The organism is Shimazuella sp. NTD248 (assembly GCF_059510395.1).
The window spans coordinates 1-57,671 of sequence record NZ_JCAJZT010000012.1; the positions used below are offsets into that span (position 1 = coordinate 1).

The 57,671-nt window shown below is 38.3% G+C and carries 59 protein-coding genes, 3 tRNA genes and 1 other annotated feature (1 of these 63 running past the window's edge); of the genes, 30 read left to right on the plus strand and 32 right to left on the minus strand.

Going from position 1 to position 57,671, the window contains the following annotated elements:
• Nucleotides 1-494: 494 nt before the first annotated feature.
• The 6 genes from AC5WOE_RS18705 (at nucleotide 495) to AC5WOE_RS18730 (ending at nucleotide 3,498) form a co-directional block, all read left to right on the plus strand.
• Entirely contained in the window at nucleotides 495-1,214 is a 720-nt protein-coding gene (locus AC5WOE_RS18705; RefSeq protein WP_496051407.1) for an asparagine synthase-related protein, read from the plus strand.
• Complete coding sequence (locus AC5WOE_RS18710; protein ID WP_496051406.1) at nucleotides 1,195-1,440, plus strand: PqqD family protein; 246 nt, start codon at nucleotides 1,195-1,197, stop codon at nucleotides 1,438-1,440. The genes AC5WOE_RS18705 and AC5WOE_RS18710 overlap by 20 nt, the downstream gene beginning before the upstream one ends.
• A complete protein-coding gene (locus tag AC5WOE_RS18715; RefSeq protein WP_496051413.1) occupies nucleotides 1,428-1,697 on the plus strand; it encodes a hypothetical protein in 270 nt (89 codons plus the stop codon). The genes AC5WOE_RS18710 and AC5WOE_RS18715 overlap by 13 nt, the downstream gene beginning before the upstream one ends.
• Entirely contained in the window at nucleotides 1,615-1,797 is a 183-nt protein-coding gene (locus AC5WOE_RS18720) for a lasso peptide biosynthesis B2 protein (protein ID WP_496053253.1), read from the plus strand. The genes AC5WOE_RS18715 and AC5WOE_RS18720 overlap by 83 nt, the downstream gene beginning before the upstream one ends.
• A 122-nt stretch (nucleotides 1,798-1,919) precedes the next feature.
• Nucleotides 1,920-2,423, plus strand: a complete 504-nt coding sequence (locus AC5WOE_RS18725) for a GNAT family N-acetyltransferase (RefSeq protein ID WP_496051405.1) — start codon at nucleotides 1,920-1,922, stop codon at nucleotides 2,421-2,423.
• A gap of 361 nt (nucleotides 2,424-2,784) precedes the next feature.
• Complete coding sequence (locus tag AC5WOE_RS18730) at nucleotides 2,785-3,498, plus strand: alpha/beta fold hydrolase (protein ID WP_496051404.1); 714 nt, start codon at nucleotides 2,785-2,787, stop codon at nucleotides 3,496-3,498.
• 108 nt (nucleotides 3,499-3,606) lie between these two features.
• Here AC5WOE_RS18730 and AC5WOE_RS18735 read toward each other — a convergent pair whose 3' ends face one another.
• Nucleotides 3,607-4,083 (minus strand): GNAT family N-acetyltransferase, encoded by a 477-nt coding sequence (locus AC5WOE_RS18735; RefSeq protein WP_496051403.1) that lies wholly within the window; start codon nucleotides 4,081-4,083, stop codon nucleotides 3,607-3,609.
• 244 nt (nucleotides 4,084-4,327) lie between these two features.
• Here AC5WOE_RS18735 and AC5WOE_RS18740 point away from each other — a divergent pair, with 244 nt between their 5' ends.
• Both AC5WOE_RS18740 and AC5WOE_RS18745 read left to right on the plus strand, forming a co-directional pair.
• Nucleotides 4,328-4,918 carry a TetR/AcrR family transcriptional regulator gene (locus AC5WOE_RS18740; RefSeq protein ID WP_496051402.1) on the plus strand — a complete coding sequence of 197 codons (591 nt, stop codon included), beginning with the start codon at nucleotides 4,328-4,330 and terminating at the stop codon, nucleotides 4,916-4,918.
• Between the two features lie 78 nt (nucleotides 4,919-4,996).
• Nucleotides 4,997-5,710, plus strand: coding sequence for an MBL fold metallo-hydrolase (locus AC5WOE_RS18745; protein WP_496051401.1), 714 nt, complete (start codon nucleotides 4,997-4,999; stop codon nucleotides 5,708-5,710).
• Between the two features lie 117 nt (nucleotides 5,711-5,827).
• Here AC5WOE_RS18745 and AC5WOE_RS18750 read toward each other — a convergent pair whose 3' ends face one another.
• Together AC5WOE_RS18750 and AC5WOE_RS18755 are read right to left on the minus strand one after the other, a co-directional pair.
• Nucleotides 5,828-6,283 carry an SRPBCC family protein gene (locus AC5WOE_RS18750; protein ID WP_496051400.1) on the minus strand — a complete coding sequence of 152 codons (456 nt, stop codon included), beginning with the start codon at nucleotides 6,281-6,283 and terminating at the stop codon, nucleotides 5,828-5,830.
• Between the two features lie 256 nt (nucleotides 6,284-6,539).
• A complete protein-coding gene (locus AC5WOE_RS18755; protein ID WP_496051411.1) occupies nucleotides 6,540-7,001 on the minus strand; it encodes a DinB family protein in 462 nt (153 codons plus the stop codon).
• Nucleotides 7,002-7,186: 185 nt separating this feature from the next.
• On the opposite strand from AC5WOE_RS18755, the gene AC5WOE_RS18760 reads away from it, so the two are divergent.
• Both AC5WOE_RS18760 and AC5WOE_RS18765 read left to right on the plus strand, forming a co-directional pair.
• A complete protein-coding gene (locus tag AC5WOE_RS18760) occupies nucleotides 7,187-8,098 on the plus strand; it encodes a LysR family transcriptional regulator (RefSeq protein WP_496051399.1) in 912 nt (303 codons plus the stop codon).
• 203 nt (nucleotides 8,099-8,301) lie between these two features.
• Complete coding sequence (locus tag AC5WOE_RS18765; protein ID WP_496051398.1) at nucleotides 8,302-9,027, plus strand: hypothetical protein; 726 nt, start codon at nucleotides 8,302-8,304, stop codon at nucleotides 9,025-9,027.
• A gap of 239 nt (nucleotides 9,028-9,266) precedes the next feature.
• On the opposite strand, the gene thrS is transcribed toward AC5WOE_RS18765, so the two are convergent.
• The 4 genes from thrS to mqnC form a co-directional block, all read right to left on the minus strand.
• A complete protein-coding gene (gene thrS / locus AC5WOE_RS18770) occupies nucleotides 9,267-11,195 on the minus strand; it encodes a threonine--tRNA ligase (protein ID WP_496053226.1) in 1,929 nt (642 codons plus the stop codon).
• A 36-nt stretch (nucleotides 11,196-11,231) separates the two neighbouring features.
• Nucleotides 11,232-11,458: a binding site (T-box leader), on the minus strand.
• Between the two features lie 33 nt (nucleotides 11,459-11,491).
• Entirely contained in the window at nucleotides 11,492-12,376 is an 885-nt protein-coding gene (ytxC, locus tag AC5WOE_RS18775; RefSeq protein ID WP_496051396.1) for a sporulation protein YtxC, read from the minus strand.
• Between the two features lie 236 nt (nucleotides 12,377-12,612).
• The gene (locus tag AC5WOE_RS18780) at nucleotides 12,613-13,218 is read right to left on the minus strand and encodes a metal-dependent hydrolase (protein WP_496051395.1); all 606 of its coding nucleotides are present in this window, start codon (nucleotides 13,216-13,218) and stop codon (nucleotides 12,613-12,615) included.
• Between the two features lie 444 nt (nucleotides 13,219-13,662).
• Nucleotides 13,663-14,775, minus strand: a complete 1,113-nt coding sequence (mqnC, locus tag AC5WOE_RS18785) for a cyclic dehypoxanthinyl futalosine synthase (protein WP_496051394.1) — start codon at nucleotides 14,773-14,775, stop codon at nucleotides 13,663-13,665.
• A 128-nt stretch (nucleotides 14,776-14,903) separates the two neighbouring features.
• Here mqnC and AC5WOE_RS18790 point away from each other — a divergent pair, with 128 nt between their 5' ends.
• The 4 genes from AC5WOE_RS18790 (at nucleotide 14,904) to AC5WOE_RS18805 (ending at nucleotide 18,139) form a co-directional block, all read left to right on the plus strand.
• Nucleotides 14,904-15,683, plus strand: coding sequence for an ABC transporter ATP-binding protein (locus tag AC5WOE_RS18790; RefSeq protein WP_496053254.1), 780 nt, complete (start codon nucleotides 14,904-14,906; stop codon nucleotides 15,681-15,683).
• Nucleotides 15,684-15,751: 68 nt separating this feature from the next.
• Nucleotides 15,752-16,465 (plus strand): response regulator transcription factor, encoded by a 714-nt coding sequence (locus tag AC5WOE_RS18795; protein ID WP_496051393.1) that lies wholly within the window; start codon nucleotides 15,752-15,754, stop codon nucleotides 16,463-16,465.
• Nucleotides 16,462-17,538 carry a sensor histidine kinase gene (locus AC5WOE_RS18800; protein ID WP_496053227.1) on the plus strand — a complete coding sequence of 359 codons (1,077 nt, stop codon included), beginning with the start codon at nucleotides 16,462-16,464 and terminating at the stop codon, nucleotides 17,536-17,538. Before AC5WOE_RS18795 ends, AC5WOE_RS18800 begins: the two co-directional genes overlap by 4 nt.
• A gap of 70 nt (nucleotides 17,539-17,608) precedes the next feature.
• Nucleotides 17,609-18,139, plus strand: coding sequence for a DM13 domain-containing protein (locus tag AC5WOE_RS18805; RefSeq protein WP_496053228.1), 531 nt, complete (start codon nucleotides 17,609-17,611; stop codon nucleotides 18,137-18,139).
• Nucleotides 18,140-18,261: 122 nt separating this feature from the next.
• On the opposite strand, the gene AC5WOE_RS18810 is transcribed toward AC5WOE_RS18805, so the two are convergent.
• From AC5WOE_RS18810 to AC5WOE_RS18825, 4 genes are all read right to left on the minus strand, one after another.
• Entirely contained in the window at nucleotides 18,262-19,800 is a 1,539-nt protein-coding gene (locus tag AC5WOE_RS18810; RefSeq protein ID WP_496053229.1) for a DHA2 family efflux MFS transporter permease subunit, read from the minus strand.
• A gap of 32 nt (nucleotides 19,801-19,832) precedes the next feature.
• Nucleotides 19,833-20,468, minus strand: coding sequence for an HlyD family secretion protein (locus AC5WOE_RS18815; protein ID WP_496051389.1), 636 nt, complete (start codon nucleotides 20,466-20,468; stop codon nucleotides 19,833-19,835).
• A complete protein-coding gene (locus tag AC5WOE_RS18820) occupies nucleotides 20,465-20,914 on the minus strand; it encodes a MarR family winged helix-turn-helix transcriptional regulator (RefSeq protein ID WP_496053230.1) in 450 nt (149 codons plus the stop codon). Before AC5WOE_RS18820 ends, AC5WOE_RS18815 begins: the two co-directional genes overlap by 4 nt.
• A gap of 346 nt (nucleotides 20,915-21,260) precedes the next feature.
• Nucleotides 21,261-21,881: an NUDIX domain-containing protein gene (locus AC5WOE_RS18825; RefSeq protein ID WP_496053231.1), complete on the minus strand. Its 621-nt coding sequence runs from the start codon at nucleotides 21,879-21,881 to the stop codon at nucleotides 21,261-21,263.
• 345 nt (nucleotides 21,882-22,226) lie between these two features.
• On the opposite strand from AC5WOE_RS18825, the gene AC5WOE_RS18830 reads away from it, so the two are divergent.
• Nucleotides 22,227-23,363: a conserved virulence factor C family protein gene (locus tag AC5WOE_RS18830; RefSeq protein ID WP_496053232.1), complete on the plus strand. Its 1,137-nt coding sequence runs from the start codon at nucleotides 22,227-22,229 to the stop codon at nucleotides 23,361-23,363.
• 37 nt (nucleotides 23,364-23,400) lie between these two features.
• Here the strand turns inward: AC5WOE_RS18830 and AC5WOE_RS18835 are convergent, their stop codons facing one another.
• On the minus strand, nucleotides 23,401-24,231 hold the full coding sequence (locus tag AC5WOE_RS18835) for an undecaprenyl-diphosphate phosphatase (RefSeq protein WP_496051385.1): 831 nt from the start codon (nucleotides 24,229-24,231) through the stop codon (nucleotides 23,401-23,403).
• 444 nt (nucleotides 24,232-24,675) lie between these two features.
• Between AC5WOE_RS18835 and AC5WOE_RS18840 the strand changes: the two genes are divergently transcribed.
• From AC5WOE_RS18840 to AC5WOE_RS18870, 7 genes are all read left to right on the plus strand, one after another.
• Nucleotides 24,676-25,338 (plus strand): potassium channel family protein, encoded by a 663-nt coding sequence (locus AC5WOE_RS18840; RefSeq protein ID WP_496051384.1) that lies wholly within the window; start codon nucleotides 24,676-24,678, stop codon nucleotides 25,336-25,338.
• Between the two features lies 1 nt (nucleotide 25,339).
• Nucleotides 25,340-26,653 (plus strand): TrkH family potassium uptake protein, encoded by a 1,314-nt coding sequence (locus AC5WOE_RS18845; RefSeq protein WP_496051383.1) that lies wholly within the window; start codon nucleotides 25,340-25,342, stop codon nucleotides 26,651-26,653.
• Nucleotides 26,654-26,897: 244 nt separating this feature from the next.
• Nucleotides 26,898-28,196, plus strand: a complete 1,299-nt coding sequence (gene murA / locus AC5WOE_RS18850; protein WP_496051382.1) for a UDP-N-acetylglucosamine 1-carboxyvinyltransferase — start codon at nucleotides 26,898-26,900, stop codon at nucleotides 28,194-28,196.
• Between the two features lie 147 nt (nucleotides 28,197-28,343).
• Nucleotides 28,344-28,718 (plus strand): ArsR/SmtB family transcription factor, encoded by a 375-nt coding sequence (locus tag AC5WOE_RS18855; protein ID WP_496051381.1) that lies wholly within the window; start codon nucleotides 28,344-28,346, stop codon nucleotides 28,716-28,718.
• 19 nt (nucleotides 28,719-28,737) lie between these two features.
• Nucleotides 28,738-29,709, plus strand: coding sequence for a cation diffusion facilitator family transporter (locus AC5WOE_RS18860; protein ID WP_496051380.1), 972 nt, complete (start codon nucleotides 28,738-28,740; stop codon nucleotides 29,707-29,709).
• 454 nt (nucleotides 29,710-30,163) lie between these two features.
• Nucleotides 30,164-30,970, plus strand: a complete 807-nt coding sequence (locus tag AC5WOE_RS18865; protein ID WP_496053233.1) for an HAD family hydrolase — start codon at nucleotides 30,164-30,166, stop codon at nucleotides 30,968-30,970.
• Between the two features lie 228 nt (nucleotides 30,971-31,198).
• Nucleotides 31,199-31,537: a YmaF family protein gene (locus AC5WOE_RS18870; protein ID WP_496051378.1), complete on the plus strand. Its 339-nt coding sequence runs from the start codon at nucleotides 31,199-31,201 to the stop codon at nucleotides 31,535-31,537.
• Between the two features lie 131 nt (nucleotides 31,538-31,668).
• On the opposite strand, the gene AC5WOE_RS18875 is transcribed toward AC5WOE_RS18870, so the two are convergent.
• Nucleotides 31,669-32,025, minus strand: a complete 357-nt coding sequence (locus AC5WOE_RS18875) for a glycine zipper domain-containing protein (RefSeq protein ID WP_496051377.1) — start codon at nucleotides 32,023-32,025, stop codon at nucleotides 31,669-31,671.
• A complete protein-coding gene (locus tag AC5WOE_RS18880) occupies nucleotides 32,022-32,429 on the minus strand; it encodes a hypothetical protein (protein ID WP_496051376.1) in 408 nt (135 codons plus the stop codon). Before AC5WOE_RS18880 ends, AC5WOE_RS18875 begins: the two co-directional genes overlap by 4 nt.
• Nucleotides 32,430-32,558: 129 nt before the next feature.
• Between AC5WOE_RS18880 and AC5WOE_RS18885 the strand changes: the two genes are divergently transcribed.
• Nucleotides 32,559-37,196, plus strand: coding sequence for a cation-translocating P-type ATPase (locus AC5WOE_RS18885; protein WP_496053234.1), 4,638 nt, complete (start codon nucleotides 32,559-32,561; stop codon nucleotides 37,194-37,196).
• A gap of 15 nt (nucleotides 37,197-37,211) precedes the next feature.
• Nucleotides 37,212-37,445, plus strand: a complete 234-nt coding sequence (locus AC5WOE_RS18890; protein ID WP_496051374.1) for a hypothetical protein — start codon at nucleotides 37,212-37,214, stop codon at nucleotides 37,443-37,445.
• 185 nt (nucleotides 37,446-37,630) lie between these two features.
• Here AC5WOE_RS18890 and AC5WOE_RS18895 read toward each other — a convergent pair whose 3' ends face one another.
• The 12 genes from AC5WOE_RS18895 to nrdR all read right to left on the minus strand — a co-directional run bounded on the left by AC5WOE_RS18895 (nucleotide 37,631) and on the right by nrdR (nucleotide 46,129).
• Nucleotides 37,631-38,185 carry a YdhK family protein gene (locus AC5WOE_RS18895; RefSeq protein WP_496053235.1) on the minus strand — a complete coding sequence of 185 codons (555 nt, stop codon included), beginning with the start codon at nucleotides 38,183-38,185 and terminating at the stop codon, nucleotides 37,631-37,633.
• Between the two features lie 81 nt (nucleotides 38,186-38,266).
• On the minus strand, nucleotides 38,267-39,328 hold the full coding sequence (locus AC5WOE_RS18900) for a sensor histidine kinase (RefSeq protein ID WP_496053236.1): 1,062 nt from the start codon (nucleotides 39,326-39,328) through the stop codon (nucleotides 38,267-38,269).
• Entirely contained in the window at nucleotides 39,325-40,026 is a 702-nt protein-coding gene (locus tag AC5WOE_RS18905) for a response regulator (protein WP_496053237.1), read from the minus strand. The genes AC5WOE_RS18900 and AC5WOE_RS18905 overlap by 4 nt, the downstream gene beginning before the upstream one ends.
• A 75-nt stretch (nucleotides 40,027-40,101) precedes the next feature.
• Nucleotides 40,102-40,278 carry a hypothetical protein gene (locus AC5WOE_RS18910; RefSeq protein ID WP_496051370.1) on the minus strand — a complete coding sequence of 59 codons (177 nt, stop codon included), beginning with the start codon at nucleotides 40,276-40,278 and terminating at the stop codon, nucleotides 40,102-40,104.
• A 370-nt stretch (nucleotides 40,279-40,648) separates the two neighbouring features.
• Complete coding sequence (locus AC5WOE_RS18915; protein ID WP_496053238.1) at nucleotides 40,649-40,852, minus strand: copper ion binding protein; 204 nt, start codon at nucleotides 40,850-40,852, stop codon at nucleotides 40,649-40,651.
• A gap of 105 nt (nucleotides 40,853-40,957) precedes the next feature.
• The gene (locus tag AC5WOE_RS18920; RefSeq protein ID WP_496053239.1) at nucleotides 40,958-43,366 is read right to left on the minus strand and encodes a heavy metal translocating P-type ATPase; all 2,409 of its coding nucleotides are present in this window, start codon (nucleotides 43,364-43,366) and stop codon (nucleotides 40,958-40,960) included.
• An 81-nt stretch (nucleotides 43,367-43,447) separates the two neighbouring features.
• Nucleotides 43,448-43,624 (minus strand): cation transporter, encoded by a 177-nt coding sequence (locus AC5WOE_RS18925; protein ID WP_496053240.1) that lies wholly within the window; start codon nucleotides 43,622-43,624, stop codon nucleotides 43,448-43,450.
• A gap of 296 nt (nucleotides 43,625-43,920) precedes the next feature.
• A tRNA-Leu gene (locus tag AC5WOE_RS18930) sits at nucleotides 43,921-44,009 on the minus strand.
• Between the two features lie 12 nt (nucleotides 44,010-44,021).
• A tRNA-Gly gene (locus AC5WOE_RS18935) sits at nucleotides 44,022-44,096 on the minus strand.
• Nucleotides 44,097-44,099: 3 nt separating this feature from the next.
• Nucleotides 44,100-44,175, minus strand: a tRNA-Phe gene (locus AC5WOE_RS18940).
• A gap of 60 nt (nucleotides 44,176-44,235) precedes the next feature.
• Nucleotides 44,236-45,534, minus strand: a complete 1,299-nt coding sequence (locus tag AC5WOE_RS18945; protein WP_496053241.1) for a DnaD domain protein — start codon at nucleotides 45,532-45,534, stop codon at nucleotides 44,236-44,238.
• Between the two features lie 88 nt (nucleotides 45,535-45,622).
• Nucleotides 45,623-46,129, minus strand: a complete 507-nt coding sequence (gene nrdR / locus AC5WOE_RS18950) for a transcriptional regulator NrdR (RefSeq protein WP_496053242.1) — start codon at nucleotides 46,127-46,129, stop codon at nucleotides 45,623-45,625.
• A gap of 239 nt (nucleotides 46,130-46,368) precedes the next feature.
• Between nrdR and AC5WOE_RS18955 the strand changes: the two genes are divergently transcribed.
• Nucleotides 46,369-47,145 carry an SDR family NAD(P)-dependent oxidoreductase gene (locus AC5WOE_RS18955; RefSeq protein WP_496051364.1) on the plus strand — a complete coding sequence of 259 codons (777 nt, stop codon included), beginning with the start codon at nucleotides 46,369-46,371 and terminating at the stop codon, nucleotides 47,143-47,145.
• Between the two features lie 76 nt (nucleotides 47,146-47,221).
• Here the strand turns inward: AC5WOE_RS18955 and AC5WOE_RS18960 are convergent, their stop codons facing one another.
• The 5 genes from AC5WOE_RS18960 to polA form a co-directional block, all read right to left on the minus strand.
• Nucleotides 47,222-48,256: a glyceraldehyde-3-phosphate dehydrogenase gene (locus tag AC5WOE_RS18960; RefSeq protein WP_496053243.1), complete on the minus strand. Its 1,035-nt coding sequence runs from the start codon at nucleotides 48,254-48,256 to the stop codon at nucleotides 47,222-47,224.
• 170 nt (nucleotides 48,257-48,426) lie between these two features.
• Nucleotides 48,427-49,038, minus strand: a complete 612-nt coding sequence (locus AC5WOE_RS18965) for a lytic transglycosylase domain-containing protein (protein ID WP_496051362.1) — start codon at nucleotides 49,036-49,038, stop codon at nucleotides 48,427-48,429.
• Complete coding sequence (coaE, locus tag AC5WOE_RS18970; protein WP_496051361.1) at nucleotides 49,020-49,634, minus strand: dephospho-CoA kinase; 615 nt, start codon at nucleotides 49,632-49,634, stop codon at nucleotides 49,020-49,022. Before coaE ends, AC5WOE_RS18965 begins: the two co-directional genes overlap by 19 nt.
• Before the next feature lie 15 nt (nucleotides 49,635-49,649).
• Nucleotides 49,650-50,474, minus strand: a complete 825-nt coding sequence (mutM, locus tag AC5WOE_RS18975; RefSeq protein WP_496051360.1) for a DNA-formamidopyrimidine glycosylase — start codon at nucleotides 50,472-50,474, stop codon at nucleotides 49,650-49,652.
• A gap of 33 nt (nucleotides 50,475-50,507) precedes the next feature.
• On the minus strand, nucleotides 50,508-53,168 hold the full coding sequence (polA, locus tag AC5WOE_RS18980; protein ID WP_496053244.1) for a DNA polymerase I: 2,661 nt from the start codon (nucleotides 53,166-53,168) through the stop codon (nucleotides 50,508-50,510).
• Nucleotides 53,169-53,344: 176 nt separating this feature from the next.
• Here polA and AC5WOE_RS18985 point away from each other — a divergent pair, with 176 nt between their 5' ends.
• From AC5WOE_RS18985 to AC5WOE_RS18995, 3 genes are all read left to right on the plus strand, one after another.
• Nucleotides 53,345-55,021, plus strand: a complete 1,677-nt coding sequence (locus AC5WOE_RS18985) for a YndJ family protein (protein ID WP_496053245.1) — start codon at nucleotides 53,345-53,347, stop codon at nucleotides 55,019-55,021.
• A 118-nt stretch (nucleotides 55,022-55,139) separates the two neighbouring features.
• Nucleotides 55,140-55,370 carry a hypothetical protein gene (locus tag AC5WOE_RS18990; RefSeq protein WP_496051357.1) on the plus strand — a complete coding sequence of 77 codons (231 nt, stop codon included), beginning with the start codon at nucleotides 55,140-55,142 and terminating at the stop codon, nucleotides 55,368-55,370.
• 150 nt (nucleotides 55,371-55,520) lie between these two features.
• Nucleotides 55,521-55,925, plus strand: coding sequence for a hypothetical protein (locus tag AC5WOE_RS18995; RefSeq protein ID WP_496051356.1), 405 nt, complete (start codon nucleotides 55,521-55,523; stop codon nucleotides 55,923-55,925).
• Nucleotides 55,926-56,028: 103 nt separating this feature from the next.
• On the opposite strand, the gene AC5WOE_RS19000 is transcribed toward AC5WOE_RS18995, so the two are convergent.
• Nucleotides 56,029-56,385: a hypothetical protein gene (locus AC5WOE_RS19000; RefSeq protein WP_496051355.1), complete on the minus strand. Its 357-nt coding sequence runs from the start codon at nucleotides 56,383-56,385 to the stop codon at nucleotides 56,029-56,031.
• 261 nt (nucleotides 56,386-56,646) lie between these two features.
• Here AC5WOE_RS19000 and AC5WOE_RS19005 point away from each other — a divergent pair, with 261 nt between their 5' ends.
• The gene (locus AC5WOE_RS19005) at nucleotides 56,647-57,543 is read left to right on the plus strand and encodes a phosphate ABC transporter substrate-binding protein (protein WP_496053246.1); all 897 of its coding nucleotides are present in this window, start codon (nucleotides 56,647-56,649) and stop codon (nucleotides 57,541-57,543) included.
• Between the two features lie 86 nt (nucleotides 57,544-57,629).
• Nucleotides 57,630-57,671, plus strand: the 5' portion of a protein-coding gene (pstC, locus tag AC5WOE_RS19010; RefSeq protein WP_496051353.1) for a phosphate ABC transporter permease subunit PstC. The gene runs 876 nt beyond the window's last position; the window shows 42 of its 918 coding nt (coding positions 1-42); it begins with the start codon at nucleotides 57,630-57,632; its stop codon lies beyond the right edge, outside the window.

Consider the following 57,671-nt stretch of genomic DNA (forward strand, 5'->3'; position numbering starts at 1 on the left):
CTACTCATTACGAATTTAGAGATGAATTATTAGCAATAATCGCAGATTTAAGCACTTGTTTTTCTAAAACGGGAAGTCATGAGATATATCACCAATATACAAAAAAACTACATCAATTATTTATACAAAGGGGGGATAAAGATGTTGTCTGGTGATCCAGCAGATTGAAAAGGTAATGATTATATCTCGTACTCCCAAGCCCTTCAACACAAAATCGCTTTCTACCTTAATTAAATCGTAGGAAGCGTTTATTTTTTAATTTAGGAGTTACTTATACCTGAAAATATCTCTTATGAAAATAATAAAATATCATTTTCATAATTTACCACAAAATTGGATTCTCCTCATCAAAATCACTATATTTTATGAAAATAAAATAAATAAATATAATTTTTATAACTTACTGAATATTTATTGTTTCCATCTTATAAATAAGCTAAAATACTTGAAAGAAATGAAGTTTCTGGAAATCCATTTTTCGATAGGAGAATGAAATGAGAAGTGTAGACGAAGCTTTTCAAATGGTAGATCGTGACTCATTTGTACGAAGAGCAGATGGGAGTATCGTTATTCAAAGTACAGCAAATATAGCCATTAAAAGAGGTTTAGAATTGCTAGATATTCAAGAAGGACACCTTGTACTAGAAGTCGGAACAGGTTCAGGATTTAGTACAGCACTTCTCTTGTATTTGGTAGGATCAAATGGTTCCGTTGTATCACTTGATATTGAATCGGAACTAACCAATCTAGGAAGTTGGTTTGACCTATGGGATACAGCTAAAACTTGCCGAATTACCTATCAAATAGGAAAATCCCTAGGAAAAACAATACATTTTCCTTTTCTTCATGATCCAGTAATTCAGTCATGTTTTTCCATTTTTGAATATGAGCGTATGAATCCTAATTGTTTAAAACCTCTAATAAAACAAGCTTTTCCTAATCTACCTACTATCCTTATTAATAGAAATACAAAAGGAGACTACACGACTGATGTATACCAAGGGTTCAAGAAAAACTATATCCAATTAAGAGAACGATTTCATCGGATGAACCTCGCTGATCTTGGAATTATTCATTTGGAACGATTTCACATAGCAATGGAAAAAATGAAAATGGGTCTTTATGTTCCACTTTGGGAATTTGATTTCACTATTGCCGTGGAAATGTGGTTACAACGATTAGAGGAGGAAGATGATGTTTCACTCACACATTAAAGTGAACGAAGTTGAGGGTACAACCATTTTACTAGACACAAAGGAAAATCAGTTCTTTGCACTAAATGAGACTGCAAAAGAAATAGTAGATTTACTTGAAAATAAGAAAACATGGGATGAAACGTGTAACCTCTTAGCAGAGAAATATGAAATAGATCAAGATCAATTAATACAAGATACGTCCATTTGGTTGCAAGAAATGAGGGAAATGGGATGGATAAAATAAAGGCATGGATGTATATTCTTATTGCTTGGATATTGACTCGCTTAAGGAATTTAGAATTTATTCAAGAAAAAATCTCCCAAATTAAAGAAAAAGGATATCCTGAAATGACAAAGGATGAAGCTGAGCAAATTTGGCAACTTATTCCAAAGAACAAAACGATTTTTCTTAATTCGAATCGCTTGTTTAGAAGAGTCATTAGCTTTTGTCCTTCTTGCTTCAAGTCAAAAGAAAAGAGTAGGTTGGTGTATAGGCGTTAAACTGTCACCGTTTCGTTCTCATGCATGGGTAGAAGTGAATGGAACACCTGTTAAAGAATCAAATGAAATTGAATCATATAAAAAGATATTAGTAATTTGATTACGGGGATCAAACGAATACTCTCTGACCTTAATATTTATTTTTTTCACCACATGACCTAACTAATTGTACAGTTTGTACTTGGAATCTTAATCTCTCTTTTAAAAGATTGGAGAGTAGCAATGAAAAAACTAACCCTAGACCTAGACAATTATAGTAGTTCAATCAACTACAAATCTAATTGCAAAGCTGTTGCTTTTTTTCTATTATCGGATGTACCTAACACCCCAGAAAACCAATTTAAGCTCTACGAATTAGTTAAGGAAGGCGTTGTAGGAGACCCAGGGCAAAATGAGGAATTTGAGTCATTTGATCAATTCATAAACAAAATCTATTACCGTTGTTACTGGGATCAAAGAGAAAGTCAATTCATCGCAGCAATAGACAATAATTGGATCCGTCTTAGCAGTATTACTTTAGACAGAGATAAAAAACTCGCAGACTGCGGGCTCACTGTTGTAAAGGAAGCATTCAGAGGAAACGGAATTGCTTCTATGTTAAAGAAAAAAACAATAGACTATGCAAAAAAACAGGGAATCCAAAAAATGATTACTTGTGTTCATGAGGAAAATTATCCAATGTTAACGGTTAATCAAAGGTTTGGATTTCATGAAATAATAAAGTAGATTTTGTTGTTATCCTCTTTATTATCTATGATTGTTTATATAGAGCCTGTTGCATTATCAACGTAAAATCGCAGATGTGGGTGAGTGGAGCGTCCTTTGTGTTTTTCAACAACAACAGACGCGGAAAACACACACATCAAGCTACTTTATCCAGCGTTCAATTTTATTTATGCAACAACCTCTATATACTCATTTTCTACTACTCTTTTATTACATAAATTGAACTCGGAAAATAAATACATAACTCATCTACATTATTATAAAATATATTCGATAAGAACTATATGTCGGCATTTTTATTATGTTAATATTAAGATAATACTAGATATTATTTTTTTAATATAAGGAGATGCTGTCACCTATGAGTACCTATGTATTGGTTCATGGCACTAGTCACACAGGAGAATGTTGGAATCAAGTCATTCATCATCTTGAACAGCAGGGACATGATGCTTACGCACCAACGGTTGGAGGCAATGAACCTCATGGAAATAAGTATATTACGTATGATGAAGCAATAGAGTATGTTGTTTCTTATATTAAAAAACGAAATTTACATAATATCATTTTATTGGGACACAGTTTGGGCGGAACACATATTCAACAAATAGCACAAAAAATTCCTGATCGAATAAAACGTCTGATCTTTTTAGGGGGAGTAGTATCCCTTCATGAAAAATCTGTTGCGGAAAGTCTTGATGGTGTAGTCGATCTTGGAGCATTACTCCCTGATGCCGTGCTTGGAGAACCGGTTGAAATACAATTTCCAATTTGGCGAGATGTTTTTATCAATGATGGAGATTTAGACACTGCAAAAAAAGCATATGAAACATTAACATCCAACCCGACCACTCTTTTCATCGAAGAACTAGATCTTTCAAAATTTTATTCATTAGATATACCCAAAACTTACTTACATGGTTCTATAGATACCGTAGTTAATTTTCGTGCATATGAAAAAATGGCTGGAAGACTTGGTCTTCATCGTTTTATTCAATATGACGGCAGTCATGAAGCTATGTTCACCATACCAAAAGAACTAGCAGAAAAAATTATTTTAGCTGGGCAAGACTAAAAGTACAAGCAGCTATGCAACAAGAGAACCATACCCTTGTCGCATTTTATGATGTAAATAAGAAAAGTCAAGGGGAGAATCAGCAATGGTTACTGGTTTTACGTTTGATTAAAAATAAGAAGGAGGATTTATGATATCTAGATTTAAGTTGTCTGATAAATAAACCATACACACGCTATCTTTATACCTTTGTTTCGACTCTGGTAACTCTACAAAACCTAATCTCTTGTAAAAGAGTGTATCAATATCACTGTAAAGAATAATAGGCTTATTCTCCTGTTTCTGTAATTCATTCACTGCTTTTTTAACTAATAACGAAGCATACCCCTTTCTTCTATCACTCATGGGTGTTGCTATTGATCCGATCCCAAAAACATTTCTATCAACCACATTGTATATAATTAAAGAACTTATCAGCTTATTTTCTTTATTCTCAAGTACATACCATATGCCTTTTTTATATTTTTTGGAGTGGAAACAGTTATATAAATACTGATCTTCAGACAAGTTATCTCCCCACACATCATAACCCATTTGAAATATTTCTTTCATTTCTACCTTTTTAGCTTTTCTCCATATGCACAAGGTAATATCTCCTTATTATTCTTAAATAAAATCATTTGCTTATTATCATGATTATATCTATCCCTCTAGCAAAATACACTTCTTCGTTCGGTTGCGGTTCTAGGCAATGTAGATATATTTTCTCCTAAAATACTTGCAGTAGGTACATTCTATACAGAAAAAAGATTGTATTTCCTTATAAGTTAATGAAACGTCCCCTTGTCGCAGATTGACAATTATTTTTTAGTACTGTATAGTTCTAATCATGAATAAACTAACTAATCATGATCATGTGATTCAAGTGGCGGCTGAATTGTTTCGTAACCATGGTCTCTCATCTACATCGATGGATGACGTGGTCAAACAAAGCGGTGTATCAAAATCCAATATTTATTATCATTTTAAGAGCAAAGATGAGCTGACACTTTCTGTTTTAGAAGCATACATCTCCAACTTGGAAGCATCTTTCCAAAAACAATTCGTCGAAAGCAGCAGATCGTTGATCGAAAAAATAAAGCATTACACAGATGTGCTGATAGAAGAACTAGCGGATCGGAGCTGTATTGGAGGATGTCCGCTCATTTCGCTCATGGTGGAAGCTGGCAGAACGAATAATCAAGTTCAGGTACGACTTGAGATGTTTTTTGAACAGCAAGTTGATCATTTTTCTCAACTCATTCAACAAGGAGTGGAACAAGGAGAAATACGCAGCGACCTTCCAGCAAATATGCTCGCTTCCATCTTTAGTTCATGGCTGGAAGGAATGTTAATGCTTATCAGCATCAAAAGAAATACCTATTCATTTCAAAAAGAGCGCGATACATTATTGAAAATGTTGCAGCCAACTGCATCTTAATTGTTATGATCTTTTTTTTGACTTCGACTAGTACTGTTCAGTACTAAAAATTTTTGTTAACTATTTGGAGGGCTCTGCATGGAAAAAATTCAAAATCATATTTATCGCATCACAGGATTAGTTATGGGAAATGTTTATGTCATTGAGGCTTCTGATGGTCTCACGCTTGTTGATACAAGCAAACCCAATTCGGTAGCTCAAATCAAAAAGAGTCTTCAACGCAGCGGCTATCAATTAAGTGACATTAAACGGATTCTTATTACACATGCTCATTGGGATCATATTGGCAGTCTCGCAGAATTACAAACAATTACAAATGCGAAAGTGTATGCTCATCATCGCTATGAGAGCGAGGTGATTCGGGGAGAGAAAATGCCTCTCTACCCCTCTTATTCTCAACTGAGAGGATTTGATCGATTCGTATATAAGTATTGGCTTAAACCTATGCTTTTCGATCCTGTACCCGTACATGTTGAACTTACAGAAGGGGATCGTTTAGATGAAGTACTTCCTGGTTTAGAAGTGATTGATTTACCTGGGCACAGTCCAGGACAATGCGGTTTTTGGTTAGAGGAGCAGCGAATATTGTTCGGCGGAGATATTCTTATGAACTTACCCTCCAATCGTCTAACATTACCCTTAATCGCAGCTACTCCAGATGTAGCAGCAGCTAAACAATCCGTTCGCAAAATAGATAATATGAATGTAGAAACACTTTGTCTGGGGCATGGTAAACCAATTATTAGAAATGCTGCTGCAAAGATCCGTAAGTTTGTTAACCATCTTAACTAGTACACCTAGTGACGTAGAATTAGTCTTCTGCGTTACTTTTTGGTTAAATTTTAAAATAAAATCCCAAATGAAAAAAGACATAAAACTCGATGGTTTAAGCGTTCCCTTATCAACAATCTACGTGGAAATCAGGGGCAATGTTTTTCCTGTTTCCAGCAGGCTTTTCAAATTGCTAAGAATAGCAGGCCATCCATTGTTAAATCCCTCAAAAGTATCTTCTTCCTCAACGAAATCAGTCGGTAATAGATTCTCATGGTTGAGTGTCAATTTTACAATGGAATCCATTAGCTGCAATTTAAATGTAACTTGAGATGGCTTTTCACGGTTCGTTTTGTCACTAGTATTAATCCATGTATAGGACAGGATGTGATGCGGTTCATATTTTCGTATTATGCCATGATCGGTAACTTGTCCATTTCTCAAATAATGAATAACAGAACCTTCTTGCCAATTTGATTCAACTTTCGTGCCGAAAAAGTATTTTTCAGTAATATCACTGCTTGTCAATGATTCCCACAGTTTTTCTTCTGTAGTTGCAATATAAGTCACATAAACGAATTTAAGTTCCGACATATATTATTTTTCTCCCTCAGGACACTTTTTTAGAGCAATTTAACATTCCCAATCTACAATTTTTATACTCTTAGGCTATTCCCATCATTCACCTCATGCTTGACTGTTATACTTTATTAGAAACTGTCCAACACTTGTATCTTATTATTTTCTTCTCTATAAGTGGTTGAATTAAAAAGCAAGATAGATCATTGAACCATAACAAAAGCGACAAGGAACCCATACCCTTGTCGTTTTTGAGATAGCAGACATATTATTAAATCAATTTCATCTGGCTTGAAATGGTTCCAAGGTGAATGGATTCGTGCATCAGAGCGAAGTTGAACAGCTCACCTGAGGTATTAAATTGGAATGGTCCCATTTCAAACGGCGATTGCAGATTTTTATCTAGCAATTCGGGTGTCAGCTCTGAGAGACGGGAAAGCTGATCCACCAATAACTGGGTCAGTTCTTCTTTCGACGGTGCATCTATCACCCAATCTGCTGGCTTCGTCCCAGAGTTAAATAGTGTCTCATATTTATCTGGAATAACAGAAGATGATCCGAAGGATAGAGTGGAGTATTTATCCATCCAAAAAATAATGTGACCTACATTCCAGCGGATAGTATTATTGAAACCTTCTGGTTGAATATCTAACTGAGTTTCTGAAATACCCTGTAGTTGTCCTATAAGAATCTGACGCAAAACTTTTCCTGTATTTATGATTGATTGTGCCATCATGAAACGCCTCCTGATAAGTTGTTTTTGTGTTTCGTTTACCTATCTAAAGTGTACATTGCTCGCCACAAAGCAACCATCACGAGATTCCGATGCAATTGATCAGTTTTAGTAATGATAAAAAAATTGTTTCATTTCAGGTTATAATGAAAAGAATGATTGCTAATAAGAAGGGACATTGAAGGATGGAACTTAGACAACTAGAATATTTCGCTGCAGTATGTAAGGAGATGCATTTCTCAAGAGCAGCCGAGAACCTCTGCACGACACAATCGAATCTGAGTCAACAGATCAAGTTTTTGGAGAACGAACTGGGTCTTCCTCTATTTGATCGTATTGGCAGGCGAATCGCGCTAACAGATGCGGGTAAGATTGTGTTAGAGCAGTGTCAAATCATCTTTGAACGCGTTGACTATATGAAAAGGGCAGTAACAGATCTTAAACAAATGGAAGGCGGCAAATTGGACATTGGAATTCTTCCTGGTGATGGAGACTTACTATTTGATGCACTATTGGTCGACTTCCACCATGCATATCCCAAGCTCTCCATAAGTGTTACAGAAACGATGGATGTTTATGAACAAGTTGTCGACGGGACAAGAGATCTTGGAGTTACTACTGCACCTATAAACCCGGATGACCGAATCGCTGTCATCCCTTTGTTCCATGAGGAGTTTGCGTTGGCCATTCAATCGGATCACCCCATCGCGAAATCAAAGGCTCTCCCTTTCGAACAATTACAGCAACTTAAGATGGTGATGTTTGGTTCTGAACACCAGATTACAAAAGTCATTCATTCTTGCTGCCAAGAAAAAGGCATTACGATAGACAACCCAATCGTAACCTCTACGTTATCAACACTTCTGACCTTAATCGAACAAGGGGTAGGCGCCTCCATTCTTCCACGGATGCTGCTTGATTATCTGGACCGAGATAGTATCTCAGCGATAACGTTGATCCATCCTACACCTAGTCAAGATATCTGCATCATCTATCGGAAAGATAAGTTTATGGGACAAGCAGCAAAATTGTTTATTGAGGAATTAAAGTCTTTTGTTCAAAGCGTGATGGAGCAAACTACTCGAAAGTTGGGGTAACAAAGGAGATGAATGCTCCATCAGGAATAACACCCATAATTTAAATTTATATAAAGCAGACCGTCTTCGCGGCCTGTTCTATCTTTGAATACAACAAACCTCCTACATCTGCTCAAATATTAAATAATTACTATTTTAATCAGTAAGAAAAGATAATATTTGATATCATGAATGTTGGAATTTTTATTAGGAGGGTTGTTTTTATGGTACAAACATTTTTAAATTGGATACAAACAATTTTAGATAAGATATATCCAATTGTAGATAAAGCACATCCAATGTTAAATTGGTTAACAAAAAGAGATTGGACAGACTGGAACATGTGGATGGCTGTCGGTCAAATGATTGGTGCGCTCGCAACCTTTTTGACTGCTCGAATAGCTTTGAAGCTGGTACGTGAAGCAAAACAACAAGAAAAAGACATAAGACGAAGAGAAAGAGAGGCATTAGAAGTAGATTTATATCCTAGAATTTCTATTAAGGAGAATGATAATGGAAAAAAAATTGTTCATTGTACCCTAGTAAATATAAAACCGACTCCTGCGTATATTGATGATTTTGTCTTTATCAATGTGAATCAAATACCAGAAATTGAGCCACATTCCTACGAAATAATAGAGACAGAAGCGCCAAAAAGAGTAGTCTATGGAGATGTGTGTATGACACAAGTCCCCCTGAATTACTTAAAACGCATGATAGGAGAAAACAATCGAGAGGAAGGTTTTTTCAAATTTCAATTTTCTCTCGCCACTGGTAGAAGTTATACATTTAGTGTTTATATAAAAATGGGAAATGTTCAATCTGAATGGTTTGTTTATTTGAAAAACGAAGATGTAACGGTGGAGGAAATATTACAGTCTGGAACCCATATACACTATGTACATAACAGAATCGTAAATATGAACCGGCACGGTGACAATGTCAGTTAGACCTCTATCCATATGGCTTTGCTTCACCAACTAAAAAGCATAATCGGTAGGAAGCAAAGCCAAAAATCCATTTCAGCCAATTAATTGGCTGAAAAATAACCCCTTATTTCTTCAAATACTATATCTATTGAACTAACATAATTCCTATGAATTTGATTAATGTATAAAAGTTAAATTTACATAAATACGTTACTTCCAACAAAAAAAGCAACAGGCTTATATCACCTGTTGCTTTCCCATTATACTCTTTCCTTGATTTCTTGTTTCAACCGATTCTTCAATTCTTCTAATCCTTCTACACTTTGCTCTTTGGAGTGACGACGTCTCACATTTACCAAACCTGCTTCTCGTTCTTTCTCCCCTACTACAAACATGTAAGGAACTTTCTCCATTTCCGCTTGGCGGATTTTGTATCCGAGTTTTTCATCTCGATCATCCAAATTCACACGAATACCTGCATCTTTTAGCTGTTTTGTCACTTCTTCTGCGTAATCGATGTAATTTGCAGATACAGGAAGTACTTTCGCTTGTACAGGAGATAGCCAGAGTGGGAAGTCTCCCATGTGATACTCCGTCAAAAATGCGACAAAACGTTCCATTGTACCAACTACACCACGGTGAATGACAACTGGGCGATGTGCTTGTCCGTCTTTTCCGATGTATTCCAATTCAAATTTATTTGGGAGGTGGAAGTCCAATTGTACAGTAGATAGCGTCTCATCTTTCCCTAATGCTGTTTGGACTTGGACATCGAGTTTTGGCCCATAAAATGCCGCTTCTCCCTCTGCCTCCACATATGGCAAGCCCATTTCATCCATCGTTTCTTTTAACATCGATTGGGATACATTCCACATCTCATCGTTATCGATATATTTTTCTTTATTTTTTGGATCACGATAAGACAGACGGAAGAAGTAGTCTTTGATCCCAAACACACGATATACTTCAAGGATCAATTCCACTACTCGTTTGAACTCGGATTTGATCTGTTCTGGTAAGCAGAAAATATGTGCATCATTTAAGGTCATCGAGCGCACACGTTGCAATCCTGAAAGAGCTCCTGACATTTCATAGCGGTGCATGGTACCCAGTTCTGCGACACGAAGCGGCAGGTTGCGATAGCTTCGCATTTCGCTTTTATAGACCATCATATGGTGTGGACAGTTCATCGGACGCAATACCAATTCTTCGTTATCAATTTTCATCGCTGGATACATATCTTCTTGATAATGATCCCAGTGCCCGGAAATTTTATATAGTTCTACATTCGCTAAATGAGGGGTGTACACATGGTCATATCCAAGACTTTCTTCTAAGTCAACGATATACCGCTCGATCTCCCGGCGGATTTTCGCTCCATTTGGCAACCAAAGCGGCAAGCCTTGGCCGACTTCTGGAACAAGTGAAAAAATGCCAAGTTGACTATTTAATTTGCGGTGATCCCGTCGTTTTGCATCTTCCAAACGTTCGAGATAGGCATCTAATTCGGATTGTTTCTCCCATGCGGTTCCATAAATTCGTTGCAGCATTTGATTATCGGAGCTTCCTCTCCAGTAAGCACCCGCAATACTGAGCAATTTAAATGCTTTCAGCCGTCCTGTAGAAGGAACATGCGGTCCACGACAGAGGTCAAAAAACTCCCCTTGTTCATAGATGGTAATCTCCGCATCTTCTGGTAAATCGCGAATCAACTCTAGCTTGAGATGATCATGAATCTCCTCATACTTGCGATTTGCTTCTTCCCTTGATACTACTTTCCGCACAAATGGAAAGTTTTCTTTTACAATCTTTTTCATTTCTGCTTCTATTTTGGGTAAGTCTTCAGGAGTTAAATTCTGAGACAGATCAATATCATAGTAAAATCCATCTTCAATGACTGGTCCAATTCCCAATTTTACATCTGGATACAAACGCCTTAACGCTTGTGCCATCAAATGAACGGTACTATGACGATATACGTCCAATCCTTCTTTATCGTCCAAAGTTAATATTTTCACATCTGCTCCATCTGGTACTTCTCTGCTTAAATCTACTACTTGACCATCGATCATACCAGCGATCGCTTTTTTTTGTAGACCTTTACTAATAGAAACAGCAACGTCATTTACCGTAACTTTTTCTTCATACGTTTTTTCTGATCCGTCAGGCAATTTAACCAACATCTGCATTTCACTCCTCTTCAACATAAAAAAACGCCGCATCCCAAAAGGGACGAGCGTTTGATCTCGTGGTTCCACCCTAATTCAACTTATCCAAAAATAAGTCCTCATAAGACACATGTAACGGTGTGTAACCGGAGATAGATACTCTATTTTCCCTATCCCAGCTCCAAGGTGGTACTGTTTTATCAAGTGGGTGAAGGGGTTTTCAGCCGACGGCCCCTCTCTCTTATCACCATTGACAAAAAGCATATCCTTATCAACGCAAAATCAAAAAGTTGTTTGCATTATACCGAATGTTTTAATCACAAGTCAAGCGTTTCCACTGTACCACAGGAAGTACAACCATTACATTTCACTATTCGAGACTCAAAAATTTGCGATAAGGTATGAATAATGTTTTCCTCAGGAAATTTGGTATGCAAAATAATCTTTTCTGGTGCAATTGTGAGCAGTGTACTGACAATTAAATCCTCATGTGAGAAAGAATGTTCTACAATCTCTTGCAAAGTTCCACCATCGTTTAATTGCAAAGGTTTGCCCTGCTCATCAAGTAGCTCAAATTGTTTCACACCCCGATGCATGAGATGCACCAGATCGATCTTGGAACCTTGAACCGAGACAAAATATTTCAAGAGGGAAATAAAATCTTGATATTCTTGATCCAATAAAAATTGGTCTACTGCGTCATGGACACACTTGGCTAAAGCTTTACGATAGTGCTCAAGTCGAAAGTGAACATATCCATCGATAGCCAGCAATTTTGATTCGCGAAGAAAATGGAAAATCGGCTTCCCTAAACGGTCCGAGCGTTTGTTATAAGGAGTCCGGAAATAAGTATGTGTGTTTTTTTGAAATAGTCGATTGGTATGTACTTTAATTTGCTCTATTTCTCGGTCGTAGTATTGCGGATAATGTTTTTGGATTGCATCTTCGATTAAATTTTCTTCAAAATATGTACAGATGTACCGTGCTATTTCTTCACTGATCGCCCGTCTTATTTCTCTCTCTTGTGATCTCCGTTTTAACTTACATTGAATGGTGTAAAAATAACGGTCTGAAATACTAACTTCTTGTATTTCACAAAGCACATCTAATTTTTCCATTCTTTGAGGTAACTGCATGAGATGATGAAACAAACCAGTCGTTTGATAAGCATTTGCTTGAGGTATGCTGATGGTAAAATCCATCTTCGCACCCCTTTCTGTCTGGTGTATCCTGCTTTAGTATATGGGAAACATTTAGCAGGTATACATCGGTTAAGAAAACTTGCCGGTTGGCAAGCCTTTCAAGGCGCAGACAGAGCTTAGTTGCACTTATGTACCTCAGACTAGAGCACAAGTCTCACTACGTCGCTATGCTCCTAGTCTCGCTTTGCAGAAAAGATAAAATTATACTTCTTTATCTACAAGCACTAAGATGCAAATCAACCAACCAGATACATTTTACCTAGTAAATAAACATAACCAACACATGCAATAACTAAAGTGGCACGGCCTAGTACTTTATCCGTTTCCCTTCCAGTACGTACTTTTAATCCAATCTGTTTCATGCCAATTTTTTTGGGATATGGCCATAAAAATGGCACTCCTGCTACTGTAAATGCATCTGCGAGCAAATGCGAAAAGTATCCAGCGGCTACAGCGTACAGATAATCCGGCAATGCTAGATGAATAACCCATAAGACATATGCCATCCCAACAAAAGAGTGCGTTACGCTTCGATGCGGAACATACGCAACCCCTGCGCAATAAATTCCAGACAATAGTACCCACAAAGGCAAGTGTGCAAAATACCAAAATAGACAGATCAATACGCCCACACTCGCTAGTGCTAATGACCTCCATTTGCGATTAAGCGAAGAAAATAGCCATTTGTTAATCTTGCTTCCATCTTCATCGATATCCGGTAACATCGATGCCATCGTTGCGATTGCTACGGTTAAGGTTAAATTCAAAAAGTTATTACTGGTGACAAATCCAACTGCTACTCCAGTTGCTAAGCCAACTCTAAGATGTGTTTTCCCCTGCATGATGCCATTCCTTTTATGTATAATTTATGAACTATTCTTATGATAGTACACTTTTCTTAAAGATAAAAGCTCAAGTATTATGAATAAACTATCGGCTTTAAAAATGGGATTGGTCAGAAGAAGATCAATTAGAAAAAGGTAGATATATTTGGCTCGTGACAAGTTATCTCGCGAACGAATTTTAACATAGAATTGATCAATGAGATTACAAGTTTTCCATAAGTAAACTTGGTGCTCATCTCCAAGTAAATGCCATGAAAAATAGAAATAGAGGTGATGGTTTCCCATCACCTCTTCTTTATACTATTCACATCTGTGAAATACATTCGGGAGGCGACGGCTGGCTGCCGTCGCCTGTTCTATCTTTTCCGAAGACGATATATAGTAATTTCAAACTAAAAAAGACCTCTTGGAGAGTAGCTATCCAAGAGGTAAGATATAGATTTAATTTTGCATAACAAAATCTTTATCCACTTGCTCTGTGCCATCAAATACATGCAAAGTCTCGTAGCGTGTATTGCGCTGTGCTGGAATTTTTCCAGCTTCTCGAATCAGTTGCAAACAGAGGTTTATATTTACTTTATAGGTAGTACCCGCAGCGGACACAACATTTTCTTCCATCATCGTACTTCCAAAATCGTTACATCCATACTGCAAAGAGAGCTTTCCGATCTCAGGACCCATCGTTACCCAAGAAGATTGGAAATTAGGTACATTATCAAGCATCAGACGCGCAATAGCGACTGCTTTTAAGTATTCTCTCGGAGAGAGTTTTTCTCGCTTCATATTGGTGTTATCTGGTTGGAATGTCCAGACGATAAACGCAAGAAATCCTTTGGTTTCATCTTGTGCTTCTCGAATCCGCAAGAGGTGAAGCACACGCTCTTCGATACTTTCTCCAAAACCAATTACCATCGTTGCGGTAGTCTTCATTCCCACTCGATGAGCGGTCTGCATCACATCCATCCAATCGCGCCACGAGCCTTTTAATCTGCTGATTTTGCGACGTGTCCTGTCATCTAATATTTCTGCTCCACCACCTGGCAAAGAATCCAATCCTGCGGCGTGAAGTTCTCGAATGACTTCTTCCAATGGCAATCCAGATACTTCTTGCATCTTCATGATCTCAGCAGGCGAGAAAGAGTGCATGGTGATATCAGGAAAGTGTTGCTTAATTTTCTTGAGTAAATCCGTATAGTAAGAAAAAGGCAGATTTGGATTTGTTCCACCTTGCATTAAGATTTCTGTCCCACCGACGTCTTGTGTCTCTTTTATTTTTTGTAAAATCGTTTCATCTGGAAGCACATAACCCTCATCCGAGTCCGGAGAACGATAAAAAGCACAAAAACGACAGTAAGTGTCGCACACATTGGTATAGTTTATATTTCTACCCACTACAAATGTAGTTATTGGTTCAGGATGCAGCTTTTCCATTACTTCATTTGCAGCTGCCCCTATTTTTTCTACTTCATCACTTTCCCATAAGGCAATTCCATCTTCTAGACTGAGTCGTTCGCCATTTCGTACACGGTTTAGTATATTGTCAATGCTCAACATAAACACTCCCAAGCCTTTCTTTGTAAGTGATTCTTTTTCATTTTAGCATAAGGAACCATAAAATAATTGACAATGATTCTCATTATTGATAGGTTTTTATTGGAACATCATGTAGGGAGGCGACCACGATTCCGCTTTATACCGAAAACATCTCTGTCCAATACCAAAGCAATTTAGTAGTCGATCAATTAAATTTACACATTCCGATAGAAAAAATCACTGCTATCATCGGGGCAAATGGATGTGGCAAATCTACCATATTGAAAACTTTGGCTCGTATTTTAGAACCTACTACTGGTGCAGTTTTTTTAGACGGAAAACAAATTCACAAAGAACCTACAAAACAAATAGCCAAACAATTAGCCATTCTTCCTCAGCTTCCAGAGGCTCCAGAGGGCACCACCGTCAAAGAATTGGTTTCATTTGGCAGATTTCCCCACCGTAAAGGATTTGGATATCTGAGTAAACACGATCAACAAATAATAGAAGACACACTGCACAAAACACATTTGATCGATTTTAAAGATAAACCCATACATCAATTATCTGGAGGCCAGAGACAACGCGCTTGGATCGCAATGGCTATCACCCAAGAAACACCTTATCTCTTACTAGATGAGCCAACCACTTATCTGGATATCGCTCACCAATTAGAAGTACTCTCCTTAATTCAACAATTAAATAGAGAAGAAAAACGAACGATCATCATGGTAGTACATGATCTCAATCATGCAGCACGCTATGCTGACCACATCGTCGCAGTACAGAAAGGAAAAATTTATACGGAAGGCAATCCTTCTGATGTACTTACACACGAAATGTTAAAAGATGTCTTCCAAGTAAAAGCAAATATCATCATAGAACCTCATACTGGATTACCAACTTGTATTCCATATGAGAAAATATAAAAAGTGGCGAAGTTTATCTTGCCGCTTTTTTTATAACATTTTTTAAACTTGTGAAGGGGTTATTCTAAATGCAAGAAAAGATATTACTGATAGAAGATGAAGCTAGTATTTCAGAAGTATGCAAGCGGTACTTAGAGCGAGATGGTTACATCGTTCGAACTGCTGAAAATGGAATCGAAGGCTACCATTTATTTGAAGAAGATCAACCCGATTTGGTAATTCTTGATCTGATGCTACCACAAAAAGACGGTTGGAAAATATGTGAAGAAATTCGTCAAAATTCCGATATCCCGATTATTATGTTAACAGCACTCGGTGCAGAACGAGATCGAATTTTAGGTTTAACCCTTGGAGCGGATGATTATATAACCAAACCATTTTCCCCCAGAGAACTAGTCTTGCGCGTACAAATCATTTTACGACGTATGCGAAATACAAATACGGTAACAAGTCCTAATGAAAACGGTTTACTGGAATTTGGAGATTTAAAAATTAATCCTATTACCAGAAGTGTTTATACCAATGAAGAATCTGTAGAATTGACCGTTAAAGAGTTTGAAGTCCTTCATTTAATGGCACGACACCCCAAACAAGTTTTTTCTCGAATGCAATTATTGGATTTGATTTGGGGATATCATCATGAATCTGATGCCAATGTTGTCACTGTACTCGTAAGTCGTCTCAGAGAAAAACTTGAAGGAAAAAAAATCAAATCGAAATGGATTCAAACCGTATGGGGAATTGGTTATCGATTTGCCCCTAATGGAGGAGATGATTCATGAAGTTACGTGATCAATTACTTTTAATCAATTTATCTAGTCATGTTATTTTGGTCGCTGCTTTGTTAATCAGTTATCATCAAATGTTGTTAACCTTTCAACAAACTCAGATTTTAACGATTATCTGTCTCGGAGCAGCGATTTTATCCATGCTGGTGTACTGGCTCATGACTTTGCCAATTATCCAATCTATTCAGAATGTCATGTTAGTAACCAAACAGATCGGACAAAAGAATTTCCAAGTGAACCAGTCTGTCATTAATGGGCCGAAAGAATTCAAAGAATTAGGGGTAGCTGTACATCAAATGGGGATTGAGCTGGCAGCCAATTTCAAAAAATTAGAAGATGGAGAACTCGCTCGAAAAGAATTAATCGCTAATGTCTCTCATGATTTAAGAACCCCTATTACGGCAATCCAATCTATGTTAGAAGCATTACAAGATGATGTAATCGAAGACAATGAGACTCAAAAAAGATACATTAAAACGAGTCTACACGAAATAAACCAATTGAATAGTTTAGTTCAAGACTTATTTGAATTATCTAAGTTAGAAGCAAATCATACTCGTTATCAACCTCAACTAACCCATTTTGATTCTATCTTGCTTGAAGTTCTAGAAGCACATTCGATTCATTTAAAAGATAAGAAGATAAACTTACAAATAACATTACCGGATGATTTACCTCCTGTATGGGTAATGCCAACAAAAATTGCGAGAGTGGTTAGCAATCTTTTACAAAATGCCGTCCGTCATTCTCCTGTATGTGGAATGATTGAACTGATCGCAAAGAATGAAGGAAATCAATTGAGGGTAATACTCCGTGACGAAGGAAAAGGAATTGATCCCAAAGATCAACTGCGAATTTTTGAGCGTTTTTTCCGTGTAGATCATTCTCGGAATAAAGAATCAGGAGGGGCTGGTTTAGGTTTGGCTATTGCTAAATCATTGATTGAATTGCATAAGGGGACAATAGGTGTTCGGAATCGTTTGGATCAAAAAACTGGGAGTGAATTTTGGTTTACCTTTCCTTTGCATCCCTTAAATAATGAGGAAGAAAATGAAATAGTTTTGTAATCATTTTTTTATCGTTTTGATAGGGCTTCTTTGTACGATGGCAAGGTCAAGAAACAAGGAGGGACCTATCATGAAACAAAAATCTATATTTATTGGTGTTGGAGTTGTTGTTTTACTTGTTATTGCATGGGCGGTGTTTAGACCTGAAACAGCATTAGTAGATAAAAAGGTAAATGAACCAGCACCACAGCAACAGATGATGAATAAAAACGAAATGATGCAAAATATGAGTAGTGAGAAAGACATGGCAAATAGGAAAATGGAAAATTCACTTTCCAAAGGTATGTTTCAAAACGGGGCTCATGATACGTCTGGTATGGCAACTATTTACGAGTTAGAAAATGGCAAAAAAGTTCTACGGTTAAGTAATTTTAGTACTTCTAACGGACCGGATGTTCATGTCCTACTCGTGCCAAATCGTAATGTAATGAAAGATAGTGATGTAATGATTGATAAAGCAGTTGATCTAGGGTCTATTAAGGGAAATATGGGGAATCAAAACTATGATATTCCTGCAAATGTGGATGTGAGTAAGTATCATACTGTTACTATTTGGTGTAAAAGGTTTCATGTAAACTTCGGATCTGCTCCACTATCCTAGTAGACCCTGCTGCATTATTCGTCTCAAAAGCGCAGATGCGAGTGGGTAAAGCGTCCTTTGCGTTTTCAACAACCTACACAAAGTCATGAAAAAAAAGTGGTGGGAAAATTCCCACCACTTTTTTATTTCGTTACTGTTCCTTCTTTTTTTACTTCCTCTTTTTTCCCGATAAAGATAGAGATGACGAGGGCGAATAAAGCTAGCCACATCGAAACATAAAACACATCATCCATAGCTTGAACCATAGAATGGACCTGGATTTGACCGGATATATATGCAAGTGCAGATGCCTTTGCTTGTGCGACACTCTGTCCTAAGCCCATATATATATTTTGAACCTGCCCTACGATTCCTTGGGAAATCCCAGAAAAAATATTATATTGGTCAGTATAGGTTGCTGCATGAATCAATTGTTGATTGGACAATAACAAGGTAGCCCATGCAATTCCAAATGAAGAGGCAATTTGTCGTACTGCATTACTGAGCGCAGTAGCTTGAGCCACCATGTGATTAGGAACTGCATTCATACCTGCTGTGGAAATAGGCATCATCACTAATGAAATGCCAATACCACGTAAAATCAGCCAAACGGTAAGTGTGGAAAAGGATGTGTTTGCATCCAATTGGGTGGTCAAATGTAAGGAATAGGCAGTAATTCCCATTCCGATTATCGCTAACCACCGTGCTCCAATTTTATCAAACAACATACCGGCAACTGGCATCATCAAACCTGTAATTAATGCTTGAGGCAGAAGCAAAAGTCCCGTCTGTAATGCTGTTAAACCAGCAATATTCTGTAGAAAGATCGGAATTATAAACAAAGGTACAAACAAGATAACACTTGTGAGACTTGTAATGATCTGCGAAATGGTAAACACAGGAATTTTTAATAGTTTTAAATTCAACATCGGATCTTTCTTTACCCATTCTATTACGATAAAAATAAGTAAGGAAACTGTTCCAATTCCAACAAAGAAGAACACTTCATCATTGGACCAACCTTTTTCCGGAACCAAACCAATACCATACAACAGAGTGGAAAAACCGATGGTAGAAGTGATAAAACCAGTCACATCAAACTTTTGCTCTGTATGGTGTTCCAATTCTTTAAAACTAATGATAGCAATCAAGATGGCTACTACCCCAATTGGTACATTGATAAAAAAGATCAAGCGCCAATCTAGGTATTCAATGATATATCCACTTAATGTTGGACCGATTGCTGGTGCAAACATGATGGAAATTCCAAACAATCCCATTACCTGCCCTCTTTTTTCTCGAGGGAACAAACGGAATAGCATCGCTTGTGATACTGGCATAAGAGCTCCTCCGCCTAAAGCCTGAATAATTCGGAAGATGATCATCGACTCATTGCTCCATGCCAATCCACAAAGTAAAGACCCAAGTGTAAATACAGTAAGGGAGAATATAAAAATTTTCTTAAAGCCAAAGCGTTCTGTTACATATCCTGTGACGGGAATAATCGTGCCCACAACGAGTGTATAGGCAGTAATAACCCATTGAATCTCTTTCGTATCTACACTGAATACAGCCATCATCTTAGGTATTGCAACATTAACGATACTTGTATCCAGAATCGCCATAAATACGGCGATAATAGATACTGCGAGAACTAAGCGCCTGCTCTGACCTTCTGGCATCGCCCCTCCTCCTTCCTTCTTTTATTGCTGCCTTATTTGCTGATTTTTACTGTTGCATTTAATCCAGGAACCAATTTATCTTCACTGTCCAAAGAAATCTTAACAGGTATCTTTTGTACTACTTTTGTGTAGTTTCCGCTAGAATTACTACTTGGAAGCATAGAGAAGGTAGAAGAAGTTGCTTCACTAATTTCTTCCACTTTTCCGGAATACTCTGTTCCAGGGAAAGCATCTACTGTCACTTTTACATCAGAACCTACTTTTACATCTTGTATGTCTGTCTCTTCAATATTTGCGGTAATATACAATTGATTGAGTGGTGCCGTCATTGCTAAAGGCGTACCTGCTGAAACTACTTGCCCAACAGCCCCTTTACTTTGCAATACGGTGCCATCTGCTGGGGCTACGATTTGCACATTAGCTCCCGCTGGATCTGCTGATTGGATTACTGCAATTACATCGCCTTTTTTTACATCTTGATTATCTTTGATATTCCATTGTGTAACAGTACCCGTTGCGGTTGAAATAACGGTGCTAATATCTCCTTGAACTTTCGCGTCTTCTGTAGAAATGTAATTCATGGATTCATTGGTATAAAATAAAATCCCTGCTCCCGCAGCTATTACAATGAGTGCAACAAGCACGCTTGCAATGATGGAATTTTTCATCTGTTCTTTTCTCCTTCATGTAGCGTAATTTGTGAAGTTAACATTTTTTTCATGATCAACAAAAAAATCTCTTTTTCTGTGTCCGTTAAATTTTCCAATAACTGTTGGCATATTTTAGCCCGTTTTTGGCTTATTTGCTCAACGGTCTCTCTACCCTTTTTTGTCAAACTAACCCATACTACTCGTCTATCCTCTTTATCACGTATTCGCTCTACATGACCGCTTTTCTCCAAACTCTTGACAGCAAGTGAAGTAGCTCCTGATGTGGTACTGGTTTCATAGGATAAATCATTGACTGTTGCTTTATCTTTGCGATAAAGATACATCAGAAACCAATATTTCCCCGGAGAAAGATCCGTTTGAAGCGATATTTTACTAAATTGCTTTCCGAATAGCATGAAAACCTCATTCATTTCTAAAATAAATGAACGATGATTTTCAACCAATATATTCACCTCCAAATATTTAAGCTTGATAAAATCTTTACCATAAAAATATTACACCATATGAATTATTTATTCCAGTGAATATTATTTTTTTTGTGTCGAAAATACGAAATAACGCTCTATAGAATTCATTTATTTATTTTTTATATACTTTTCTATGTTAAACCGATACAGGTAAATTTAAGCAGAAGCCGACTAGGTAACCTCCTCCCCTAGATTTGTAGTGTATGGATTGTCATAATACATTTTAGAATTGAAAAACAGGTCTCCAAAGCGATTCCTATATAAAAGTAGCGGACCCTTGGAAGTTGTTGCATTTGCCAAGGGTCCAACCACAAAACCGGAGCTACCTCTGCCTACACCAGGCGGATAGCTTCCGCCAGTACCGTGTGAAGAACTTCCACCGTGAATTGGCGGACATCTGCTGTCGATACTGCTGGTAGAGCAGCAGGCTGAGTACCGATTTCATGGATGCTGATCCATATGATTCCAGCACTCCGAAGGATTTTTCGATTGGAGTAACGCTCGATTTGGTCTGCTCATTTTCTTCTTGAAGCCCACCGTACGCACCCTGAAATTTCTCCAAGGTACTAGGAGTTACCTCATAAATGAGAGCCTTCATCTCTACGCGTTCGTCGGAAGTACCTGAACTTGTGAGGTACGAATGCTTATGACCGACAGCCTCACCAAGATGAATCATTTTCCCAGGCGGCAACTCGACACCGGTCTCTTCTTTCCGTTCACGGTCGCCTGCTGATTCCGCTGTCTCACCGCGATCGATCATTCCAGACGGATTGGAGATGACTCGCTGTCCTGCTGGAACTCGAAGCTGGGAAACGTGAACGACGTATTCATGTCCCTCACATTTGAGAATCAACAATACATCTACCGTATCGCCTCGCAGGATTGCGATACCACCGAGCTTCCTCCCCTCGGAGTCGCAGGCTTCTGCCTTCAGCTGGATCATCTTGATCTCTTTGGGGCTGCCCCACTTGTAGACCGCTACAACCTTCACCCTTTGAAGTTCGATCTCTCGGCTGCTTGCAATCTTCCTCAACCATTGCAGGAAGAGGTGGGACTGTCGGATTTCTTCCTCGGTTTCTTCGACATCAGAACCGCGTACGAGTTGAAAGTCGTTCATCAGAAAGTCCTTTCGGATTGCGAACATTGGATTTCGATCTATATTATACAATATTGGTTTAATTATCAAAATAAAATAAATGATATTTTTCATCACTACTCATTGCGTTTGGCTTTTTATCTAGCAAAGGATACAATACTACTGAAAAGTATCCAACAAGGAAGTGTTATCATGAAGATCGTTTCCATTGAACCCACTCCGAGCCCAAATGTGATGAAGTGTAACCTAGATCAAGTTCTTCCGACTGGGACTCGACACGAATATACGAAAGCTACAAAAGATTATGCCCCCGACTACCTCCAAAAGATTTTGAATATAGATGGGATCACTAGCGTCTTTCAAGTACTTGATTTCCTCTCTATCGAACGGCATCCAAAAGCGGATTGGGAAAAGCTGCTTTCCCAAGTTCGAGAAATTTTTGGCGAAGAGCAAGTAGATAAGAACTCCTCATTAACAGCTGAATTAGATTCCTTTGGAGAAGTACAAGTGCTGATCCAAACGCTCAGGGGGATTCCTTATCAGATCAAATTGGTTCACCATAATACAGAAAACCGCTTTGCCTTACCTGATCGCTTTCAACAAACTGTACTGCAAATACAAGGGGTAACATCCAATGTAATCTTAGAAAGAAAGTGGATGGATCAAGGGGTTCGTTACGGAGAACCCGATGAAATCGGGAAGCAGCTTACTGCCGAATATGAGGCTATGTATCCAGATGGACGTTTACAACGTTTAATCAAACAAGCACTATCACCAAGAGCCGAACCTACTTTGCAAGAACAAAAAAAATCAGCAGCAGAAGTACGAACTGCCTTTCAGCAAAACAATTGGGAAACTCGTTATGCTGCATTGATGCTCTGGGAGCCGGCAACAGAGGAAATCGACATACTAGCAATGGCACTCGATGATTCGTCAGTGACTATACGCAGACAAGCTGTCGTTTTCTTAGGTTATATCGAAGGAAAGATCGTACTTCCCTATCTCTATAGAGCGATGAAAGATTCATCTGCCATCGTTCGTCGCACCGCAGGTGACACTATATCGGATATTGGTGATCCTGATGCAACCCTAGTGATGTGCGAAGCACTAAAAGACAAAAATAAGCTCGTCCGCTGGCGCGCAGCTCGTTTCTTATTTGAAGTTGGTGACGAAACGGCTATACCTGCCTTACAGTTGGCCATTAGTGATCCAGAATTCGAAGTGAAAATGCAAGCACAAATAGCATTGCAGCGCATTACCGAAGGAGAAGAAGCGAGTGGCACGGTTTGGCAGCAGATGACTCAATCCTATCGTTCGAAAGAAGACTAAAAAAACCCCGACGGGTTATGCCCGTCGGGGTTTCATTTTACAAAAATACAAAGTAGATAATTGCAGCCAATACAATTCGGTAAATTGCAAAGGGTACTAGTTTAATCTTATTGATCAACTTCAGAAAAAATCGAATGGAGATTAAGGCAAATACAAAAGCTGTAATAAATCCGGCAATAAAAAACGGCAGATCGTTCAAAGTGAAATATTGCCAGTGTTTCAACAATGAAATAGAACTTGCACCAAGCATGATCGGTACTGCCATAATAAAGGTAAAATCAGACGCAGCACGGTGACTTAAACCTAAAAGAACCCCACCGGAAATAGTTGATCCTGAACGAGAAAAACCGGGCCATAAGGATAAACACTGGAAAAAACCAATCGAAAGCGCTTGCTTATAAGTGATTTGATCAACGGTTTCTGCTTTTGGTGTTGCAGGACGTAAAAAATCAGCCAATAACATTAAAACAGCCCCAATCACCAAACCAACTACGACTGTGTTAATAGAAAATAAGTGTTCATCTATGTAATCTTCTAATAAAAATCCAAGTACACCTGCTGGCAATAATCCAACGATAACTTGTTTCAATTCCAATCGATTGCGACTATCAAGCGACTCGCGTGCCGCCTTAGTCAATCCTAATAGGTTGATAAATCGATCTTTAAAAACAATAATAACAGCCAAAATCGAACCTAACTGTATCACTACTTTAAACGTATTTGCTACTTCTGGTGAGAACAATTCTTTTGATTTTAGCAGCAAATCATCGACGATAATCATATGTCCTGTAGAAGAAACCGGTGCAAACTCTGTAAGACCTTCTACCATCCCCAAAATAAACCCGACAATAACATCCCATAAATTCATATCCTGCACCTCTTTATTCTTATCTTTCTACTAATCTCAGTATGTTTGGTAAATCAGAACCTTATTTTAAGAAAAACGGAAGAAAATTTAAGACTTTTTCCTTTTTCACGCTAGGGCTACTATTCCACTATCCAAAATGCTTCTTATGTAACTAATTCCAAAACATCAGCAAATATGTCAACCTTCTATCATTCTTTTTCGCTCTATGCAATTCTTAGCATCATGTAGTTCGTATATTAGAAGTTTCATAGTTGTTGGCCGTAACAAGAATATATGCTTATCGTACAATACAAAACGTTGTTTCGCAGCCTTTGTATTACCAAGTGTCATGGGAGCGACACAAATTTAAAATAAAGCCTTTGCTTATCGGGTAAAATTCCATATAATACATATAATTTGAACCGCTAAAAAAACTTACATTATAACTTAAAGGAGCTCTTCGTTTTGAAGAATAAGCAATTTGCTGTCTTTGGATTAGGAAGATTTGGTGGAAGTTTAGTAAAAGAACTACATAAAAATGGAATCGATGTACTCGCTGTCGATATCGACCAAGAAAAAGTAAACGAGTACGCCAAATACGCTGTCCAAACTGTCCAAGTCTCCAATCTTGATGAGACAACTTTAGAAATGCTTGATATCACAAGTTTTGATCATGTATTTGTGTCATTTGGCGACAACATAGAAGGAAGTGTATTACTCACATTGATGCTCAAAGAAATGGGTGTCAAAAAAGTTTGGGCTAAAGCTTCGAATGATAACCATCATCGAGTATTGACAAAAATCGGAGCAGATCAAGTTATTCATCCTGAAAGAGATATGGCAATAAAAATCGCCAATTATATAAGCTCTAAAAGCATCATTGATTATATCGAGTTGTCGGGTGAACATAGTATCGTAGAGATCATCGCATCACCCAAAATACACAACAAAACATTGCAGGATTTAGATATCCGAAATAAATATGGATGTAATATTATTGCCATCAAACGCGGTGGTGTGGTAAAAATATCGCTTGTGTCCAATGAACTGATTTTAAAAGACGATGTCTTAGTAGTAATAGGACGGAAAATTGCTATTAAACGTTTTGAAGAAGAAGAAGGAATTTAAGGTGAACTACAAACGTCTCAGTACTTCTCAGATATTGATCTTGGTATCAGGAGTTATTTTGTTTTTGGGCACTTTCATGCTCAAAATTCCTATCTCGACAACGAAACCGATCAGTTGGCTCGATGCGTGGTTTATGGCAACCTCTGCCCTTACTTGTACAGGCTTAATCACATTAGATGTTGGGACTACCTTCACTACATTTGGACAAATCGTTTTGCTCTTTTTGGTACAAATCGGTGGTCTTGGGATCATGGCTTTTGCATCTCTGTTTTTTATTTTGCTAGGAAAAAAACTTTCCTTAAAAGATAAATTGGTTTTAAACTTTTCACTTAATAACATAACATTTGGAAATATGACTGCATTATTAAAAAATTTACTCTTTTATGTACTGGCAGTCGAACTCATTGGGGCTATCGTTCTCTTTCTTTATTGGCAACCTCAACTTCCGTTAGGAGAAGCTGTTTATTTATCCATCTTTCACAGTATTTCTTCCTTTAACAATGGTGGTTTTGCACTTTGGCCAGACAATATGATGTCACATTACGACAATCCTGTTCTAAATGTTGTCACAACAGTACTCGTCTTGATCGGAGGACTTGGATTCACAGTCATATTTGATATATGGAAAAAACGAAACTTCAAACAATTGACATTGCACTCGAAAATTATGATCACTGCTTCCTTTGCTCTGGTCATTTTCGGCATGATCGTTATATTTTTGCTAGAACATAATCATGGCAAAGCCTTACATGCATTCACACTCTCTGATAAATGGTGGGCATCCTATTTTCAATCTGTTTCCTTACGGTCTGCTGGTTTTAATACCATTGATATTGGTTCCTTACAAGAGTCTACGCTATTCTTTATGTGTTTGCTCATGTTTGTTGGTGCTGGCAGTACTTCTACAGGAGGAGGAATAAAAGTTACGACCTTTGTCGTGATTTTATTTGCTGTTATCGCCTTTATCAAAGGAAAAAAGCAAATTCATCTCTTCCATCGATCAATCGATGCTTCTTCCATCATGAAATGCTTAGCGATATTTGCCATTTCTCTTACCTTTGTAGCAGTGGGTGTATTTTTTCTTTCCATGGTTCAGGAGGAATCGTTTCTCGTCTGTCTGTTTGAAGTGATGTCTGCTTTTGGTACAGTAGGGTTATCTGCAAATCTAACCTTTGATCTTACAGCATGGGGAACATTCATCATTGGCATAATGATGTTTTTTGGTAAGATCGGGCCTCTTGCAATCTTGTTTTCTTTATCTCGAATAGAAGATAGGACTATGAATTATCCAAAAGAAGACATCCTAATCGGTTAAGGAATACTCCTTTTTCCTTTTTGTATTCAAATGGAAAATGAACTTCTGCTACTAGGATTTTTTCATGATATGATAGGAAATGTGCCAGTTCTTACTGGTAATAGATAGGAAAACGCACAATTATATAAATAATGATATCACTCACACTACTAAGTACCATGGCATATAACTAATTACGAACTTATCCTTTCCTTTCTTCAAATACTGTTCTACCTATTATTTCTTTTTGATGGAGGGTTTTTCATTGGAAAAAATCATGGTAACAGGTGGTTCTAAACTACAGGGAACCGTAAAAGCTCATGGCTCTAAAAACGCAATCCTGCCTTTAATTTCAGCATCCATCTTAGCATCGCGTAACAAAGTGATCATTCGAAATGTTCCCACAGGTCTAGAAGATGTAACTACCATTACACAGTTATTACAATCACTTGGCATCCATGTAGATATGTCAGATGATATGGTCACGATTCATGCAGAAAAATTTGATTCCACAGAAGCACCATATGAGTTGGTTTGTAAAATGCGGGCTTCTGTTACTGTACTCGGTCCCCTGTTGGCACGAAAAAAATATGCTAGAGTGCCTCTGCCAGGAGGTTGTGCGATCGGAAGCCGTCCTATCGACCAACACTTAAAAGGATTAGAAGCACTCGGTGCAGAGTTTAAAATTGGTCATGGTTATGTGGAAGGGTTTGTTCCTAATCAATTGAGAGGTAACAATGTATATCTAGATATTCCAAGTGTTGGCGCTACACAAAATATCTTAATGGCTGCAACGCTTGCAAAAGGTATCACTACAATTGTAAATGCAGCCTGTGAACCGGAAATCCAAGACTTGGCTAATTTTTTAAATCAGATGGGTGCAAGAATTGAAGGTGCAGGGACGCCGTTTATCACGATTGAAGGAGTAGATTTCTTAAGAGGTACTGATTATTCTGTTATACCTGATCGTATTGAAGTTGGGACATATATGATTGCAGCTGCGATCACAGGAGGAGATGTATTCATCGAACAAGCAAAATCCAAGCATCTTACTTCTTTAATCGTAAAAATGCGAGAGATGGGTGTCACCGTATTAGAATGTGAAAACGGCATTCATGTGAGTGGCCCAGATGAAATTAAACCAATTGATATCAAAACACTGCCTTACCCAGGATTTCCAACTGATCTCCAATCCCCCATCATGGTATTACAATTAGCAGCAAATGGTACTAGTATGTTAACGGAAACCGTTTTTGAAGATCGTTTTATGCATGTGGAAGAATTTCGTCGGATGGGCGCAAATATCAAGATCAACGGGCAAACCGCCTTGATTGAAGGAAAACATCCTCTTTCTGGTACGCAAGTAATGGCAACTGACTTACGAGCTGGAGCTGCACTAGTATTAGCAGGGCTAATTGCAGAAGGCACAACCGAAGTAAGAGAGCTTCGACATATTGATCGAGGTTATATCGATTTAGTAGGTAATTTAAAATCATTAGGAGCAAAAATTAAACGAACAAAGCTTGAATCGAATCCCTTCTTACAACAAGAATCCCTCTCCTAACAGCTATCATTTGATACTTAAATCCCAAAAAGTCGATTATTTAAACAAATCGGCTTTTTGTTTCACTTCCCTATTGACACTCCTCCACACTACATCTATATTAAATATATGAATATATGTTCATATATTTATGAAAGGATGTTTCATTTGAACGAATTCAATCCATCTATAACAAATGACTGCTGTGACGTTACGATCATTCATGATGACGTGGTGGCTGATGTTCGATCCAAACAATTATCACAGGAAAAAGGGAAAGATCTCGCCTTATTATTTCAAGCACTCAGCGATCCTACACGAATTCGAATTATACATACACTCATCCAGCGTGAAGTTTGCGTCTGTGATTTAGCAGCGATCTTGGAGATGACACAGTCTTCTATTTCTCACCAACTAAAAAACTTGCGAAACCTTCGTCTTGTAAAGCATAGAAAAGTGGGAAGAATGGTTTACTACAGTATCGATGACGAACATATATTGAATTTGATGGAAATTGGACTCAAACATATTTCTCATTCCTAATCAAAAGAGGTGAAGCCAAATGCATAACCACAGTCATTCTCATACACATGGACACACTCACCATCATATACGAGAGAGCAATAAAAAAGGGCTATTCATTGCTTTAATAATAACTGCTGGAATTATGATTCTGGAGTTTTTTGGGGGTTTGTTTACAAATAGCTTGGCACTCTTATCTGACTCTGGCCATATGCTCAGTGATGTGAGTTCTTTAGCTTTAAGTTTAATTGCAATGTGGTTTGCTGTTCGCCCTCCTTCTCCTCGAAAAACATATGGATATTATCGCTTCGAAATTTTAGCTGCTTTGTTTAATGGTGTTGCTTTATTTGTAATAGCAGGAATTATTGGATGGGAAGCCTATTTAAGATTGTTGGACCCTCCAAAAGTTGCAAGTGGTTCCATGATGTTGATCTCCATCATCGGGTTAATAGCCAATCTATTAAGTGCTTGGGTTTTGATCCGACAAGGAGACACAAAAGAAAATATAAATATACGCAGTGCCTATCTTCACATAATTGGAGATGCCTTAGGTTCCGTCGGTGCCATTATCGCCGGAATCCTCATGCAAGCATTTGCTTGGTATATCGCTGATCCAATCATCAGTATTCTGGTTTCTGTCTTGATATTAAAAAGTGCGTGGGGAGTCGTTTCTCATTCTTTTCACATCTTGATGGAAGGGACACCAGTAACCATCGATCAAAAGTTGGTAAAAGAAGTACTTTTAGAGATTTCTGGTGTTTTAAATGTACATGATTTGCATATTTGGACGATCACATCGGGTTTCGATTCTTTATCCTGTCACATTCTGATAAAAGAAGAAATCGAAAGCCAAGCCATCTTAAAAGAAGCCATCCGGCGTTTAAAAGAACGATTTCATATCCAGCATACTACCATTCAAATTGAGACAGTTGATTTCCAACACGAAGGTTGTCAAGCTTTATCATGTACTGGAGAACAAAATAACAAAACAATAACACCAAAACCAGAATGAAACTTGATGATGGTAGTTAGCAATACTTGATGAAGGAATAAAATATCAGAAAAACGAATTCACAAAAATATAGTGCCCCCGTGTCATAAGATATATCCTGTGAAGGATGATCAAATGACATGGGGGCACCGTATTTATTATCCCTACTCCATGTAACAATCGAGTTCAAATTTTCCGAGCCCACTGAATATAATTAAAATAGCCAAGAACGAAACGTGTATCTCCATTCTTAAAAAGTAGGCAACGTCTCTTTTAAACTCTATTCTTCTCGCTTTATCATTTTCATAATCCCTGCGTTCCTCGGCAGCATGCTCTGGTAACTCTATCCTTTCTATGAGCAAAACTAAACGGTTTGTTTATAAAAACTTAAAGTAAACATATTAAATCGACCACTTTCCATTTACAAATAGAAATTATACTGAACTAGCAAACCGATAGATGGGAGTTGGATAAAATGGAAGATCATTATGCACTTTTCGTTTCAGACCTTGATGGTACCCTATTAACAAGTGACAGCCAAATTTCCACACGTACTCTACAATCAATAGATCGATATCAAAAAAACGGAGGCATGTTTACAATTGCTACAGGAAGAAGCCTCATAGAGAGTTATTCCATTGTAAATGAACTTAAAATTGGTTTGCCTGTTATCCTGTGCAATGGAGCAATGATCTATTATCCCCACGATGAAGAATTACAGGTACTCAAATACTTTTCCAAACATATCGTGGAAATGATTCTTTCAGCTATTGAACACATAGACCCTGTTGTCGATTTGTTGTTATTTAGCACTACCAGTATTTATTCTTTTCGGCTAAGTCCCGAAAAGGCAATCGAATTATCAAAACTAGGCGTTACCGCTTTTCCTATTCATTCCTTAGATCAAATTGAGGAAGAAATTATTAAATTACAATTGATTGGGTCTCCAGCTAACATGCAAATTCTTCACATGATATCTGAGAGCCATTCATTAAGAGCAGAATGTGACTTTATCCAATCACATGAAAATTACTATGATGTTGTACCAAAAGGAATTTCAAAGGGCAATGCTCTACTCTATCTCAATCAAATCCTTCATATTCCGACTTGGCAAACCGCTGCTATTGGAAACCACTGCAATGACATCTCTATGTTGAAAGTTGCAGGTTTGTCTGCATCTGTAGCAAATGCTCATCCTCTCGTCAAGCTGTATACAGATATACACGTACCTTCCAATGATGAAGATGGAGTAAGTTATTTTATCGAAAATTATTTATTGTAATTTGTCTTCTCACTCATCAAAAAACTCTTCATAGTATTTGTTTATCTTTCCTCACCTTTTCCATAACATTAATTTCAAAGATTTTTTCATCTTTTTTTATGAACAGATTTTCCTTATACATATCTCCTTCATAATAGAAAAACCAGTAAAAATACACAGAGTTGAATTGAATGTACTTATTGATTTTGCATATAAATGTCTAGAGTTCTATTTCAGGGAGTGATGAGGATGAAAAGAGTGAAGAAGGATGATTTTGTTTCCGGATTTGTGCCGCATCATAACCATGGATCTGTTGATTACACATCTGTTGCAGCAGGACATGTACATCAGTGCCTAGATATCACATCTCCACCGATTCCAACAAAAGATGGAGAACACATCCACTATACAGAGGGATATGTATTATTCGAAAATGGTCACACTCATTACTATCAAGCCCACTCGGGACCGGCAATCCCAGTTGGAGATGGGATGCATGTCCATTATTATGATTTTTATACAACTGAGGATGATGGTCACAGACATCACATTCTGGGAGTGGACCAACCTGCCCCAGGTAATAAATGACTTATCGTAGAAACCAATGAGATAGAGGGGCTCCTCAGTACGCCGTCCGTGTGTCAACTCCAGTTAATTGTCCGAATGGTTGATACATTAGAACCCATACCTCTTCAACGCTATCTCAGATGGAAGGAGATTCATTCACCATAGTTATTGGTAACCGTAACATTTTCACCACTTACTTTTACAATCTGCTCTTTGTGTATCATATTCCCAGTATGATGACCAGCATGACGACCGACATAATCACCAAGAAAACCACCTAAAATCGAACCGGCCACTGTTCCAGCACCTGGGAAAATGGCGCTGCCAACAAGTGCTCCATACTCAATACCCGCTATCAGGCCAAGTGAACTCACCACATTTCCTAGCGTGTTAACGGTATATTCCCGTTTATCTGTTTTTCCATTTATATATTTAATGGTATCGGAAATTTGCGAAAGTGCACCTATAAAAACACCTGCCAAAACTGTATTTTGATGGATTTTGTTCACTCCAAATCACCCCGTTGACTATCTTCTTTTATGAAGATAGATTCTCGAACATTGTCAACTGACTTTTCTTTCGTTTCATGTGCTGGTGTCACTTTTTCGCCTGCTTTATCCTCTGCTTCATGTATTGGTGCTGCTTTTTCCTCTACTTTATCTTCTACTTCTTGCATTGATGCCATTTTTTCCTCAGCTTTTGTTGATGTTTTTGAAAAGCCACATGAACCATTAGCCTCACTCTCTAAGTCCCATTTTTCATTGAACCTGCGAGTTAATCCAATTGTTGTAGATACACCTTTTACCACTAACTCTCTTATTTTTTTTCTTGCCTTAGGAGAAGCGAGCAGTATTGCACCTGCTGCAATACCCCATCCTAACGGATTTTGAATTGGTATATTTTTTATTCTCATTATTAACGCTCCCTTTCAATACTTTAATCTCAGTCTGTATCATCTTCCCGTTTTTATGTAAAAAAATTAAAGCATAATTACATCCATTTCAATCCATATTAAGTATGTTTATGGAAGGGGTGATAATTAGTGAGTAAACAAGAACGTTATCTTCGGATATTTCCTGGATTCATCCGCATCGAAATCCTGGGATTACAAGACAATCCATGGGGTTCAGCACTCATTGAACAAAAATTGAACTCGTTAAAAGGGATTACTAATGTGCAGATTTGTATACTCACAGGAAGAGTTCAAATTCACTTTGAACCTCATATCCTTTCTGCTGAAGTGATCTGTGAAAAATGCAACCTTATAGAAAAAATGATTCAACGTAAATTGCTCTATCAAGAAACGAAATCTGCGGATACATTTATAAATGAAGGCACCGTTTCTTCCATCGTAAATCAAGAAATAGCAGTTACCAAGGAATCTGACTCTTTCAGCCAGTTACCCCATCAAAATGATGAAGCCTTGCATACAAAAGATGAACAGATGAACCCAGTCAAAAGCAAAATTCCTCTAGGTTTAACTTTAAGTTTAGGTGGATTAGCTTTTTTAGGAACAAAACACCTTGTATACGGACGTACAGCACTAGCTGGAAATCCATGGTTATTTGTTGCCTCAAGCGCTTTATCAGTCGTTACGGGTTACCCCTTTTTAAAACGAGGTATTCGTCAACTAAGTCAAAAACAAAAATGGAACAGTGATCTTATTTTAGGTGCTTCTGCTCTTTCCTTGGCTTTTATTGGTGAAAACCTACTCGCTCTTGCAGGAGTTAGTATCTTGCAATTCATTGAATGGCAACGTGGACAATTAGAACGATCAGAAACATCAATAGACGAAATGGAAGACCGTTATTTAAGTCCATCCATAAAAAAATATAGCAATCGCATGGGAAAGCTTGCTTTTCCAGCCGCAGCAACTACCTTTGCTTTGACTCGTGACCCACTAAAAGGATTAGCAGTACTTTTAGCATTAAATCCTCGTATTGCTGTAGTTCCAACCATTGCCGCTTGGAAAAAATCCGAGGTTCAGGCAGTTCAAGAAGGTGGATGGATCCCTAAGAATGGAAGTTTGGCACAATTGGCGCAAACAAAAACATTGTTAGTCGAAGATACATCACAAATATTCACTCCTTCTAAAAAAGATTTAACGGTTCAAACTGAGCAACAAGAAGAAAAAGTTTGGTGTATTCTAGCCTCTTTATTACAAAAAACAAATCATCCTTGGAAACAAACGATTTTAGCAAAAGCAGAAAAACTCCCTCTCACCTTACATACTGCTTTTAACTGCAAAGAAGAAGCACAGGGAATACAAGGAAAGATTAAGCAGTCTATGTATTATTTTGGTGAATTAGATTACTTGAAACGTCATCATTGTACGATTGATCCTTACCTTATCCCTTATAAGCGGCTAAAACGGCTGGGTCAAGATGTACAGGCTCTGGTTTGTGTGCAGAATGATGAAGTGGAATGCCTTGGCATTTTCCACACAAATAATGAATCACCAATCCGTCCTTATTTGAGTTTACGACACCATTTACTTGAAAAAGGATGGAATATAAAAGTAATAAAAAATAGTTTGCAAATTGAACCCCAACTATTAGAGCGATTTTCGATAGACACCGATTTTTTATGTTTGAATGAAGAAGCAATCATTTCCCAAATCAAGCGAGAAAGAAAGAAAGGTTATGAATACTTACTTCTAACCGAATTGCCTAGTTCCAGATTACAAACCTTAGTGCCATCTATTACAGATCAACAAATTCGTCAACTCCCTAGTATGATAGATTTTGCCCATTCCATTAAACAAAGGACAGATCGACAGTTACGAATAAGTAAAATTTTTAATATCATCGGCGTGTTTATGGCGATTCCATTTCGAATGAGTGCAATGATGATAAATTTAGCTACAGATGCTCTCTCTTTGATCCAATTATCACACTTAAGTGAGATGAGTCCAAAGCTAGACAATTCTTCTCCTATTTCAGAAATTGCAACGACTTGTGCGGAAAAAGAAACTTCAACACCACCAATTTGGTATGCCTTAACATCAAAAGAAATCTTATCTTATTTCTGTGTCGAACATGGATTGGGATTAACTCCTGCTCAGGTAGAGTACTTAAAAAAGGAATTCGGTCCCAATGAGATCATAAAAGAAAAAAAACATAACTGGCTTCTTGCATACTTAGGGCAATTCAAAGAGTTTACTTCTCTATTATTACTTGGAACTACAGCACTTTCCATATTGACAGGTGATGTGTTTCATGGTGTTGCTATCGGCTCCGTTCTCATGGCAAATGCAGTTGTGGGTACAATTCAGGAGCGAAAAGCGGAAAAAGTAGTGGAAGCACTAAATCAGTACAAAGCTCCTGTATGTAAAGTCATTCGCCATGAAAACGAACAAGTTCTGGATGGAAATGAACTTGTTCCAGGAGACTTGATACATCTTGAAGCTGGAGACCGCGTTCCCGCTGATATTCGTTTATTACAAACATGGAATTTTGAAGTCGATGAGTCCATGTTAACAGGAGAGTCATTACCTGTACTGAAAACAGATCAAGCTATCCCAGAAGATACTCCTCTGCCAGAACGCAGCAATATGGTATACATGGGTACAAATGTGTCACGAGGAAAAGCAACTGGTATTGTTGTCTCCACAGGAATGCACACCGAGATTGGTCGTCTCCTCTCTCTTTTAGTAGAAAAGAAACAAGAAATGACTCCATTGCAACAAGAGGTTACACACATCAGTAAGCGATTTGTAAAAGGTGCACTTATCATTGCTAGTGTCATTTTTGCTGTGGGGCTATTTCGCGGAAATACTTTTTCTCAAATGATCTCTACATCTGTAGCACTTGCAACCTCGGCAATACCAGAAGGGCTTCCTGTCACCGTTACAATCGCCCTGAGTGCAGGTATTTTCCGCATGGCAAAGAAAAGTGTCATGATTCGCAGATTATCTACATTAGAAACACTTGGAAGAGTGAATGTGATTTGTACAGATAAAACAGGAACATTAACCAAAAATGAAATGACAGTTGAAGCAGTAGCTACCTTATCAAACCAATGGCAAGTTACAGGAATTGGGTATGAACCAAAAGGAAAGATAATAGCCAGCAATCCGATAAAAGAAGAGCATAAGCTTGATTTAGAGCGCCTTGTGTCCATTGTAACACTCTGTAATAATACGAAGCTTCTACAAGATGGTGAGCTGTGGACCATAAAAGGCAATCCAACAGAAGGTGCACTTCTTGCCTTTGCTCATAAAACAGACTATCTGCCAAAACAAACGGAATGGAAACGGGTGCATGAGCTTCCATTTGATTCAGCCAAAGGAAAAATGAGTGTTGCTTGTAAAAAAGAAAACAACTGCTTTGTATTCACAAAAGGGTCGATGGAATCGATCCTGGAAATTTGTTCTTTTGCCCAAATAGATGGGAAAGTAGTCCCATTATCGCACGAACATCGCCGTTATCTCGAAGATATTCATACATCCTATTCTGATCAATCTATGCGTGTATTAGCTTTCGCTTATCGTCCCATTGAATGGGAAGCGAAGGATGAAAAAATAGATCAAAATGATTTTATCTTAGTCGGTTTAGCTGGAATGATAGATCCTCCCAAAGATGATATTGCAGAGAGTATAGCAGAAACCTATCGTTTAGGTGTTCGACCTGTAATGATTACTGGTGATCATCCCTTAACGGCTATATCGATTGCTAAAAAGATAGGTATTCATTCTACACCTGTTGTCATGACAGGGAAAGAATTGGATAAGTTAAGTGATGCAGCATTAAGCAAACGAGTAAATCAAATTCATGTTTTTGCTCGTGTAACACCCGAACAAAAGGTTCGAATCGTACAAGCTTATCAAAATCAAGGTATACAGGTAGCCATGACTGGAGATGGTGTAAACGACACTCTTGCTATTAAACAAGCCAATGTTGGGATCTCAATGGGGCAGACGGGGACAGAAGTAACCAAAGAAACTTCCGATATGGTGTTGAAAACCGATCAATTTTCATCCATCATTCATGCTGTCAAAGAAGGACGTACCATTATGACAAACATCCGTAAAGCACTAGGTTGTCTGTTAACAGGCAACCTAGCAGAGGTACTTGTCACAGGTGTGGCAGTATTAATCGGAATGCCTCTTCCACTCATCCCTATTCAGATTCTATTAATGAATATGCTAACGGATGCACTGCCAGCCATGATTTTAGCCACTAGTCCAGGGAATAAAAATAATCAGAGCAAACGTATTCAAATTGCAGATGAAGATCTTTACCAAAAAGTCGTGATACGTGGAACATTGTTAGGATTAGGTTCCTTAGGTCTATTTGCTTTCAGTCTTATGAAAGGGGTTAGTTTACCTATTGCGCAAACATTAACTTTCGCCACTCTTGTAATAGGACAACTAATTCAAACATTCTCATGGAGACAGGAAGGTTTAGAAGAAAAGGCTTTTGATTGGATGAAAGATCGCTTCTTGATTGGTGCACTTGGATTTTCCTTCTTGACCTTGGCAGCTACTATCTATATCCCTGGTTTAAGGACTTTCTTCCATACTGTGCCATTAAACACCGGACATTGGATACAAGCATTCTTAGTGGCCGGGTCCATTACAACAATTTCTAAACCTATCTGTTCCTTTGTATCTCGATTCAAAAGAACCACATCTATGCAAACCAATAATAATGGGTTGATCCATTTAAAAACGGCTTAGGAGGAATGAATAACCATGGGTTCTCCAGTACAAAAATGGATTGTGGGATCAGCGCTACTATTTTCTATACCGGCACTTCTTCCCATCTACCGTAAAACAATCAAACCGATTACTACTCAGGGTAGGGAAACATTACAGGATTCTATCAAACAAGTGAAAGTTCTCGCGGTAAAAGCTAAACATGAACTAGAAGATATTTGGCTGGAAGCACAGTATGATCAAATAATGAAAGACAAACAAAGAGAGTAAGCGTTGTTCATTTGCATCTGACACTAATAGACTTAGGAAAAATGCAGGTTTAAATTGAATATACTCAGATAAATAGCAAAGAAATATTGTTCGTTTGCAGTTTTGTTTGCCAAAAAAAGCAGGTCAACTACATCAAGTAGACACCTGCTTTTTTCAATTCCATGACATAATTTTTTTTGATTGCGCTACTTCGGGGATAGCTCACTTTCTGTCACCCATTCATGATTTTTCACTTTCGCTCCTCCTGTTGTTGGAGTGTAATCGACCATATACACGGTCGTTTTTTCACTTGATTCAATAGTCGCAGTTGCACCCTTCATTCCGGGCATATGGTCTGCTTCTAGCATAACTTCAGTTCCTGGTTTTAAAGGTTGATTTTTTGCATTTTTCATTTCTTCTTTAATAACCCACTTATGATTTTTTATTCTTTCTCCCCCTGTTGTGGGAGTATAGGAAACGACATAAGCTGTTGTATCATAAGCCCCTACAATGGTAGCAGTCGCGCCTTTCATCCCTGACATGTGGTCTGATTGTATCATCACTTGACTTCCAATTTTATATTTTGGATTGATTGCTTTCTTTAACCCCTGAGGTAATTGAGCCGAACTCGAATGATGCATTTCGGAATGATCCATTCCTGACATTTGAGAGTCCATGTTTTTGTTGTCTTTTGTTGCATTTCCGCATCCACTTAGAGCCACAATTACAACAAGAGAAAGAAAGATAAGTAGTTTTTTCATTTTCCCATTGACACCTCTGATTCTTTTTATTATTCACAAATAATGCTTGATATCACTGAACTACGCTAAGTGTTCCATTACTTATTTCGGAATGGAAATACATACTGTTGTCCCTATTCCTTCCTTACTTTCCATGTTAATAGAACCATCATGTGCTTCCACCAATTTTTTGACAATCGTTAACCCAATTCCACTTCCACCTAACTCTCTACTTCTCGATTTTTCTACACGATAAAACCTTTCAAATACTTTAGGCAACTCCGCAGCTGGAATCCCAATTCCTGTATCTTTCACTGTGATTTTTGCATCTCTGTCTTCGTCTGTTACTTCCACCGTAACTCGTCCACCAGAAAGGGTAAACTTAAGCGCATTTGATAGCAGATTGATTAAAATTTGCGCGATTCGATTTCGATCCACAAACACAGAAACACGTTCTGGAGTGTTCACGACTAGTTTTACTCCTTCTACTTTAAAATTCGTTTCCATCGCTCGAGTACTCTGTTCTACGATCTCAACTAAATCCACTTTTTGTTTTTGAAGGATAAAACTAGGGGATTCTACATTGGTTAATTGCTCTAGATCCCCCACTAGATGAATGAGTCGTTCCAGTTCTTCTTGACAAGATCGAATTCGTTCAGGGGTTGGTTCCCAAATTCCATCTTCAAAAGCTTCCATGTGACTTTTCAATGTTGCCAAAGGTGTGCGAAGCTCATGAGCTATATCTGACGTAAGATTTTTTCTGAGTATTTCCTGCTCCTGTAGCTTGATTGTTAAATGGTTGAATGCTTGACCTAAATGAGCTACTTCATCTGTTCCCGCCACTTTTACACGAGAGTCCAAATTTCCTTTCGTTACTTGCTCGGTGATTTTTCTCATCTCAATAAGCGGAGAAGTAATTCGTTTTGCGATAGAAAGGCTGATGAAAATAGCAAGTAAAACAGTTCCTACTACCGTCCATAAAGTAGATTGGATCAGTGCCTGCTCAAAATGATAATCATAATAAACCATCTGAGAATCTGGTAATGGAAATTTTTTTTGATAAAGGGAAATATGATAATGCATTTCTACGAGAAAAATAATACTCGCTAAACCTACCATCCCAGAAGCAACTGCAACAAACATTATCGTTAATCGTTTTTTCATCGTGTTTGAGATTTTCCTCCTGCAAATCGATACCCAAATCCATAAACAGTAAGTAAGTAGGTAGGTTTTTTAGGATCGGTCTCTATTTTTTGACGTAGATTTTTCACATGTTGATCGATCGTACGATCATCCCCCATATAGTGAAAACCAATCACTTTTTCTATTAATTCTTCTCGTGAAAACGTCCGCTCAGGGTGGCGTGCCAACACAAGCAGCAATTTAAATTCTGCTGGAGTGAGATGTATCTCTTCTCCTTTTTTTAATACCATTTGATTATCTCGATCAATCTCCAAATCCCCATTTTGAATCGTTACTCTTGATGTGACGAGATCATGATCGGTTCTACGGAGAATTACTTTCACTCGTGCGACCACTTCCCTCGGACTAAATGGCTTGATCACATAATCATCTGCTCCTATGGATAATCCTCGGAGTCTATCCCTTTCGGAAACTTTTGCGGTTAACATAAGGATAGGTATGGGCAAATACTCACGTATCCGGTGACAAACCGTTTCTCCGGATATATCGGGTAACATCAAATCGAGGATAACAAAATCTATTGCTTCTCGTTCGATGGTTTTTAATGCTTCTGTACCATTGGCAGCTTCTATGGTTGTAAATCCTTCTTTTTGAAGATAAGAAGTCAAGACATCACGTATTTTTTCTTCATCATCCACGATTAGTACTACTTTATTCATTTCATCACCTACTTTTATACAAAAAGAGCTGAATGCTGTAACCAATGATTTCTTGTACTAGTTCCATCATGAAGATCAATAGTCAAACTCTTTTTCACCTGCCACAAAAGTTAAATCAGATCTTTCCGAAACCCCAATCGATACAAGCAGATTTTTGATTACAGGCGGATTAGAAATCGCATTCTCATCTGTCGCTATACTTAGAAATTTTTGGACTGGGTATTTGGCCACCTTCCTTATCAGAAGTTTCATCCATTTGAGCTCTATTTATTAAAACAATGGAAGAAATAATTACCCTTTTTACTGATTTACTCATGATGTTCCTCTCTTCATTATTTTAATGAGAGATTGTGAGGATCGTATGAGGATAATTTATTTCAAATAACAATTTAAGCGAATCCCTTCTTGTGTATGAAACCAAATAATGAAGTCAAAAAAAGGAACAACCACTGAAAACAGCTCATTGTTCCTTTTTCTTGCAAGCAATCATTTCATTAACTTGTGCATCGTTGTCAAAAGCTCATTTGATTTTCAAGTAGCTGATCTCTCATAAAATTCAATTCTTTCTAGTTCATTTTCATTTGCAATATATTTTTTTATAATATACTCCCCTATTCTATATTTAGGAAACGACTTCATATCCTTGATCTTCGATTGCTTCTTTGATTTGGTCCAAAGACAATTTCTTTTCGTCATATGCTACCATCACCGTGTCACTAGCCAAATCCACTTTTCCTTTTGAACCGATTGCTTGTAGTGCTCCTTCGATGGCAACAACACAATGATTACAACTCATACCTTCTACTTTTAACTTTACTTGTGACATTGGTTAACTCTCCTTTGTATTTTGATTTTTCATCTTACTTTACTTTCTCTCAGAGCTTCTCGTTGGATAGCTGATGAATAGCGTCATAGTTATTTGAAAAACCAATTAATGTTTCACTCGTTGCAGGCGTAGAGCATTTAGCACAACAGACACAGAACTAAGTGCCATTGCTGCTCCTGCTAACCATGGTGCTAGGAAACCAAAAGCAGCAATCGGAATTCCAATGACGTTATAGGCCAATGCCCAAAAAAGATTTTGTTTGATGTTGCGCATCGTTTTTCGGCTCATGAAGATCGCATCGGCAATACTTTTTAAGTCGCCTCGCATGAGCGTGACATCTGCTGCTTCCATTGCAACATCGGTTCCGGTACCTATTGCCATCCCAATATCTGCAGTTGCTAGAGCTGGTGCATCATTGATCCCATCTCCAACCATCGCAACTTTCTTGCCTTCTGCTTGCAGCTTTTTCACTTCTTTTGCTTTTCCCTCTGGCAATACTTCTGCAAGAACTCGATCCACTCCCACTTCTTGACCAATCGCCTCAGCAGTACGCTCGTTGTCTCCAGTGATCATGATCACTTCTAGTCCAAAGTTTTTAAGACGGGCAATGGCTTCCTGTGAAGTATCTTTGACCGTATCGGCAACCGCTACTAAACCTGCAAACTGACCATCGACAGCTACTAGCATAGCTGTCTTTCCAGATTTCTCTAAGTCCTCCATGACAGTTTGAAATGCTTCTACATCAATGTTGTGTTTAGCCATAAGTCTTCGAGTACCAATAAACATTTCTTTGTTCTGGACAATAGCACGAACTCCATAACCTGGAATCGCCTCAAATTTCTCAGCATTAGGTACTAATATTCCTTTTTCTTTGATCCCTTCCACAATCGCTTCCGCCAAGGGGTGTTCCGAGTTTTTCTCTGCTGCTCCTACCAAAGTCAAGAAGATTGTCTCCTCGATACCTTCCGCAGCAAGGACATCAGTTAACACAGGTTTCCCATTAGTAATTGTTCCGGTTTTATCCAATACAACAGTGTTAACTTGGTGTGTAGATTCCAAATGCTCTCCACCTTTGAATAAGACACCCCATTCCGCTGCTCGTCCCGATCCAGCCATAATCGAGGTTGGAGTGGCTAATCCCAAAGCACAAGGGCAGGCAATAACCAATACTGCAATTCCTTTTTCTAATGCACTGGCAAATTGTCCTGGGTTCACTGCAAAATACCAGATAAGAAAGGTAAATAGAGCGATTCCTACAACAATCGGTACAAACACTCCTGAGATTTTATCTGCTACCCGTTGAATAGGAGCTTTGGAACCTTGTGCTTCTTCTACTACTTTGACAATTTGAGCAAGAGCAGTATCTTTTCCTACTTTTGTTGCTTTGACCAAGAGACGGCCATTTTTATTAATGGCAACTCCAATCACGAAATCACCATTGCGTTTTTCAATCGGGATACTTTCCCCAGTTAACATGGATTCATCAACTGCGGAGGTTCCCTCCATGACTATTCCATCTACTGGAATCTTTTCTCCTGGTTTGACAATCAATATATCGCCAGTTTGTACTTCCTCAATCGAAATCTGTACTTCTTGTCCATCACGAACGACTAAAGCTGTTTTTGCTTGTAATCCCATTAGTTTCTTAATCGCTTCGGAAGAACGACCTTTTGCCCGAACTTCAAATAATTTCCCAAGAATAATTAAGGTGATAAGAACAGCACTCGTTTCAAAATATAGCTCTACTTGATGATGTCCTTGTTGACCAATACTTAGAATACTAAGATATAAGCTGTAAAAATAAGCTGCGGATGTACCCAAAGCTACCAAGACATCCATATTGGCACTTTTATTTCGCAACGCTTTATATGCTCCAACATAGAAGTGTCCGCCGATAATAAATTGAACAGGTGTTGCTAATGCAAACTGAAACCAAGGATTCATAAAAATTTCTGGAACCCAGATAAACGAGGTAAACGAAAAGTGACTTACCATTGCCCATAAGAGAGGCAAAGATAATAAGGCAGAAAAGAAAAATTTCGTTTGTTGTTTTTTGATTTCTTTTTGACGGTGATCGATATCGTTTTCTGCTTCTTGTTTTGACTCTGCTTTATATCCCAGTTTTTCTACTTTTTGAATCATCTCTTTGCTCGTGACTTCATCCGGATAATATTCCACTCGTGCTGTCTCCAAGGCGAAGTTTACCGTTGCTTTTGATACCCCTGGTAGTTTATTTAACCCTTTTTCAATCCGATTTGCACAAGCCGCACAAGTCATTCCAATCAGTTTCAACTCTACTGCTTCTTTCATCGTTCCATAACCAAGTGAAGAAATTTTTGCTTTTAACTCCGCTACATCCGTTTGTTCTGTATCAAAGGAAACTGTAGCCGTTTCGAGAGCGAAGTTCACATTAGCATCGGAAACACCAGAAACTTTTTTTAAACCTTTCTCTATTCGATTGGAACAGGCTGCACAAGTCATTCCACTAATTTTCAACCTTTGTTGCGTGACCATAGATCAAACTCCCTTCTCTCCATATACCCTATGGGGGTATTTAGGGCGTAAAAATTTTTTACCCCTACTGGGTATATAGCCTTAAACAACATCGTAACCTTGATCTTCCATCACTTCTTTCAAGGTGTCTAAACTTACTTGTCCTTCATTATATTCCACCGTCACGGTTTTCGCTAAATCTGCTTCTACTTTCGCATTAAACGGTTTTAACGCTCCTTTTACGATCACGGCACAATGCTTGGAACCCATCCCTTGCACCTGTAAGTACTTCTTTCTTCCTTATAATCTCCTCCATTGATTGATTTATGCTGTTATGATCATAGCATACCCCCTTACCCTATGTAAAGATTTTTTCATTTTTTGATCCCTCAAAATTTATGTGAGTTTAGGCGATTATCATACAAAAAAAGCCGCCCAAAAATTGGACGACTTCCTCTCTGGAGATGCAATTGCAAGGAAAACATTTTCGTAAGATGAAAGTTTGTACTTCGTTTGCAACCTGTGATCTTCACCTTAAACTTTCCTGGCTTCAAAATCCCCAAAACGCTAGAATATGGTGCCGAGGGCCGGACTTGAACCGGCACGATAGTCACCTACCGCAGGATTTTAAGTCCTGTGCGTCTGCCTATTCCGCCACCCCGGCAAGGCAGTAATTTGGAGCGGAAGACGGGATTCGAACCCGCGACCCTCGCCTTGGCAAGGCGATGCTCTACCACTGAGCCACTTCCGCAACTGGTGGCTCGAGACGGAATCGAACCGCCGACACGAGGATTTTCAGTCCTCTGCTCTACCGACTGAGCTATCGAGCCATCAAACAATTTTCAAACATTTTCAAGTCCTTTCAAACTGACAAAAGTTATTATAGCACGCTACTCTTTATTGTGCAACACTTGTTTTTCTGTTGAACGTAAAAATTTCATTGTTGCTTGAATATCATCATAAGTCCCTTGAAGTTCTTCATCTGTAAAACTAGGCTCGATAACTTCCCGAGCGATGGTTTTAGGCAATTTTTTCACACTAGATTTTCTTCTAGCTTTTGTTGTGCTGGAGTTTTGGTTTGATTGTTTGGTATGTTCTTTGAGCGCTTGTACTCTTGCTTGCTCAGATGTTTGAATATTTAAACGTTTCCAGTGAGAAGCTATTTTTTCTACATATGCCTTTGGTAATTTACGATCACACTTTAGCATGACAAAATCTAACAGCACATTCACAACAGGTGCAGGTAACTGATAATGTGTGAGCAATGATTGAATCAGATTCATCTCACTCTTTGGTACAGCTGCTCCTCCTTGATAGTGAGCTAAAAGTTCGAATGGAGAAATAGTCTCTAACAACTGGAAATGTTTTTCTTTAGGAGACATTGCTGGCTCTGGTATAGTTGGCTTTTCCTTGTCTGAAGGTGAAACAACAGAATTATCGGAATAAGGTGCCGTATTTAAATAATGGAAAAGTTTTTCTAAATTAACATGTCCACTGTATGAAACTTCTGGATTTTGAATAGCTTTTATCAACATAGACTCATCCAACTTAAATAGATAACAAGCTTGTTTCAACTCTGATTCAAGTTGAGAAGTCCAATTAGCAGGTTTAATAATCGATGCCAATCGTGAACGAATAAACCCAAAATCGATATTCGATTTTCGCTTTTTCGTAGCTGGTATTGTTTGAGTAGAAGCAGCAACTTCTTTTTGTCCATATACTTCTTGGAAACTTTTCGTCAAATTGACGCTCTGAATCTCTTTATCTTCTGGCCACACTCGATTTTTCACCATTTGATACTCATCTTTCCCCAGACGGTGTTGCAATTGAATTGCCAATGGCATGGTTTGAAAAAAAGTAAGGGGTGCCAAGGGCGATATAACTTGGTATTCCAAGTAGTTGCCCTCTCTTTGATTACTTTTTTCAAATGTTCGCAGTAAGCCAACTCCCTCTAACTGATATCTCGCTTCTAACAATTGATTATGTGAAATAGAGAGTAATTTGAAGAGATATGTATGTGTAAGCAGAGTGGAAGTTTCTTGTTGGGAAGCCTGCGAGTGAAGCGTCACATATAATCCAACTCCCATAACTCCGACAATTGGTTGATAGAGATGTGTCATAGTAAAAAGATCTGTATCATCCAATGCTTTTTCTTGTCGACTACGAAATTGGATTTCTTGCCAAAACATAGAATGTGACCTCCCCTAATTTTTTCTCCCGAATGAATAGCGGGTTTGTTCATTCTATCGCAAATGGGTACTCAAAGCCAACCAAAATTTATTCTCGATCTATGTCGTTTTCATCCAAAAAATGTTCTATATCTCCTTCATTTGACCTTTTTCGTAAATCTTCCAATTCTCTTACAAAAAGGTGAATGTCTTGAAATTGTCGATAGACAGACGCAAAACGAACATAGGCAACTTCATCGATTTTCACCAACCGTTCCAATACCATTTCTCCTATTTCAGTAGTTGGAACTTCCAAAATACCTACCTCACGAAGTTTTCGTTCCATATCGAGAACGAGACCTTCTAAACTACTCGTCGGAACTGGTCTTTTCTCACATGCTCGAATCAACCCACGTAATAATTTTTCTCGACTAAATTCTTCTCGGCTCCCGTCTTTTTTTATTACCATCAATGGTTTTTCTTCTATCATTTCAAAAGTTGTAAATCGCTCATTACAAGCTTCGCACTCTCGCCTCCTTCTAATCGCTTTTCCTTCATGTACAGGTCGCGAATCAAGCACTCGGCTCCCATTATGATTACAAATCGGACATTTCATTAACTTTCCTCCCGTATCCAGTCTACTATCATTTAAAGATACAGTTAAATGATCAGATGCTCAATCCTGTTTTTTCACCTGAACTTATGAGATCTATTTTATTGAAAAAAGAAGGCAAATTCAAAAAATAGCAACCTATAGTTTTGAAAATTATTCGTCTAAAATATGACAATACTCTATTGGTTTCTTTTTTGAAGTATACTAAAAAGATATTGAAAATCAGGGAGCGTAAAAGAATAGTGAAACGTTTTCAAGATAAAGTAGTTCTCATTACTGGTGCTACAGATGGAGTAGGCTATCAAGCGGCAAAGCAATTTGCTCAAGAAGGAGCAAAACTTGCACTTATTGATAACTATCAAAATATTAGTGCAATGCAATTGTCCTCAAAAGACCATTTTATTTCTGATCGATCACTGTTGATCTCGATGGAAGGAGGCAAAGACTCTGAAATAACAGTCTGTATTGATGACATTGTACAATATTTCGGCACCATCGATATTTTCGTATATGCATCACCAAATGATTGTATGGTTGGCCCTATTGAAGAAGTGGAAGAAAATGAATTAGATAAATTGTATCACCACGTAAAAGACATTGTTTTTCTCATTAAACAAGTGATCCCCATCATGCAAAGAAACGGAGGAGGCTCTATTGTAACTTATGGTACAGTTGCTGGACTCATGGGACTTCCTATGCTTTCATCACATGTTATGTTACAACATGCCTTGTTAGGATTAGTCAAAACAGTAGCATTGGAAAATAGCCAATCAAATATCCGTGTCAACGCTGTTATTTCTGCTCCTATTGAATCTAGTTTGATGGACCGCCTCGAAAGCAAATTAAATCCAGGAATGGAGAAACAAGTACGTCAAGATTTCTGCCGTTACATACCGATGAAGAGATATGGAACTACTACAGAAGTAGCAAATACTATCTTATTTTTAGCTTCAGAGGAAGCGAAATATACAACAGGAAGCGTCTACAACGTAGATGGTGGTATGTCTGCTACAAGATAAAAACCGTTCCTCCAATGGAACGGTTTTTTATTTATTCTGCATACAACTTAAGACGTGATCCCCAGATCATAGTTGGTTAAGCAGTAACATGTACTAATTTTTTTTGATGAAGTGTTTCCCCTACATATTTTGCCAGATCTGCCACTCGGCAAGAATAACCCCATTCATTATCATACCATGCGAGTACTTTTACTTGTCTTTCTCCCATTACCATTGTCGAAAGTGCATCAACTATTGAAGAATTTTCATTCCCAGTAAAGTCAGTAGATACAAGTGGAAGTTCACAATATTGCAAAATTCCTTTCATTTCTTGTGCAGAAGCATTACGAAAAGCCTCATTTACCATTTCTGCTGTTACATTTGTCTGTAAATTCACTACCAAATCCACTACAGAAACATTTGGAGTTGGAACTCTCAGCGAAAAACCGTTCAACTTCCCCTGTAATTCAGGAATAACTAGTCCTAATGCTTTTGCTGCCCCTGTCTTAGTAGGAATAATCGATTGAGAACATGCGCGGGCACGGCGCAAATCTTTATGTGGATTATCGAGATTATTTTGGTCATTTGTAAAGGAATGAACAGTTGTCATCAATCCATGTTCGATTCCAAAACGATCATGTAAAACTTTTACAACTGGTGCAAGACCATTTGTGGTACATGATGCGTTGGAAATAATGTGATGGTTTTCAGGATCATAAATTTCATGATTCACTCCCATAACGATCGTAGCATCCTCATTTTTACCTGGTGCTGTAATTACTACTTTTTTGGCACCTGCTTGTAAATGAAGAGAAGCTCCCTCGCGATCACAGAACTTACCAGTAGCCTCTATTACAACATCTACACCCAACTCTTCCCAAGGCAGTTCCAAAGGATTTCGATTGGAAACCAAGCGCACAGCTTGACGATTGACGTAGAGCATCCCTTCTTCTGCAATAACTTCTTCATCAAAAAAACCATGTATGGTATCAAACTTAATAAGATGTGCCAATGTTTCTGCTGGATAGCTCGCATTAATTGCAACTACCTCAATAGTGGGGTCCGTGATCGCTTTTCTAAAAACCATTCTTCCAATTCGCCCAAAACCATTTATGGCAATGCGTAGTTTCATATAATTGCTTCCCCTTCCGACGCTTTTATAACACACTAATCCTCTATTTCATTATAATCAGTATGTCACATTTTGCAATATAGAACATCTAATAAAACATGCCTATTTTTCATTTCGATAGAACATAAGGAATATTTCCACAAGAAAAAACGGACATAAAAGCTGTCCGCTTAATCTTTCACTAAATCCATATACAGCGATTTGTATTTTTCATAGAAAAAGGTTACCCGTTGTACATAATGTCTAGTTTCCCCATAGGGAATCTTTTGTACATTCTGCCTTGTTCCATCCCATGTTCCATCTTTTAACCATTTCTGTACTCGTGATGGTCCTGCGTTATATGCTGCGATTACTGCGACTTTGTTGCCTTTAAATTGTCGGGTTAGATCACTTAAATACCAACTTCCGACTTGTATGTTCACTGCTGGTACTTTGATGTACTGTCGCATGGAAGGTGAAAAATTTCCTTTTTTAATCGCATAGTCTACTGTTGGAATCATCAATTGCATCAATCCTTGTGCACCAACATGAGACTGTTTTTCCGGATCAAACTTGGTCTCTACACGAATGATAGCCATAATTAGAAATGGGTCTGTGTTTGTCTGTTTTGCGCTTTTTAAAATATTGCTCTCATAATCTAACGGATAAATCCAACGATTAAACAAAGGAAATGCGATTACAAGGGATAGAATAATGAAAATAATTCCAATGGCGATAAACCTTTTTCTTGGAAGAGCCTGAAGGGCTGGCTCAATCCATTTCTTTAGGTTAGATGATTCCATAATGCCACTACCTGTCTCTTTGTTTGTTGAACTGTCCCACTATTATCAATCAAGTAGTTCGCCAAACTTTTTTTCTCTTCTATCGACAGTTGCGATTGAATACGAAACTCTACCTCTTTCTGGTTAAAGTTGTTACGTAACTGCAAACGCCTGCGTTGTACCTCTTCAGGCACATATATCACAATAACCTTTTGGACAAAATTGGTCAAATTTTCTTCATACAACAAAGGAATATCCCAAATCACCACAGCGTCTTTCATTTGCTTTAAGATCTCGTCGGTTTGCCTCTGCATTTCTTTCATGATAAGTGGATGTAACAAATTGTTCAGTTGTTTTCTCGCTGAGGGATTTTGAAATATAATCTGAGCAAGCTTGTCCCTTTTCAAATGACCATCTGCTGTAAAAAGTTCTTTTCCAAAGTGTTCTTTTATCCTATTTGCACCTAACTGATCCGGCTCTACTATTTGTCGCGAAATCTGATCTGCATCTATGATATATGCCCCAAGTTCCCGAAGCATTTCAGCTACTGTACTTTTACCTGTAGCAATCCCGCCTGTCAATCCATATATCATATCATCACCATATACTTTCTTCATTGAAAAACAAAGCTTTTAATGCTGGCATGTATTACAAATGTGTGTCCCTCGTCCAGCAACAATTAATCTACTGATCGGATTCCCACATGTATAACATGGCTCATTTTTTCTTCCGTATACTTTTATCTGTAATTGAAAATATCCCATTTCTCCTTGGCCATTCACATAGGATCTCACAGATGAACCGCCTGCATCGATCGCCGTTTGGAGAGTTTCGCGGATAGCCTGAAATAGTTCGGATACCTCTTTTTTTGTTAAACTTTTAGCTACACGCTCTGGATGAATTTTTGCTCGATGCAAAGCTTCATCGACATATATATTACCTAGTCCAACAACAAAATGTTGATTGAGCAGTAAGGCTTTTATTTTTGTCGTTTTTTTACTCAGTTGAGATTGAAACCACTGCTTTGTAAACTCATCACCGAGCGGTTCAGGACCCAATTTGGCAAGAGGTGCATCATTGTCCTCTTCACCGCGTAAAAACAAATCCATCGTTCCAAACTGGCGTACATCCTTATAACGTAACTCTGAACCATCTGTAAAATGAAAAACAACATGGTCATGTTTTTCAACTGGATCTGTGCTCTTTGCCATCCGATACTTGCCCTCCATCCTCAAATGAGAGACTAATACGTATGGATCAGCAAATAGCTTTAAAAATTTGCCTCTTCGCTCAACAGCAGTAATCGTGGTACCTGCTAATTTCTCAGCGAATTCCTTACTATCATCTGGTTTGCGAATAATACGCGGCAGAGAGACAGTAACTTCACAAATGGTTTTCCCCACAACAAGAGAAGACAAAGTCCGTCTTACTGTCTCTACTTCTGGTAATTCTGGCATTTCTCCATCCTCTTTCTCTATTTTCATCTGTTTTTATTTAGCTTCATACCAACTCTTGCCTATATTGACATCTACTTTGAGCGGTACGCTAAGCGGAACTGCATGTTCCATCTTTTCACGAACTAATTTTTTCAGTTCCTCCAGCTCCTCTGGTGGAACTTCAAAGATAAGTTCGTCATGTACTTGCAGTAACATTCTACTTTTTAACTGACGTTCTTGCATAGCTCGATATAGATGCACCATGGCATTTTTGATAATATCTGCTGCACTGCCTTGGATAGGTGTATTCATCGCAGTCCGTTCCGCAAAACTTCTCGCGTTAAACTGTGAAGCATTGATGTCTGGGAGATAACGTCGACGATTTAGCAAAGTAGTTACATATCCTGTTTTTCGTGCTTCAACCACCACTTCATCCATAAATTTTCGGACGTTTGGATAAGTGGCAAAGTAACGCTCAATAAATTCTTTCGCTTCCTTTTGTGGGATATTAATGTTTTGCGACAGACCAAATGCACTGATTCCATATACAATCCCAAAATTCACCGCTTTTGCTTTACTTCTCATCAATGAAGAAACTTCTGTTGTATCTACACCAAATACATCCATTGCAGTTTGTGTATGAATATCTCTATCTTCTTGAAAAGCTCTCTGCAAAATTGGATCTTCGGATAAATGGGCTAATATTCTCAGTTCTACTTGTGAATAGTCCGCAGCTAAAATCACCCAGTTTTCTTCTGAAGGAACGAATACTTGACGAATTTGTCGTCCCTCTTCTAAACGTATGGGGATATTTTGCAAGTTTGGTTCCGTGCTGCTCAGTCTTCCTGTCGCTGCGATCGTTTGATTAAATCGCGTATGAATCTTTTCATCCGACGCAATTTCCTTTTTTAATCCTTCTATATAAGTGGAGTATAACTTTCCAACCTGACGATAGTGTAAAATTTTTTCAACAATCTCGTGTTGTGGAGCAAGTTTTTCTAAAACATCTGCTCCAGTCGAGTATCCTGTCTTCGTTTTTTTGATCACTGGAAGGCCCAGTTTTTCAAATAATATCTCTGATAATTGTTTCGGTGAATTAATATTAAAGGCTGTACCGGCCAGCTCAATGATCTCTTTTTCCAATTGGTCGATCTTCTCTTTAAAAGTAACACCAAGCTCTTCTAATTGGGTTTTATCTACCTTGACCCCGGTTTCTTCCATATTAGCAAGGACAGCCGCTAATGGCATTTCCAATTCACATAGTAATTTGGTCAGATCATTTTCTTCTAATTGTTTTTCAAATGTATCGTATAAAGCAAATAGTTTTGCCGTTTTTTTGGTAACATGGCTTGCTAAAGCATCTCCTGTCAGCGGTCTTCGCTTTGCTCCTTTCCCATAAGCTTCCTCATCAGAAGGCAGGTAACCTACGCTTTGCTGCAAAGCTAAATCACTTATCTCCAACTTTGTTTCCGATGGATTGAGCACATAGGCTGAAAGCAATACATCAAAAACAAATCCATGAATAGGGATTTGTTCTCTTTCCAATAAAATCTTACTTCGTTTTAAATCATACACGACTTTTTGTTTTTCTTTGTCCTCCACCCATATACGAAAAGCATCCCAATCCTTGGCAACTTCAAATGACAGAAACACATTTTCATCAGGACTCGATAAACCTATTCCAGTAATGGTGGCATGATGAGGATTGTCTACATCTGTTTCCAGATGAATTGCAAGAGGAGACTGCTGAAACAAATGTGCCCACTCCTCTTTATTTGCTTCTTCTATCTGCACATAATCATGAGCAGCAGTTGGAATCTCCATCCGGCCTTCTTCATCTGAAATAAAAAGAGGAGATTTATCCACTCGATCCATAAGAGTACGAAACTCAAGACGCGAAAAGACATCCCTAACCTTGTCCCGCTGAAAATCTTGCAACTTTATTTCCGCAAATGAGAACGGTAGCGGCACTTCCGTATGAATCGTAGCTAATTTTTTACTCAATACTGCATCATCTGCAAACTCCCGCAATTTCTCCTGAAGTTTTTTTCCGGAATATTCCTCTGGATGGGCAATAATTTCTTCAACAGTTGGGTACTTGGCTAACAGTTTTAGGGCAGTCTTTTCCCCTACCCCAGGAATTCCCGGAATGTTATCGGAAGGATCTCCCATCAATCCCTTTAAATCTACAATTTGATCAGGGCGGAGTCCATAACGCTCATGAAGCCTTGCTTCATCATATCGATCGACCTCGGTAACGCCTTTTATCGTATGTAGAACCGTTACATGATCATCAATGAGTTGAAATAAGTCTTTATCTCCACTGACAATCAGCGTAGTTATTTTTTCTTGCTCCGCTTGAACAGCCAATGTACCAATAATATCATCGGCTTCAAACCCATTTAGTTGATAGGATTGAATAGCAAAAGCATCTAATATCTCTTGTACCAATGGCACTTGCTCGGACAGTTCCCCTGGAGTTTTATCTCTTTTTCCTTTGTATGCTTCATAGTCTTTATGACGAAATGTCATTTTACCCGCATCAAAAGCAACTAAAACATGAGTTGGTTTTTCTTCTTCTAACATTTTCACTAGCATCATCGCAAATCCGTAGGCTGCATTGGTATGAATACCTGAAGAATTAGAAAGGAGAGGAAGAGCAAAAAATGCTCGATATAAAATACTGTTTCCGTCAATTAACATTAATTTTTTCATAACTTTCACAACCTTACCCGATCAAAATAAACTCCAACTCATTGTATCACTATCCGCACATGCGTTTCCAGTAAATTCCCAGTAAGTTACATTTGGCTTGAAATATTTTAATCCAAATACTCAGAAAGTACTTTTATGGTAGACTAATTAAAAAACAGAAAAGGAATTTATTTTGTATGAACAATACTTTCGCAAGAAATTTTCTGATTTCTACCATTCTCTGGATCATATTTGTCGTGCTCGCAGATGGTTTGGAACGACTATTACTGATTTCAATATTTCTTGCGATCCCGTTACTCTTATTTCTTGTCCCCACAATAAAACGTGATGGAAGCGACTCACATTATCATGATTTTTTAATGGGATATCATCCATACGTGGCTTGTACAATAGGATTGGCATTTGTATTTCCAGCAGGCAGTTTGATTTCGGGAATTTTATCGATTCCATGGGCCATCTACCTTCTTGCTTTAGCAGGATATGGAGTCAGAAGATTATTAGAACGCGGCTCACATGTATTAGAAGAGAATGCTATCGACATTGGGTTGATCTATTCTTTTATCGGTGGAGCAGCCTTGAGTGTATATTGCTTTGGCGGCAGCTTACTTGGTTACCGTGGTGAGATGCTGCTTTTAACTGCTTCTCATTTTCACTTTGCAGCTATCTTTTCCCCTTTGTTTATTGGACTAGTAGGAAGAGAACTCTGTCCTGGTTCAAAACTCGGACGCCTTTTTCGCTGGACAACCATTGGCTTAATGGCAAGTCCGCTTTTCGTTGCTATCGGTATCTATACCAATCATATCCTGGAAACAATAGCTGTATTTCTGTACGCCGTATGTTTGTTTGTCTATAGCTATTTTGTTTTGGTGCATATCAGCAAGAAAGCAACCCGCCTCATTGTACGGTTTGCCCTGCAAGCTTCTGCTGTTATTGTCGTTCTAACCATTTTATTATCTGTCGCTTTCAGTATCTCCACTCTATTCGGACACCATTGGCTGACGATGGATCAAATGAAAGTTTATCACGGAGCTGTCAATGCCATTGGTTTTATTTTATTTGGATTGTTCGGTTGGGTCTACCTAAAACCGATGGAAAATACCGTACTATATGGACTGCCGCATACGAATATCAATGGTGAAAACAAAATAGGCAAAAATTTTTTAGATCGAAAAAAACTCACCGATCCAACGCAACAATATGCTGGTTTGGTTGACAACTTAGAAAAATTTGCCCGGAGCGATTTTTTCCCATCACAAGTCCATCCAAAAATCCGCTCTTTTTATGAGAATACGATGCTTTATGAGCTCGCTGCTCAGATCACTTGGCATCGTGGATTTCGGCTTCTAGCAAAAATACATAGAGCTTGGTCAAAGAAAACCCAACAAATCAATTTACCTACAAATCAGGAAGAAATTATCCAAATAGATAGTCAAATCATTGGTGTTTGCAACGAAAAACAATATTGGAATAAAAATCTTCGCGCTTGGGTTCGTACCTATAAGGGCACCGATCAAACGATGTTCGTCGCCATCTATTCTGATCATTATCACGACAACGAACAGTACTTGCACATTACACTTCCTATCCCAAAACGAAATCTGACAGGAATCCTACGTCTGGAACATGGTGCTGACCTTTCCTTACAGATCACAAGTTTGCCAAGAAGAGGACGCAAAGGAGACGAAGGAATTTATCTGATGATAAAAAACTACTCCTTCCGCCTTCCTCTTAATGAGCACTTTTTAATTTGGGTGGATGAGTACGGCAGATTGCAAGCTACTCATCGTATGTGGTTATTTGGCCTCAAATTATTGAACATTGAATATGAGATATCAGGTAAAGTCAATGGCTAAACAGATAGATCTAGAGTAATATTCTAGATCTTTTTTATTGCCATCACATTCATAATGAATTACAATCCAAAAGAATGTATAAATATACATTCTCTGTTCCCACAAGAGAGGAAAAACTGTGGCGCAATCCATTGCTGACATCCTCCGCGAAGCAAGAGTAAGGGCAGAAGCACTCAACTCTCCTCAAAAGGAAAAAACACGAGGTGTCGCAAGCCTGTTGAGGATTGTGTTTGACTTGCTTCGTGTTCTGGCATTGATGCAAAAGAAAGTGTCAGGACTTGAAACGCGGGTCAAGGAGCTTGAAGACCAGCTCTCTTCCAAGCGATCCAATGATCGAGTGGACGGATAGCTAGTGAAAAGGCGGTGTGCCACACGGCATACCGCCCACCGATATAAAAGGTAAGAAAATATATATAATTAGGTGAATTTCTCCATCCATTTACATTCTTCTCGTTTGGCGATAGGATAAAGTCATTCACCGGCATGGAAAGGTACTGGTATGACTCCGGAACTTCGGAACATGATCATCGCACTGGTCAACCTTCTGCCCGAGGCAGAGCAGGTCCTTCAAAAGAAGGAAAATCCACTGGAGTTCATCTCCAAAGCCGAACCTGTAATCATCGCTGTCAAGGATCAGTTGAAGGAAATAGAGGATGAGGATCTCAAGGAGTACATCTGGAAGGTAGCGAGGTTCTTCTCCAAAGCACAAAAGAAGATCGCCCCTGCCATGAGGGAACTCTTCAACCTCGCCATGTCTCCCAACAAGACCGGACCGGTCAAGCCTGAAATCATCCAGAAAGGTTGCCTCGACGACATTCAGACGGGATGCAACTATTTCAAGGATGGTGTAAAGGCACTCCAAGCTGTTAAGAAGCAAGCTGGAGAGCTGTTCCCTTCCGTTTGAGTCCCAGTGACTCTTTCCAGGCCACGCCCTCACACAAGCAACATCGTGTGCAGGGCGGCCAGTAAAAAATGAACGAACATATAAATGGGACAAAAAGACCAAATCAAACGATTTGGTCTTTCTTCTTGTTCTGTTTCCACTTTAAGACCAAATCAAACAACCAATAAAGAAAACCATAGAGCAATGCTAACATCCAGCCTTGGGCAGCTAGAAAAAATGCGATACTGACACCTATATGAAGCAGAAAAGAGACGATTAGCTGAAAGCCTGATGATAATCCTTTAATAAAAAAATCAATTAGGATGGAAAAAGGTAATAGTATGATTCCCGCAATAGAGAGTAGAAAACCTGAAAATAGTCCTAGGAAAGAAGTAAAAAGACTTCCACCCAAATAGATTGACAAAAACAGAAAAACGACAAGGGACTGAAAAAGCCAAGCGTAAATTTTCCGTTTAATCATAAATATTCCCCTTCATATTTTTTACATACTTTCGATACTTATAATATAAATGTTCTTTCTTTCATTGTTATTAACCTCCTAAAATAAATAGCTATTTTTAATAATTATAAACTAAAAATAATATTTTTAAAACACAAAAAATTAACCAAATCGTAACATTTATTTACACTAGGTTTACATTTCCTTCATTTATCAACAATAGTTCACACGTATAGTGAAAGAGAACAAAGATTTGATCAGCAAATTTAGGAGGAATCTTTCGTGAAGTTAAAAAGAAGTATCTTGGTAAGTGGAGTCATCGGGCTTGCATTCAGCAGCTTGCTCGCAGCATGTAGCGGCAATATAAATAATCAAAATAACAATCAATTGTCTGGAAATCTAACATCTGTTGGATCTACCGCTATGCAGCCATTTGTCGAAGAAGCGAGTAAAACCTTCATGTCCAAGAACCCAGGTGTACAGATCAATGTACAGGGCGGAGGAAGTGGACAAGGACTAACCGCAGCCATGAATGATACTGCCGACTTAGGCAATTCCGATATATTTGCAGAAGAAAAAGAAAAGATCGATGCTTCAAAACTAGTAGATCACAAAACATTTGTCGTTGGAATTGCACCAGTTGTCAATCCAAACGTAGGAGTTACCAATCTTACCCAACAACAATTAATCGATATCTTTACAGGTAAAATTAAAAACTGGAAAGAAGTCGGCGGAAAAGACCAAGCGATTGTACTCGTTAACCGTTCAGAAAGCTCTGGAACACGTGCTGCATTTGCTAAATTCGCTCTCCAAGATAACAAAGAATTTCGCGGTAAAGGCGGCATCGTAGAAGATTCATCTGGTACAGTACGCAAAATTATCGGTCAAACACAAGGAGCTATCGGTTATCTCGCCTTCTCCTATGTCGATAATACGGTGAAAGCACTGACATTGGATGGTGTCCAACCTACCAATGAGAATGTCACCACAAATAAATGGAAAGTATGGGCTTATGAACACATCTACACCAATACCAACGGAAAAAACAAACAACTCGAAGAAGCATTTATCAAATATATTCTTTCCGATGAAGTACAAAAAGGACTAGTTACCAAATTAAATTATATCCCTATTTCAGATATGAAAGTAGAAAGAGATTCCGATGGCAACGTGAAATAATTGCTACACAACTAGGAATAAGGAGCCCTTTTTCAGGGAATAGGCTCCTTATTCCCTTTTGAGTTTTTCTTGGAGAGGAGTTCATTATGAAAGAAAAAGGCAATACTTCTTTAGCGGAAAAGCTACAG

Excerpts from the sequence above, each read along its gene's own strand:
- AC5WOE_RS18705 (WP_496051407.1), top strand. The coding sequence starts at position 495 with ATGAGAAGTGTAGACGAAGCTTTTCAAATGGTAGATCGTGACTCATTT.
- AC5WOE_RS18710 (WP_496051406.1), top strand. The coding sequence starts at position 1,195 with ATGTTTCACTCACACATTAAAGTGAACGAAGTTGAGGGTACAACCATT.
- AC5WOE_RS18715 (WP_496051413.1), top strand. The coding sequence starts at position 1,428 with ATGGATAAAATAAAGGCATGGATGTATATTCTTATTGCTTGGATATTG.
- AC5WOE_RS18725 (WP_496051405.1), top strand. The coding sequence starts at position 1,920 with ATGAAAAAACTAACCCTAGACCTAGACAATTATAGTAGTTCAATCAAC.
- AC5WOE_RS18730 (WP_496051404.1), top strand. The coding sequence starts at position 2,785 with ATGAGTACCTATGTATTGGTTCATGGCACTAGTCACACAGGAGAATGT.
- AC5WOE_RS18740 (WP_496051402.1), top strand. The coding sequence starts at position 4,328 with ATGAATAAACTAACTAATCATGATCATGTGATTCAAGTGGCGGCTGAA.
- AC5WOE_RS18745 (WP_496051401.1), top strand. The coding sequence starts at position 4,997 with ATGGAAAAAATTCAAAATCATATTTATCGCATCACAGGATTAGTTATG.
- AC5WOE_RS18750 (WP_496051400.1), bottom strand. The coding sequence starts at position 6,283 with ATGTCGGAACTTAAATTCGTTTATGTGACTTATATTGCAACTACAGAA.
- AC5WOE_RS18755 (WP_496051411.1), bottom strand. The coding sequence starts at position 7,001 with ATGGCACAATCAATCATAAATACAGGAAAAGTTTTGCGTCAGATTCTT.
- AC5WOE_RS18760 (WP_496051399.1), top strand. The coding sequence starts at position 7,187 with ATGGAACTTAGACAACTAGAATATTTCGCTGCAGTATGTAAGGAGATG.
- AC5WOE_RS18765 (WP_496051398.1), top strand. The coding sequence starts at position 8,302 with ATGGTACAAACATTTTTAAATTGGATACAAACAATTTTAGATAAGATA.
- thrS (WP_496053226.1), bottom strand. The coding sequence starts at position 11,195 with ATGCAGATGTTGGTTAAATTGCCTGACGGATCAGAAAAAACGTATGAA.
- ytxC (WP_496051396.1), bottom strand. The coding sequence starts at position 12,376 with ATGGATTTTACCATCAGCATACCTCAAGCAAATGCTTATCAAACGACT.
- AC5WOE_RS18780 (WP_496051395.1), bottom strand. The coding sequence starts at position 13,218 with ATGCAGGGGAAAACACATCTTAGAGTTGGCTTAGCAACTGGAGTAGCA.
- mqnC (WP_496051394.1), bottom strand. The coding sequence starts at position 14,775 with ATGTTGAGCATTGACAATATACTAAACCGTGTACGAAATGGCGAACGA.
- AC5WOE_RS18795 (WP_496051393.1), top strand. The coding sequence starts at position 15,752 with ATGCAAGAAAAGATATTACTGATAGAAGATGAAGCTAGTATTTCAGAA.
- AC5WOE_RS18800 (WP_496053227.1), top strand. The coding sequence starts at position 16,462 with ATGAAGTTACGTGATCAATTACTTTTAATCAATTTATCTAGTCATGTT.
- AC5WOE_RS18805 (WP_496053228.1), top strand. The coding sequence starts at position 17,609 with ATGAAACAAAAATCTATATTTATTGGTGTTGGAGTTGTTGTTTTACTT.
- AC5WOE_RS18810 (WP_496053229.1), bottom strand. The coding sequence starts at position 19,800 with ATGCCAGAAGGTCAGAGCAGGCGCTTAGTTCTCGCAGTATCTATTATC.
- AC5WOE_RS18815 (WP_496051389.1), bottom strand. The coding sequence starts at position 20,468 with ATGAAAAATTCCATCATTGCAAGCGTGCTTGTTGCACTCATTGTAATA.
- AC5WOE_RS18825 (WP_496053231.1), bottom strand. The coding sequence starts at position 21,881 with ATGATCCAGCTGAAGGCAGAAGCCTGCGACTCCGAGGGGAGGAAGCTC.
- AC5WOE_RS18830 (WP_496053232.1), top strand. The coding sequence starts at position 22,227 with ATGAAGATCGTTTCCATTGAACCCACTCCGAGCCCAAATGTGATGAAG.
- AC5WOE_RS18835 (WP_496051385.1), bottom strand. The coding sequence starts at position 24,231 with ATGAATTTATGGGATGTTATTGTCGGGTTTATTTTGGGGATGGTAGAA.
- AC5WOE_RS18860 (WP_496051380.1), top strand. The coding sequence starts at position 28,738 with ATGCATAACCACAGTCATTCTCATACACATGGACACACTCACCATCAT.
- AC5WOE_RS18865 (WP_496053233.1), top strand. The coding sequence starts at position 30,164 with ATGGAAGATCATTATGCACTTTTCGTTTCAGACCTTGATGGTACCCTA.
- AC5WOE_RS18870 (WP_496051378.1), top strand. The coding sequence starts at position 31,199 with ATGAAAAGAGTGAAGAAGGATGATTTTGTTTCCGGATTTGTGCCGCAT.
- AC5WOE_RS18880 (WP_496051376.1), bottom strand. The coding sequence starts at position 32,429 with ATGAGAATAAAAAATATACCAATTCAAAATCCGTTAGGATGGGGTATT.
- AC5WOE_RS18890 (WP_496051374.1), top strand. The coding sequence starts at position 37,212 with ATGGGTTCTCCAGTACAAAAATGGATTGTGGGATCAGCGCTACTATTT.
- AC5WOE_RS18895 (WP_496053235.1), bottom strand. The coding sequence starts at position 38,185 with ATGAAAAAACTACTTATCTTTCTTTCTCTTGTTGTAATTGTGGCTCTA.
- AC5WOE_RS18900 (WP_496053236.1), bottom strand. The coding sequence starts at position 39,328 with ATGAAAAAACGATTAACGATAATGTTTGTTGCAGTTGCTTCTGGGATG.
- AC5WOE_RS18905 (WP_496053237.1), bottom strand. The coding sequence starts at position 40,026 with ATGAATAAAGTAGTACTAATCGTGGATGATGAAGAAAAAATACGTGAT.
- AC5WOE_RS18910 (WP_496051370.1), bottom strand. The coding sequence starts at position 40,278 with ATGAAACTTCTGATAAGGAAGGTGGCCAAATACCCAGTCCAAAAATTT.
- AC5WOE_RS18915 (WP_496053238.1), bottom strand. The coding sequence starts at position 40,852 with ATGTCACAAGTAAAGTTAAAAGTAGAAGGTATGAGTTGTAATCATTGT.
- AC5WOE_RS18920 (WP_496053239.1), bottom strand. The coding sequence starts at position 43,366 with ATGGTCACGCAACAAAGGTTGAAAATTAGTGGAATGACTTGTGCAGCC.
- AC5WOE_RS18945 (WP_496053241.1), bottom strand. The coding sequence starts at position 45,534 with ATGTTTTGGCAAGAAATCCAATTTCGTAGTCGACAAGAAAAAGCATTG.
- nrdR (WP_496053242.1), bottom strand. The coding sequence starts at position 46,129 with ATGAAATGTCCGATTTGTAATCATAATGGGAGCCGAGTGCTTGATTCG.
- AC5WOE_RS18960 (WP_496053243.1), bottom strand. The coding sequence starts at position 48,256 with ATGAAACTACGCATTGCCATAAATGGTTTTGGGCGAATTGGAAGAATG.
- AC5WOE_RS18965 (WP_496051362.1), bottom strand. The coding sequence starts at position 49,038 with ATGGAATCATCTAACCTAAAGAAATGGATTGAGCCAGCCCTTCAGGCT.
- coaE (WP_496051361.1), bottom strand. The coding sequence starts at position 49,634 with ATGAAGAAAGTATATGGTGATGATATGATATATGGATTGACAGGCGGG.
- mutM (WP_496051360.1), bottom strand. The coding sequence starts at position 50,474 with ATGCCAGAATTACCAGAAGTAGAGACAGTAAGACGGACTTTGTCTTCT.
- polA (WP_496053244.1), bottom strand. The coding sequence starts at position 53,168 with ATGAAAAAATTAATGTTAATTGACGGAAACAGTATTTTATATCGAGCA.
- AC5WOE_RS18985 (WP_496053245.1), top strand. The coding sequence starts at position 53,345 with ATGAACAATACTTTCGCAAGAAATTTTCTGATTTCTACCATTCTCTGG.
- AC5WOE_RS18995 (WP_496051356.1), top strand. The coding sequence starts at position 55,521 with ATGACTCCGGAACTTCGGAACATGATCATCGCACTGGTCAACCTTCTG.
- AC5WOE_RS19000 (WP_496051355.1), bottom strand. The coding sequence starts at position 56,385 with ATGATTAAACGGAAAATTTACGCTTGGCTTTTTCAGTCCCTTGTCGTT.